Origin of the sequence: Dickeya aquatica (assembly GCF_900095885.1) — a bacterium.
GTDB classification, from domain to species: domain Bacteria; phylum Pseudomonadota; class Gammaproteobacteria; order Enterobacterales; family Enterobacteriaceae; genus Dickeya; species Dickeya aquatica.
This window is the reverse complement of record NZ_LT615367.1, coordinates 3400948-3458618: the sequence shown is the minus strand read 5'-3', so window position 1 is coordinate 3458618 and position 57671 is coordinate 3400948. Positions and strand designations below refer to the sequence as shown.

Annotated in this window: 30 protein-coding genes and 3 pseudogenes (2 of these 33 only partly in view); 21 read left to right on the top strand and 12 right to left on the bottom strand. The window is 51.6% G+C overall.

All coding sequences use genetic code 11. From position 1 onward, the window contains the following. The 6 genes from DAQ1742_RS15665 to DAQ1742_RS15640 form a co-directional block, all read left to right on the top strand. On the top strand, positions 1-120 hold the end of the coding sequence (locus DAQ1742_RS15665; protein ID WP_035343742.1) for a hypothetical protein. Its footprint begins 171 nt before the window's first position; 120 of the gene's 291 nt are visible here — the last part of the coding sequence; its start codon lies beyond the left edge, outside the window; the stop codon is at positions 118-120. A 65-nt stretch (positions 121-185) separates the two neighbouring features. Then, complete coding sequence (locus tag DAQ1742_RS15660; protein WP_035343740.1) at positions 186-488, top strand: hypothetical protein; 303 nt, start codon at positions 186-188, stop codon at positions 486-488. 86 nt (positions 489-574) lie between these two features. Next, positions 575-940 carry a hypothetical protein gene (locus DAQ1742_RS15655; protein ID WP_035343738.1) on the top strand — a complete coding sequence of 122 codons (366 nt, stop codon included), beginning with the start codon at positions 575-577 and terminating at the stop codon, positions 938-940. A gap of 63 nt (positions 941-1003) precedes the next feature. Then, on the top strand, positions 1004-1255 hold the full coding sequence (locus DAQ1742_RS15650) for an H-NS family histone-like protein (RefSeq protein WP_035343736.1): 252 nt from the start codon (positions 1004-1006) through the stop codon (positions 1253-1255). 183 nt (positions 1256-1438) lie between these two features. Beyond that, positions 1439-2176, top strand: coding sequence for a hypothetical protein (locus tag DAQ1742_RS15645; RefSeq protein ID WP_232046532.1), 738 nt, complete (start codon positions 1439-1441; stop codon positions 2174-2176). A 9-nt stretch (positions 2177-2185) separates the two neighbouring features. Next, positions 2186-3298 (top strand): helix-turn-helix domain-containing protein, encoded by a 1113-nt coding sequence (locus DAQ1742_RS15640; protein WP_035343734.1) that lies wholly within the window; start codon positions 2186-2188, stop codon positions 3296-3298. A gap of 183 nt (positions 3299-3481) precedes the next feature. On the opposite strand, the gene DAQ1742_RS15635 is transcribed toward DAQ1742_RS15640, so the two are convergent. Next, entirely contained in the window at positions 3482-4216 is a 735-nt protein-coding gene (locus tag DAQ1742_RS15635; protein WP_035343731.1) for a helix-turn-helix domain-containing protein, read from the bottom strand. 906 nt (positions 4217-5122) lie between these two features. Here DAQ1742_RS15635 and DAQ1742_RS15630 point away from each other — a divergent pair. Beyond that, a complete protein-coding gene (locus DAQ1742_RS15630) occupies positions 5123-5392 on the top strand; it encodes a hypothetical protein (RefSeq protein WP_051124111.1) in 270 nt (89 codons plus the stop codon). Positions 5393-5971: 579 nt separating this feature from the next. Here the strand turns inward: DAQ1742_RS15630 and DAQ1742_RS15625 are convergent. After that, positions 5972-6505 carry a hypothetical protein gene (locus DAQ1742_RS15625; protein ID WP_035343727.1) on the bottom strand — a complete coding sequence of 178 codons (534 nt, stop codon included), beginning with the start codon at positions 6503-6505 and terminating at the stop codon, positions 5972-5974. Between the two features lie 355 nt (positions 6506-6860). Continuing rightward, positions 6861-7238, bottom strand: a complete 378-nt coding sequence (locus tag DAQ1742_RS15620; RefSeq protein WP_035343725.1) for a hypothetical protein — start codon at positions 7236-7238, stop codon at positions 6861-6863. 670 nt (positions 7239-7908) lie between these two features. On the opposite strand from DAQ1742_RS15620, the gene DAQ1742_RS15615 reads away from it, so the two are divergent. Together DAQ1742_RS15615 and DAQ1742_RS15610 are read left to right on the top strand one after the other, a co-directional pair. After that, positions 7909-8463 carry a membrane lipoprotein lipid attachment site-containing protein gene (locus DAQ1742_RS15615; protein WP_035343723.1) on the top strand — a complete coding sequence of 185 codons (555 nt, stop codon included), beginning with the start codon at positions 7909-7911 and terminating at the stop codon, positions 8461-8463. A gap of 9 nt (positions 8464-8472) precedes the next feature. Beyond that, the gene (locus DAQ1742_RS15610; protein WP_035343721.1) at positions 8473-8748 is read left to right on the top strand and encodes a hypothetical protein; all 276 of its coding nucleotides are present in this window, start codon (positions 8473-8475) and stop codon (positions 8746-8748) included. A 599-nt stretch (positions 8749-9347) separates the two neighbouring features. Here DAQ1742_RS15610 and DAQ1742_RS15605 read toward each other — a convergent pair. The 4 genes and pseudogenes from DAQ1742_RS15605 to DAQ1742_RS15590 form a co-directional block, all read right to left on the bottom strand. Then, positions 9348-10304 (bottom strand): hypothetical protein, encoded by a 957-nt coding sequence (locus DAQ1742_RS15605; RefSeq protein WP_035343719.1) that lies wholly within the window; start codon positions 10302-10304, stop codon positions 9348-9350. Then, positions 10304-11689, bottom strand: coding sequence for an AAA family ATPase (locus DAQ1742_RS15600; RefSeq protein WP_035343717.1), 1386 nt, complete (start codon positions 11687-11689; stop codon positions 10304-10306). Before DAQ1742_RS15600 ends, DAQ1742_RS15605 begins: the two co-directional genes overlap by 1 nt. A 198-nt stretch (positions 11690-11887) precedes the next feature. Then, positions 11888-12653: pseudogene (locus DAQ1742_RS15595) on the bottom strand (MobQ family relaxase); the annotation flags it as partial. Between the two features lie 3 nt (positions 12654-12656). Beyond that, positions 12657-13501, bottom strand: a protein-coding gene (locus DAQ1742_RS15590; protein ID WP_152482109.1) for an IS5 family transposase whose coding sequence is annotated in 2 segments (ribosomal slippage) — positions 12657-13156 and positions 13156-13501 — 846 coding nt in all. Because the reading frame shifts where the segments join, the coding sequence is not laid out codon by codon here. A gap of 504 nt (positions 13502-14005) precedes the next feature. Between DAQ1742_RS15590 and DAQ1742_RS15585 the strand changes: the two genes are divergently transcribed. The 3 genes from DAQ1742_RS15585 to DAQ1742_RS15575 all read left to right on the top strand — a co-directional run bounded on the left by DAQ1742_RS15585 (position 14006) and on the right by DAQ1742_RS15575 (position 16662). After that, positions 14006-14920, top strand: a complete 915-nt coding sequence (locus DAQ1742_RS15585; RefSeq protein WP_051124165.1) for a hypothetical protein — start codon at positions 14006-14008, stop codon at positions 14918-14920. 198 nt (positions 14921-15118) lie between these two features. Next, positions 15119-15469, top strand: coding sequence for a hypothetical protein (locus DAQ1742_RS15580; RefSeq protein ID WP_035345580.1), 351 nt, complete (start codon positions 15119-15121; stop codon positions 15467-15469). Then, on the top strand, positions 15466-16662 hold the full coding sequence (locus DAQ1742_RS15575) for a hypothetical protein (RefSeq protein WP_035345578.1): 1197 nt from the start codon (positions 15466-15468) through the stop codon (positions 16660-16662). Before DAQ1742_RS15580 ends, DAQ1742_RS15575 begins: the two co-directional genes overlap by 4 nt. Before the next feature lie 590 nt (positions 16663-17252). Here the strand turns inward: DAQ1742_RS15575 and DAQ1742_RS15570 are convergent. Further along, positions 17253-18497: pseudogene (locus DAQ1742_RS15570) on the bottom strand (MobA/MobL family protein); the annotation flags it as partial. A 68-nt stretch (positions 18498-18565) separates the two neighbouring features. On the opposite strand from DAQ1742_RS15570, the gene DAQ1742_RS15565 reads away from it, so the two are divergent. Then, a protein-coding gene (locus DAQ1742_RS15565) for an IS3 family transposase (RefSeq protein WP_180706169.1) occupies positions 18566-19686 on the top strand; the annotation gives its coding sequence in 2 pieces (ribosomal slippage) (positions 18566-18824 and positions 18824-19686; 1122 coding nt in all). A gap of 126 nt (positions 19687-19812) precedes the next feature. Here the strand turns inward: DAQ1742_RS15565 and DAQ1742_RS15560 are convergent. The 4 genes from DAQ1742_RS15560 to DAQ1742_RS15545 all read right to left on the bottom strand — a co-directional run bounded on the left by DAQ1742_RS15560 (position 19813) and on the right by DAQ1742_RS15545 (position 22532). Next, positions 19813-20721 carry a pyridoxal-phosphate dependent enzyme gene (locus DAQ1742_RS15560; protein WP_035340217.1) on the bottom strand — a complete coding sequence of 303 codons (909 nt, stop codon included), beginning with the start codon at positions 20719-20721 and terminating at the stop codon, positions 19813-19815. 34 nt (positions 20722-20755) lie between these two features. Next, a complete protein-coding gene (locus tag DAQ1742_RS15555; RefSeq protein WP_035340219.1) occupies positions 20756-21112 on the bottom strand; it encodes a RidA family protein in 357 nt (118 codons plus the stop codon). 46 nt (positions 21113-21158) lie between these two features. Further along, entirely contained in the window at positions 21159-21869 is a 711-nt protein-coding gene (locus DAQ1742_RS15550) for a helix-turn-helix transcriptional regulator (protein WP_035340221.1), read from the bottom strand. 156 nt (positions 21870-22025) lie between these two features. Then, entirely contained in the window at positions 22026-22532 is a 507-nt protein-coding gene (locus DAQ1742_RS15545) for a hypothetical protein (protein ID WP_232046530.1), read from the bottom strand. 916 nt (positions 22533-23448) lie between these two features. Between DAQ1742_RS15545 and DAQ1742_RS15540 the strand changes: the two genes are divergently transcribed. From DAQ1742_RS15540 to DAQ1742_RS20970, 8 genes and pseudogenes are all read left to right on the top strand, one after another. Continuing rightward, positions 23449-39348 carry an SDR family NAD(P)-dependent oxidoreductase gene (locus DAQ1742_RS15540; protein ID WP_232046528.1) on the top strand — a complete coding sequence of 5300 codons (15900 nt, stop codon included), beginning with the start codon at positions 23449-23451 and terminating at the stop codon, positions 39346-39348. Then, positions 39345-40349 carry an NAD-dependent epimerase/dehydratase family protein gene (locus DAQ1742_RS15535; protein ID WP_035340227.1) on the top strand — a complete coding sequence of 335 codons (1005 nt, stop codon included), beginning with the start codon at positions 39345-39347 and terminating at the stop codon, positions 40347-40349. Before DAQ1742_RS15540 ends, DAQ1742_RS15535 begins: the two co-directional genes overlap by 4 nt. A 66-nt stretch (positions 40350-40415) precedes the next feature. After that, entirely contained in the window at positions 40416-41660 is a 1245-nt protein-coding gene (locus tag DAQ1742_RS15530) for an aminotransferase class I/II-fold pyridoxal phosphate-dependent enzyme (protein ID WP_035340230.1), read from the top strand. Between the two features lie 24 nt (positions 41661-41684). After that, entirely contained in the window at positions 41685-41954 is a 270-nt protein-coding gene (locus DAQ1742_RS15525; RefSeq protein ID WP_035340232.1) for an acyl carrier protein, read from the top strand. 67 nt (positions 41955-42021) lie between these two features. Continuing rightward, positions 42022-43920 (top strand): ACP S-malonyltransferase, encoded by a 1899-nt coding sequence (gene fabD, locus DAQ1742_RS15520; RefSeq protein WP_071604058.1) that lies wholly within the window; start codon positions 42022-42024, stop codon positions 43918-43920. Positions 43921-43922: 2 nt separating this feature from the next. Further along, entirely contained in the window at positions 43923-50819 is a 6897-nt protein-coding gene (locus DAQ1742_RS15515; RefSeq protein WP_035340235.1) for a non-ribosomal peptide synthetase, read from the top strand. Between the two features lie 103 nt (positions 50820-50922). Then, positions 50923-54413: pseudogene (solG, locus tag DAQ1742_RS15510) on the top strand (solanimycin non-ribosomal peptide synthetase SolG). Continuing rightward, positions 54410-57671 carry the 5' portion of a non-ribosomal peptide synthetase gene (locus DAQ1742_RS20970; protein ID WP_035340239.1) on the top strand. Its footprint extends 2465 nt past the window's final position, so only the first 3262 of its 5727 coding nucleotides appear in the window; the start codon lies at positions 54410-54412; its stop codon lies off the right edge, out of view. Before solG ends, DAQ1742_RS20970 begins: the two are co-directional and overlap by 4 nt.

Here is a 57671-nt window from a genome sequence, read left to right as displayed (position 1 = left end):
GAAAAGGTTAAAGGTAATGTGGCGAAAAACAAGCGTCATCTTATCGATTATGAATGGGTAAGAATGCATATGGAGACGGTAGTTATCAAAGCGTTATCGTTATTAAATATGCAAATGTGATTGTCTTGTATTTGATGATTAAAATAAAAAGGTATCTAGTGATTATATAAAAATGAGGGTTGATTATGTCTAAAAAATATAAAGTAAAAAATAAATCTACGGAACTATTCTTTGATCTTGCTAAAAGATCATTTGAGGTTAGTTGGAGCGAGTTAAAAAATACTCACGGGGAAGATATTAAAAAATACATTGATAATGCTTGTTATATGAGTGCGGTCGTAGTGCGTGTGATAAATCATATTACTGATAACTTTGAAAGTTTCATACAGCAAGAAGGAAATCACGGAAGTATTGACGAAGTTGATCTTAAAACTGTCACGGAACTATTGGTGATGCATTCATATTTGTTTGTTCGCAAATCTTTATAGATTCTACTGAAATAGATATGCACAAAATATAAAAACAGTTGCCCCGCAAGGGGCTAACAACCATAAATATAACAGAAGGATTAAAAATGAAAGAGATAGTATTAAATGAAAAAAGTGAAACGGTAATATATATTATTTCAACAGTATTACAGGGGTATTGCGAAATGATTTATCACATAAATGAAAAAGAGTCTGAAACGGCAATGAATATTGTATCAGGGGAAAAACTGTCAGAGATATTTTATGACATTCTGATTGCGCATGAGGTTGAAGTATGTGTTAAAGATGAGAGATATAAAGATTTATCTGAAATTAACGTTGATGAGTTAAAGGAAAAGATTTTATTTTGGCATAAAGAACACATCATTGAACTGGTGTTAAAAAACATAAATCAGAATGACACTGACGGTCCTGCTTATTGGAAACTTAAAATAACAGTAAATCGCCATTGATCAATGGCTATATTCCCTCGTTGAGAGGGAAATAATATAGATATTAAAACTAAGAGGTTTACTATGATTGATGAGTTCCACGTAATGTTTATGTACAGAAAAATCCAAGCAGAAGCGGCTACGACAGACATAAAAACACTGAATCAACTGTTGAAGAAGTTCCGCAAGGTGGTAGCAGAGCGCCGTGAAGAATACTATCAGGAGATTGGTGAGAAGAAAGCGCGTAAGCTGAGGATGAAGAGGCTCCTCAAGTTGATGGAGAAGGATAGGGTATCACCCGAGGAGCTATGCTCTATTGAATCAGACTTGATTTGATACTTTTCTGCTCAGGGCAATACCAAATCTGACAGACAGCTTTATGCCAGAGGCGAATGTTAAACCTCCAAAAGAGATAGTAAAGCGGAAGTAGGTCAAAACGACGTGCCTTGCGCCTCTGTTGATTCATCCAGTTGTTTTCTTGTTTTTACCCCTCAAATGAGGTATAAAAAAGGGAAAATAATGATGGAGCCTTTACCGATGTACTCGCATAATCTCGCAAAAACCGTTGTATTGGCTGATCCGAATGATGTCGAATCTTACCTGCAGCCGATGAATCTTAGCCAAAGCGATCTTGCGCGTATCCTTGAGCGTGGCTTGTCTGGTCGCTATTCGACGACACAAAACCACCCCGCAACTTCTCGGGGGCAGTATTTCTACGGTGAAGGTGTAAGTGCAGCCCGTGAAATTCTTGCATCCAAAGGATATACGCGATTGTCTTTGCGAAACGTAGAGTTGACCGTCAGCGATAAGGTGGCAATTTACCTTTGCCGTGGTTGCAGTCAGACTGGCTTGATTCAGGGCTATCCTGAGTCAAGTATGAAGAAGGGCGACTTTACTCGAGAGCTTATGGGGTTAATCCATAATAACAACCCGGGTCAGGGGGAGTTAACGCTGGGCGATAGTCAGATCAAGCTAGATTTAGACCTGCCGGAAGGCGATATTATTCCCTTACTTACTAATAAAATCGGAAGGGACTTATGGTTTTTACTTTACGAGTTATATGATCTGGATGAGTTCGATCGGAAAGGCATTCGTGCAGAGCTGTCTCGACCTGTTTCTTACAATAACAAGAATGTTGTTAACAGCTTCTCTACTCGTTTGATTCTTGATATTCATCAACCGGATCCAATTGTTCGGAACGGTGATGCTCCTCAGTTTACACCTGACATCGATCTCGACATTTTGAAAACAGGCTAAATATGCAACATGTTTAATTCAGAGCGTTTATGTATAGCAAGAGAACGAAGAGGCCTGACTCAAAGAGCACTAGCTGAAGCGGCTGGGTTAACCAGCAAGACAATTTCTAACTATGAAAAAGCCGGTATCTTTGATGCGATCGCAAGCGATAGTATGGAGAGAATCTCTGCTGTCTTAGAATATCCCATCGAGTTTTTCCTCGATCGGGATGTTCCTTCGTTAACACCCGAGGCAGTCAGTTTTCGCGCAATGACAAAATTAAGTGCGCAAAAACGTGATTCAGCTCTTGGGGCTGGGAAGTTGGCACAGGAATTATCGGCATGGATTGACGGGCAATTCAAGTTACCAAAACCTAACGTTCCTGACTGTAGCTTTGATGGCTATTCAGAACCTGAACGTGCCGCCAGAACGGTTAGGGAAGCTTGGGGAATAGGTGAATTATCGATATCCAACATAGTTCACTTGCTTGAAGTCAATGGTATTAGAGTTTTTTCACTTGCTGAAAATTGCGTTGAGGTGGATGCTTTTTCTTTTTGGATGGACGAAAAACCTTTTGTTCTGCTGAACACAATGAAAACTCCAGAACGGAGCCGTTTTGACGCGGCTCATGAGCTTGGCCATTTAGTTCTTCATAAGCATTCATGTAACAATGGGCGTCAGGCGGAACAGGATGCAGACCGTTTTGCATCGGCATTCTTGATGCCTGAACGTAGTATCTTAGCCTCGGTTCCAAGGATGCCAAGACTGGATCAGCTCATTTTGCTAAAGAGGAACTGGAAAGTTTCACTAGCTGCACTAGTGCGACGGACGTTTGATGTTGGGTTATCGACAGAGTGGCATTATCGCCAACTCTCAATAGAGCTTAACCGTCGTGGTTACCGTACGGGAGAACCTCAAGGTATGCCAGAACGTGAGAAATCATTGATTTTGGAAAAGGTCTTTTCAGCATTGCACACTCAAGGGATGAAGCGCACCGAGATCCTCGGGCAACTTAGGTTCCCTGCTGATGAAGTAAGTGCCCTGACGTTTAACAACCGCTTCTTCATGGAAGCTATTACAGGCGACGGTCCTCAATCGAATATTGAGCGTAAGCAACCTCCCCAGTTAAGCCTTGTCAAATAGGATTATTTGTTACGAACGGCGGGCGATTCCGCCGTATTTATAGTTATCTCCACAAGCCTTGTATACTGTTCCTTCCAAAAAAATTTTAATACATTTTCTATACGCAATTTTTTGTGTAATTTAGGATGTTATGTCATTTATTCTTAAAGTACAATATTAGTTCCTCACTGAATATTCACTTTTTCAGGAAGCGGTTTTTAAGTGAATGTTTAAATTAACTAAGTTTTTTCTTGCCGCTTCATTTTCTTTCGTTCGTTTGTATACCTTTCGTGGTTTATCGATCTTGATACTGTTTTTAGCGTTCGGAACAGCATTATTTTTTTTCTTCTTACTAAAAATAAATGCGTCCGTGTAGATCTCTTTAGTTTCTGTTTCTAACGCTAAGTTTCGTCTTTCTTGCTTTGAGTAATCAGAATAGTTTTCTGGATATTGTTGAAGCTCCGCATGAAGACTTCTGGCATTACTTAAATGCTCCTTACGCTTCTCATCAAGTTGATGGCTTAGACCTTTGGCGAAAATGTTCGAGTTAATATACAGATGACCATGATGCTCAACGAGTATTCCTTTCTGTTTTAGTTTTTTGAATATGTTTGACATATTACCGGATGCGATATTCAATGCTTTACAGAGTGATGATTGAGACAGATTGATAAGATTTCCGAACTCCATGTATTCTAAAATATAAGTTAATACACGGAATTCATTCTTAGATATATCTAAATCAGAAAAAACACGAAAGTTGGACGTGAAAGCAAAAACGTAAGGCTGTGCAAATGAGATTGCTTTATCTTCTTCTGTTGCAATAACAGTGGTCGATTTTATATCTTTGTTTTGCAGCAAGTGTCTTGCGATATCAATCTTTTGTTCAGTGGTTAATGTTTCAAATAAGCGAAGTAGTTCAGTGTCATTAGTATTCATATTATTCTCTCTTATAGTTTTTATTATGTTATTTTTAATACTATGCAGAAAAATAAAAGTCAATAGTTAAACTATAAATAAAATAGGACTTTTATTATTATGCTATTGTTATATGTTAAAAAACCTATGTTCAAACATAGATCTCGCTATGTTCGAACATAGGATAGATCTATGTGCGCACATAGGATTCCGCTATGTTCGAACATAGCAAAAAAAGTTGTGAAGCCTTGATTTTATTGGGTTGAGACAGTGTTTATAATTAAATAATTAGTAAGAAGTTAAGAGAGTCCAGTTTTCCTTTTTTCTTATGTGCGGAGTGTTTTACGTGGGAATATGTGGTTTTCTTGAGAGTTATTTTCAGCGAAGTGATTTTTTAATACAATCACGAAGCGCTGCTGATTTTATAGGAATACTAAATTGTTTTCCTTTTATTTTATTGGCGGCTATCGCCGCAATTCTTTATGGATAAATCCATCATTAACAGGGGCAAGCCCTGTCCAGCAGTGTGATTGTTTCGGACAATCACGAAGTGCTGCTTCTTTGAATATAGTTTTCCTATGCGTTTAAGAGCAAATGCTATATGTTATAGTATTAACACTATGTTTAAAAATAGGATCAATTTTATTAATTGATGATGAAATGATCTGAACGAGATCTTTTCTTTTTTCCAAAAATTGAAAGTTTTCTTCTCAAAATAGAAAATTATTTATATCAGAGTTAGGGCGTAGCCGTGCTCATGAAAACGGGTTTATCGTTTTCGACAGCACATATGAGCGTTAGCTCATAAGATAAATATTTTTTCAAAAGAAAATGAAAATAGTAAGTAAAACGTTATTGTTCAAGAGTTAATTTGAATTTTATAATGAAAATATGGTATTGAAAAATAAAGCAACAAGGAGAATAAAAATGAATAATATTCAAATCATTATGATTTTTCATGCCAAAGAAAAAATACCATTTATGACCTGTATGATTAAAGACGTTGAAGAGAACGAACAAGGTATAAAACTTACCTTTGAAAACGGTAATAACATCTATGTTAAAGATTACGATTCTTTTTTCCTATCTGCATCAGCGAATGATTGCGATAAGGAACGAATGGTAAATGTGTATGGGAGATTAATTTCTGAACTCAGCCAAGTCAGCGAAGAAACAGTAAGATCGCTGATGCCATAACCCGGAACCTATAACAACTATCATCCCAACACACCCGTCAGTGTTCTGGATGATTAATCTTACTGTGGCAGAGTAAAGGCCAATGCACCTGACGAACTGGTGTTGATGAATGCTCTTGGCCTACAGGATCTGCGTGAAGTCATAACAAGAAGATATCTTCTTATCCGAACTGGAAGCCTCTGTCGGTATCGTACTTCACACCGATATGGGCTATCCAGTAGCGGAATACAAAGGTACAGACATCAGAATAGTAAACCTTGCCTCTATGCGAGATCTGACCAATGGCTATGTGATCCTACCCACGTAATGTGGACACAGCCCTAAGCGAGTTTCTTTTTTTCGAATTTTTTCCGAAAGAATAGAAGACACAAATATTTTTAAGCACGGATAATTCAATCTCTACAACCTGTTGATAAGTAAATTTTGAATAAATTAGAAAACCACTGCGTTAAAATCAACTCAGGTATAAATAAACTATCGCCGTTAGGTAAATTACACGGAATCTATTTCTGATAAATATTTTAATATTAATTAAAAAATGCATGTTGTTTTAATGGGCCACGATGGCCCATTAAGTAACTATTGTATTTCTCTTGCTGATATTATTTCATATATCCATTTTATTCTAAATTCAACAAGCAGGATACTAGTTGCTAACAAAAATGAATAACTATAAATTAATAGGAAAAAAATGGTATAAGCTGTATAAAGAATGAGTTCATCATTGCTTAATATTTTAGCTGACAGTGTATTGTAAGTTAATGCAGCTAAAAAATATCCAGCAATGAGACATGTAGATAATGATAAAATGCTTAGTCCCCACGCCCACCATTTTCTCATATTTTTTGTCCTAAATGGCGTCGAATATCTAAATTCTAATTTTTCATCAATGAAAAATAGTTCTGTTATTTTCCACCACTTATTTATTTTGGCATAGCGATAGCACAGCCTTGTTGGGTTTTTTTGATTTAGAAGGATTTTTATTTCTTCCGAAGAGACATATCTCGTTTTATAAATTGATCGAAAAATAGCTTCTGTGAAATGATTATCCGCAAGAGGATCATGGATGATATTTTTAAGTTTTTCAATGTTTTCAATCTTGAATTTCGTCATTGTATGATATACGTTGAATAAAAAAACACACATAGGTACGGAAAAAATAGTACCTAATAAACTAAAGCTGAAATCAAAATCATTAAAAGTCATTTTATAACCAATTAAAGTAAGTGAGAGATATAGTTATCGGATAAAATTTTGTCATCTTGATTTTTTTTGAAGTTATATAAATATTTTCAATGGAAGAAATTAAAAAATGAGTGTTTTAGCGGAAATGAGTAACAGGATTATAAGCGATTGCTGCAGTTCGATGCTCTGGTGTCCATAACGCTATAAAAAGAACCTCAACAGATGCTGAGGCTTTCTTGGTATTGGATAAATGTCAGGAAGGATACTAGGCCTTTTATATGGATTAATCCAACAGCCCACGCGAGACTTTACTCGCCGTCTGACTGAAATTATATCGCTCAACAACATTTCCCTTGAACCAGATCTCAAGGGAGTTCATATGAGCGGTGTTGCTGTTCTTCAGTAGTGCCAGACCGGGAACGTAGTTCGATATCTGACTCTCGCCTGACATACTGGAGTAGGACCACATTTCCTGACCATCATTAGTGGCGCGTGTTTGAGGCTCCCCGAATGCAGCCAAGATTTCCTGTTGCGTAGTTTTCCCTTTAACGATTTTGGTTTTAACGGTCTGTTGTGTTTCGTTTTTCAGGGATTTATTACCATAAGTCGTGCAGGCGGAAAGAGGCAGGATCACCAGTGCCGCAATAAGCAGTTTCTTCATATTAACTCCGATAAAACATAACAATAAAAAGTAGTGTGAGCGAGATTAAAAGTCGTGTTGGTCATAAACCGCCACAAGCCTGTTTCATTGATTACTGACGAGCATGTGCCTCCACAGAAGAATGGAAAAACATTAGGTGAACGAGTAATCGAGTAAATTAAGTGATTATCACGTTATTCCATATGAAACCTTGCCTGTGTATTTCCCCTGATGTGCATAACAGCCATTCCTGCCCCATAAAACAGCCTGTAGTGCGTTTCTTACCATCTGAAAGGCTTTGTTTTTACTGAGCCAGAAGTACGTGGCAAATCGCTTTGTGAGCCTCTGGTTAACTCTATCTATCAGCGTCAGGTATGGCAAGTAAAATGATCGGTATATCAGATCGATAATTAATTATTGATAGATAATAACGATTAAAATCGATTTATCGATCGGTATTTTAATTGTTTTAATCGATCGATATAAAATTAATGATAGTTAATATCTATCATTATTCCGGTTTTGATCGTTACAAACGATATGACGGCCAGCAGAAATAATTGAAAGCTATCAATTGGTTAATGAGGTGGCTTTGCTCTTATGTGTCTGTCAGAACAAACTGTAACGGATACCGGTAAACAGTCGCCTCCCTTAAATGACAGCGTTTTTGATTATCAGGATGGATAAGCAGATGAAGAAGATTTTGCTCGTTGCTGGCACGGCACTGGTTCTGGCGGGATGTGGTGAGAAAGGCGACTTTGAGAAGGCTATCAACGCAAAAATATCACAGTCCAAAGTGTGCTACTCACTCAATGACAATGATGTTGTATTCAATAAAGGCTTCCCCAGACGTGTGAACCGTGGTTTCCGCTCTGCCGGATACAGTGCCAGTGATGAAATCCTTAAAGGACTTGTTGAACAGGGGCTGTTAAAGGTTTCGCAAGAATCTAACGGGTTTAGCAGCGTTGATGTTCTGGAAGTTACCGATAAAGGTCAGGAGGTTGAGTTCTGGGATCGCAAAGATGGTGCCTGTGTGGGTCATCGTGTTGTTGCTGAGATTAAAAGCTGGACCGAACCCAGCGAAGGTAATGGCGTTAAAATGACGCAAGTGACCTATACGTGGAAACTGGATGGTGTACCGGGCTGGGTGGATAAGAAAGCCTTTTCTGGCGTCAAAGGGATGGCTACACCCGAAGAAACCAAAACTGTTCTGGTGAAAACCAATAACGGCTGGCAGGCTAACTAAGAGGCTATTATGGAAAACAAAACTATCCAGTGTCCTTTCTGCTTAAAGGAAAGCCAGCGCGGTGTCCACGTATGTACTGGCTGTATGGCGACTGTTTTATATGGAGCCTTTCCACAATGGTATGCAGCTGTTGTTATGCTGCTGGCTTTTGGTCTGTCAGCGTTGATCGGTATGTCTACAGGCATAGCTGGAACTACTATCAGTCTGCCAATAATAGCTGCCGTTGGGTTTGTCGCTGGGAAGGCTATCTTTTCTGATAATGTTGTTTTCAGGCGAAGGATGTAATTTCAATACAGAAAGTAAATCCGAGCCACGTCTTATTACATGGGCGTGGTTTATTTACCACAGGAATTTAAACTCGGGTCTATAATATCCCGCCCAATATAAATAGTTACATCGGTTATATCTAATGAACGCTTTTTAAAAGCGAAATAATATAAAACTATAAGTTATCAATAAGAATGAAAATCAATTAATTTTTTACTATGAGCGTGTGTAAGGTGTAATTACAACTTCATTATGATATCGAGAACAAGAAATTTTTTCTAATGATGTGATTAATATCATCTGCCTGATGAGATATAATACGATGTTGTGATATTATGCATATTAAACATATTAAACATATTAAGCATATTAAGCATATTAAGCATATTAAGCATATTAAGCATATTAAGCATATTAAGCATATTAAGCATATTAAACATATTAAACATATTAAATTATTTTTTTGCGCTAAGTTTTACTTGAGATTGAAGGCGGTGATCACCATATGGATCACCGACTAGAAAACTAAAAAATAGAACATACATTATTCAATAATAATAAAATATTCTTCACTATCCTTTGTATAATAAAACTAGAGCTGGGAAAAATAATAATTTTTAAATTACAAGTTTTCTGTTTCTAGAAAATTCCTTTAAAATTGAATTAAATTGAGTTTGATTTATGTCTTTAATATTAAAAGTGCAATTTTGAACGGGGTAAGCTCTAAAAATGGAGATCCCCCTTCCTAAGATACAAATCTTATCATCAAATGCAATGTATCTGTCATGTCCTTTCGGTTGAAACAACGAATCGTCGCAAACGGAAATCTCGAAGTAAGAAATGTACTTACTAAAATTTGGAGATTTTTTTAATGTAAAATTAACATAGTTAGTTAAAGTCGTATTGTAATTATCTGAGCTATCGACGTTTGATGTGTAGATCACTACTGAAATGTTTTTTTTCAGAATATATATGAAGTCTAAGATTTTCTCTAATGCAGGTTTTCTACGGGAGATATCTTCTTCATGATTCTTTGCCCAATATCTATCAATTATGGTTATTTTCTTTGAATGTTTTATTAATTTTCTAAATCTTTTTTCTAATATATCATCTATTGACTCTCCTCCCGCTATATCTTTTTCACATAAAGACTTACTATTAGAAAAGCTCAAACTATCTGTAATTTCGATTGTTTTAGATATTTCTAATTTATGCGTTGCACTAAGTGTCTGACTGATAAGCTGTGAGTTATTAGGTATGATTATCAAATCAAGTTCGTCAGGTTTGTAAGAATGTTCTATATCAAGAGAATTATTAAAATCGCAGACTGGCTTATAGTTACTTAACATTGGACTTTTTTTATAATGTGAAAATGCTACATTCCATAATTTTGATATTTTTGGATCAAGGCCATTTATCCATGTGATATACTCTGACTTCTTTACATCAGGATAAATGAAACAGCCAAAATCTTTCCATGACTCCATTATTTTCCTATGAATGAAAATAGCATTTTCACTATCGAATTCATCGCTTCCTAGATAGAATTCATCGAAATGAAACTCCGTTAACATTAGTCAATCCCCATAGTTTCTTTCATTCGTTCCTCAAAGAATCCTTCCGGCCAATGTTTTAAAAAATCACCTTCCTCGTCCAATGGTAATTCCATAATACTAGATCCTGATAGCCCAACATCGACATAAAGTACCTTGACGAAATTTTTATCTATTTTCTTTTCTCTAATTCTTCTCTGTAATCTAAGGATCAGAGCCTCACTATGAGTTTCTATTATCCATTGGTTTCCATCATCACTACTTGAAGTCTCAATAAATAAATCTGCAAGATGTGCTTGTAATCTGGGATGCAAATGTATCTCAGGTTGCTCAACACATATTGTTTGGCTTTTTTTTGTTACTGCACAAGTGATTATTGGAAGAACCTGCCCTATTCCAAACCCAACATCAGCAGGAGTGACGCTTGTATTATTTCTCGTATCACAAAGCATCAGTGAGATAATATTACCAGTAATACTGTTTCCGATATTTTCTACACTTAATTTGTAAGGGATATCAAATTTATTCAACCAATAGTTGACCTTTTCCTGCCCTAACTCTCCACCATAATATAGGTCTGCCCCTAAGTTTGTCTGGCCTTTGTTCTTCTTGATATTTTCTCTTTCGGATGAATAAAACCTTCTAGGGTGAGTTCTCAGTGGACCAAGATAATTTATTTTTAAAAGCTCATGCCGTATTTCGTAAGCGATAGAGTTAAAGTAATTAGTTATTATATTAAAATCTTCTCTTACAGGCGAGTATATAGGAATTGCCAGAATTGGCGATATTGCAATTTTTGCGCTAATAAGTTCATTATAATATTCTGGTATTTCTAATTTTTTGGTTCGACGGTCACGTTTATTAAAAAAAATGGACAAATCATCAAATCCATTGTTGTCGAAAGAGTAATTACCAAGCTTGGTGCCTATTACATCCATTTCAAATAGTTTTTTTTCTGATTTTGCTTGAGTGGCAGTATATTTAAAATCTGATAAATAATTTTTATTACTGGTCAAGTTGTTCGTCTGATTGGTTTCAGAATGTTTATAGGTAGCACTGAATTGCCTTACATCTTCCGCACCAAATATTGGTTGAAACATGAACTCATCATTATACTCTGTAATGCTCATTCCATTCTTAAACGATATGCTAATAGACAAATCTCGGGCTAATTCGTGATTGCTGATGACAGACTCAAAATCACCCAAATCTAAGCAATCTCCAGAAGATATAAATTCGCCGTTTTTGTTTTTTCCCGTAAGTGTTTGTTTTAAAGCGAGAAGAGATTGAATGATACTACTTTTGCCGGAGGAGTTTGGACCATATATTAGTGTTATGGGAGCCAAGGGAATTTCAGTTTCCGAAGAAAATGATTTGAAATTCTTTAGCTTAATATTAGATAACATATTTATCCTTTTTTTATTACGTTAGTGAGTTTATTGTGAGCGATACTTATCGTGAAAATAATATAATTGTATTATTAGTATGACTAAAAGTACTTTGTCTGTGATGAGTAATTAATTCATTAAAATAAAAAGAATTATGACTTTGTTGCATTTTGAGCTTTTTCTCAGAGAGTTGCTGGAAGTAGTATATACTATATTTCATTTTATGATATTACGGAATGATCTTGCGCTCATTTTCGGGGACGCAAAGCTTTTCAACTGTGATGATGGTGCATAGGGCAGAACGCTGCCATCACTGGAGTTTTGCTGTGGACGCTTAGGAAAACGCCTGATCTCATCCGCTGTTGGCTTGTAATCATCACGGTTAAACTTGGCACGTCTCTCATACTCAGCTCGTGGTACATATATGCCCTGAATCTCATCAAACACGTAGTTTTCGGCAATACGTTTATCGTGCTCAACATCAGAAGGAATGGGCTTCTTCTTTGCCCAGACGAATTTCTCCCTTATATATTCAACCACCAGTAGGGTGAAACGCTTGAACACACCATCCTGATGAGGTTTAACCTGCTTCCTCTTGCTTTTAACAGGGGGGGCGTTTATCCGTTCTGGCCGTTGAAGGAGATGGGGTTTTCAATTTGGTGCGTGTATGAGGTGCAGGGGCAACCAGAACAGGCTTTTGGTCTTCTGATGATGATGACTGCGAACCTGTTTCAGAGAACTCTGTTTGAGGTTGTATTTCAGGCAAGACGATTTCAACAGGCTCAGGCATTTCTGATACGGTAAAGCTTCTGAGGTCAACAACGATCTGAAGATCCAAAGATTTGAAGGTGTTGTATGTAGCCTGTGCTTCCTGTTTCATCTCATCACGAACAGCCTGTTCAGCAGCACGTTTTTCCTGAACGCTGCGACTGTTCCACTTGGCACGATGAACACGTTGCATTGGTGGACGGCTAGGCTGTGTCCCTTAACTTAACAACCGCTTTAAAAATAACCTGATCGCCCCCAGCTTTAGCATACTCAGGTAGTTTCTGGCTGTTTTTTCCGAGCGTGTAGCGATACGACGATTTTCTTTGAGTATCGCAAAGCAGCGCTCCACGACATTGCGTTTTTTGTACAGGCCTCTGTCGAGGGGCCGACGTCTGTCCTGACTGGCTTTTTCATTCGATTTAAACGGAATTACCACTTTTATTCCCTTTATTTTCAAATGAATGCGGAGGCTGTTACTTGAGTAACCCTTATCCGCCAGTACCGCTTTCGGACGCGATTTCAGATGCCCACTTCTTCGGATAATCCCGACGCGGTTAAGCAACGTTTCCGCATACCGGCTTTCGTGGGCCTGTCCACCGCTCAGGCAAAAACTTAGCGGTAATCCTGTGCCATCTGTCGCCAGATGGATTTTGGTGCCAAAGCCGCCGCGTGAGCGACCCAGCCCATGGTCCTCGTGTTCATCGGGATGTTTTTTTTCGCACCAGCGGCCGCTTTCAGGGCGCGAACGTTACTGCCATCCAGCGCGATAACATCCCAGTCAATCAGTGCGCCCTCATCCAGAATCTGGAGTAATTTATTGAAAATACTGTTTATTACTCCGGCTTTAGACCACCGGTTAAAGCGGTTGTAAATCGTTTTCCATTGACCATAACGCTCAGGTAAATCCCGCCATGGCGCGCCGGAGCAAAGCACCCAAAATATGCCATTCATGACATGCCGGTGAGCAAAGTAAGGACGGCCGCCTCTGGAAGAGCCTCTTTCAGGCGGCAGCATGGGAGAAATCAGCGCCCATGCATCATCGGGAAAATCGTAACGAGCCAAATTGAAGTACTTTTTGTGGCAAAATCATGTCCCTGATTGTACAAAAAACAGTTACGGGACACAGCCTAGTTAATGCTGCCTTAGCAATCCATAGTGCTTTTTCTTCAATGTCTAAAGTAATGGTAGCATTCTCAAGGGCTTCATCATGCTGGATCTCAATAGAACGATGTTCAATACGTGCATCACTGCCAGCTCTTTATATATTGAATATGTCATTGAAAATTTAATCACTTTATTTTATATTAAATAGAAAAATAAGATAAAGATCTTTTTTATTAAAGAGATCATTATGTCAGCAATCAAAAAAATCGTTAAAAATTCTCAGATACATTGTAGGAAAGCAGGGTTTTCCCATTTTAAGGGGTTTTCTCGAGTTTCTTTTAGAAAAAAATCGTAGCTATAAAAATGATTATGCAAATCTACATAAAGTATTTATTTCAAAGCTAAATGAAGTAGAAAAAAAGACTAAATCGATTAAATATGGTTATCTTAAGGAGAGTAATAATGCCCATTTTACCCGGATATGAACCAAGGCAAGGGACTATACCAGCAAAAACCTTCTATGAAACATCTTTAGAATATCAGTTAAGAAAGCTAATATATTTTCGTGATCAATTTGTTACTATGTTAAACAGGCCACGCAATACCCATTACGTAGAAGATGACTGCCGTTATTACCATGATATTATTATCAATAATTCAGCAACGTTAGCAGAATACTATCTTCCCTATGTTATTTATTCTATCATTGGAACGATACTCCCAAAGCCATTGGCTCCAAGATTTGATGGGTTCAGAAAAAACATAGATAAAAATGGTTATGATGAAGCAAAATTAGACGTATTTAAACGATATGAAATTGGTGTTTTATCAAAATCTAGCGAGGGTTACAAAGAAGAGTACCTGCAGCGTTGTCACAATACATTTGATAGTTCAATGAAATTTTTAATTGATGGTAGTTATGATATTATTTTTTTATTAAATAATTATATAAAACATAACTCAATGAATTTTGATTACGCTCCATTGTTAAGGACGAGTAGTGGAGAGGTGAAAAATTATCTTTTTCTCAGGTTCACTGCTGATCAACAATTCATGCTCGGTGAATCAATACTGAAAAAATTAATTTCATACAATTATGATAATATCATTGCTAATGATAGGGGGAAATTAATCCTAGATGGGGCTGAATTTACTAAAATAGGAATGTTAGGGCATATCGCATTACTGGAAAATAATAATATACTATACACTAAAGGTAACAGTTCTGCTGGTGTTACATCAGAAAGTTTATTGAATTTGATTAATAAATTAATGATAAGCATATTGGAAAATATTATTTTAAATGTAAAAGATTATGAGATTACCAAATTCGGAGAATATAACAAGCTTCTGGCTGCTATAAAAAAGAACGAGTAAATAATCGTGTCTCTAGTTCCAATCATCAACGATGCTGAGTTTTTAACGATAGAGTATCTTCTGGTTGAAGTGAAGAACCGAATCAATGATGAATAAAATAATAAAAGAGGGCTATGGTCCTCTTTGCTTTTAACGACTATTTGACAGCCTGTTATAAATTGATTATCTCCATAACATATTTAATAAAGGAGATAAAAAATGAAGTTAGAGTTAATAATTGATGATAAGAAGTTAATAGAGCCAGATTTTAAAATATATACTCATGACATAGATAAGGAGCTTTTTCTTATTGCTATAAGAACAGAAAGTAAACTAGAAGATGAGATTAAAAGTGCAATGAAACGCAATGATTTTAATATTGAAATGGAAAGCGGTGTTATGGGATTATATATAAATGAATGTATTTATAGTTTCGATATTGGATTCTTCTTGGATGGTTACTTAAAAAATCATGTAAAAAATAATTTCTCAGTAGCTTTTGCTTTTCTTGATGATAATGATAGAATTAAAAAATATGAGGTTGAGGTAATAGAGATGACACATAAGTGAAAATAGAATATCATAATGAAAGTGTTTTTAATAAATTCATTATTAAAGTAAATAAAAAACGTCAGAAAACGATGACGAATTCTGGTTTTACTGAGTATGGTAGGGATTCAAAGAAGCATGATCTTTTAGATCATAAGAAATTATTGGACTTATTAAACAAAAATAACAATGCTCATTTTCCTTCAATAGATAAAACCATTCCTATTATTTTTTACAAATTCTCATTATGGGCGAGAATGAAATCGAGAGTAAACGTCTTTCTCCACGATCCCAGCCTAAAAACCTTCGTTGGTAAGTTAACAACCTCATATCAACCGGGAACAGAAAGCATTTATATTAGTAAAAATCTCTACAAAGATAAGAACGAAGTAGGCAAGGCGGTTAATGAATACGAAGTTTACAAATCGCTCTTGGCAGCAGATTGTAGTCATGAAGAAGCTACTAACCTCGTTCTCCTGCATGAGATAGGCCATGCTATTCATCACCAGTTAGAAAAGCGTGATGGTTATCTATTGGAACCAACGACACCGGAAGCATCTTTCCTAAATCCGTTTGTTAAGTTGAACGGGTTGTGTGTCGAAGGAATAAATTATGTGACTAGTATTGCTCATAAAGCAATAACAGAAAGTTATGCGGATTTATATAGCTGCATTCTCATTGATAGGTTGTATGATTCTTCTCGTTCTAATTTGATTATTAATGCATTACATCATTATAGGACAACGCATAAAAACGAGAATTATTACTCATATCCGAGTATTGCCAATTATTTGAATGATCGCAATGGGAGAGCATTTAAGTCTTTCTATGAAATTCATGAATATATGTCAGCTACTATAGCCGACAATGTAGTATATGATATTGGCAGGGACTTGAATCAGGGTAAACCACAGCTAAGTAAATTTATCGGAGTTGTGAATATTCTACATGGTTTAAATGAACGTAAAATAGATGATTCTATTGAGTGTATGAAAGTTAGGTTTCCATTCACGAGCTACATACTTAGTAAAATAAATAAAAAGAACCCACATGGATATCATCAGGATGCCTTTGAAATTGGATGTAAACATGCTAGTGAATGGATTGCAAACAAAAACTTGAGCAAGATACAACGTGGAATAAAGTCTGTAAAATTAATCATAGAGGATAAGGTAGGGTGTATCGTTAATGGTTTTTCTAAAAATCGTCCGTAAATGGCTGTACGTATTCCTTTTTTGAAGCAGCACTCTATGATTGTTCGAAACAATCACGATGCTGAACAGAGATTACTTCGGTTAATAATGGTTTTCTAAAAAAATCATACCAATAAATTACAATGATTAATACAATTGACAATTTAACTGAAATTAATTTAATAAATAAAAAACTTTGGTGATGAAAAGTAGTTATTTTAAAATAAAAGCATTTGGCGCGACATGTTTAATATGGTTCACAATCTTATATACAAACTATGCAACTGCTGCTTACCCTGTAACGAACTCTACTCTAGATCCTTATTTAACGGGGCGAACACCTCAATCTATGGGAAATGGTCTGATTGATACATTGGTATCAATAATTGATTGGTTCTTTTATTTTAAGACTGTTGTATGAAATTGATAATCATTATTGGTAAATCCATTGTCATTACCATTTTGCTGGCAGTTTCAGCATTACGTGTCGCATGGAAAGGACTGTAATATAATTTTAAAGCCATATACACCTCCTGCTATGAATGAGTGGGTTATTTAATATTTTAGATAACCTGTCAAGCCTACTGGGCAAGAAGCATTCTGTTTGTCGATCACTCTCTACTTCTATAACCGGGAGGTCTCAGCTTAGACACAGGATTTTCCCTGTTGGCAGCAGGTGTTGGTATGTAGTCAAGTTCGTTATCAGGCAGTGATGGTTTAATCGGGCGGTTTGGGAAACGTTTAATCTCAGTGGGTGAAGGCTTATAATCATCACTGTTAAACCTGACACGCTTTTCAAACTCTGCGCGTGAAACATAGATGCCTTGAACCTCATCAAAGACATAGTTTTCAGCTATACGTTTATCGTGATCCGCATCAACGGAAACAGGAGCGGGTTTCTTCTTGGCCCAGACAAATTTTTCTCTTATATATTCCACTACCAGTAAAGTGAAACGCTTGAACAAACCACTTTGACGAGGCTCAACATGTTTCCTCTTCGTTTTCACAGGAGCGCGTTTGACCGCTCTGGCAGTTGAAGAGGATGGGGTTTTCAATTTGGTGCGTGTATGAGGCGCAGGGGCAACCAGAACAGGCTTTTGGTCTTCTGATGACGACGACTGTGAACCTGTTTCAGTGAACTCTGTTCGAGGTTGTATTTCAGGTAAGACGATTTCAACAGGTTCAGGAAGCTGCGACACGGTAAAGCTTCGGAGGTCAACAACGATCTGAAGATCCAAATCTTTGAAAGTGTTGTATGTAGCCTGTGCTTCCAGCTTCATCTCATCACGTACAGCCTGTTCTGCCGCACGTTTTTCCTGAACGCTTCGACTGTTCCATTTGGCACGATGAACACGCTGCATTGCCGGACGGCTGGTTGCTGTTGCCTTGGCAAGCCATAGTGCTTTTTCTTCTGCATCCAAGGTAATAGCAGTATGTTCGAGTGCTTCATTATGTTGAGCCTCAATAGAACGATGATCAATACGTTCTGACACGCCTGATGCTTCAAGATAGCGATTGGCAAGAGCAGACCACCCTTCACGCCACAGGATTACGTTTTTCTTGTCATTCCAGCTCCTTTCTTTTTTACCAAAGCCATCAGCGGTGATCGGTTTTAATGTCAACATCACATGTGCATGGGGATTATTACCATCCAAATCGTGGAAGGCTATATCGGCAATCATACCCTTATCAACGAAATTCTTCTGGCAGTATTCAACAACCAGTTTTATCTTGTCTTCATTGTCCAGTTCACAGGGAATAGCCACATCAAAATAACGGGCTGTTTGACCGTCTTTCTGACGCTCAACCCTTTCCACTTCGTTCCACAATGCTGTCGAGCTTTCAACAATATGTGACCTGCTCCCCATTGATTAACACACGACGATGTTAGTAATGTCTTCATCAGCAACATGAGGACAACCCCATGAAGAAGCGTTTTTCCGACGAACAGATCATCAATATTCTTCGCGAAGCCGAGGCGGGTGTTTCCGCCCGCGAACTTTGCCGTAAGTACGCCATCTCCGACGCCACGTTTTATACGTGGCGTAAGAAGTTTGGTGGCATGGACGTACCTGAAGTAAAAAGGCTTAAGTCACTTGAAGAAGAGAACGCCCGCCTCAAGAAGCTGCTCGCCGAAGCCATGCTGGATAAAGAGGCACTACAGGTGGCTTTGGGCCGAAAGTACTGACGACAGACCAGAAGCGGGAAGCCGTGACAGTGATGTGCAAAGCGACAGGTCTGTCGCAACGGCGTGCCTGCAGGCTGACAGGTTTGTCCCTGTCGACCTGCCGTTATGATGCGCACCGCCCGGCTACTGATGCGTATCTGTCTGCACGTATCACCGAACTGGCAATGGAACGCCGACGTTTCGGTTACCGGCGTATCTGGCAGCTTCTGCGTCGTGAAGGCCTTTGCGTTAACCACAAACGGGTCTACCGCATCTATCATCTCAATGGCCTGGGCGTAAAACGCAGACAGCGCCGTAAGGGTCTGGCGACTGAGCGGCTTCCGCTTCTTCGCCCGGATGCGCCGAACCTGACATGGTCGATGGATTTTGTCATGGATGCACTTGCCAGCGGCCGCCGGATTAAGTGCCTGACTTGTGTGGATGATTTCACGAAGGAGTGTCTGACGATCACTGCTGCTTTCGGTATTTCAGGCGTTCAGGTCACGCGTATTCTGGACAGCATCGCGCTCTTTCGTGGCTATCCGGCGACAATAAGAACCGATCAGGGCCCGGAATTTACCTGCCGTGCGCTCGATCAATGGGCCTTTGAGCATGGTGTGGAGTTGCGACTTATCCAGCCAGGTAAGCCAACGCAGAACGGATTTATTGAGAGTTTCAACGGTCGCTTTCGGGATGAATGCCTGAATGAACACTGGTTCAGCGATATTCTTCATGCCCGGAAAATCATTAATGACTGGCGGCAGGACTATAACGAGTCCAGACCTCATTCATCGCTGAATTACCAGACGCCGTCTGAATTTGCAGCAAGCTGGAGAAATGGAAAATTAGAAGGTAAACAAACCGATATTACTAACTGATCGTTGTATCTAATACTGGGGGCAGGTCAGTATGCTGACGCCTGATTATGGCACGCTTGAGATAAAGCCGGTCTGTCTACGCCGGGTGGCCTGTCTGGCCGCCCGGCAGAGGGGGGATGTCTGGCTTTAGCCACGGAACTGGGTGAGGGACTCAAGGGTTGCCGTTGAGCCGCCGCATACAATCACCAGAATATTTTTAAAGGCCGTGACGTTGATTTTTTGGCTGTATAGCAAAGCCAGCGCCGCGCCGCAGGCCGGTTCGACCAGCACGCGGTGATCATCAAGGAATGCCAGACAGGCATCGACGGCTTCACGGTCAGTCACCTGCACCGGTATTATCGGCGCACGCTGCGACAGCTCAAAGGCGCGCTGGCAGACCTGACGCGCACCAAGCGAGGTCGCCACACCGGATACCGCCGGGATTTCAATGGGGTGTCCGGCCTGAACGCAAGCGTTGAATGAAGCCATTCCCAGCGTTTCTGCGGCATAGACGGGCACGGAGCCCAGCCCGTTGCGCTCAAGTCCTTGCGCGACCCCTGCCAGCAAGCCGCCACCGCCGACGGATAACACCACGGCATCCGGCTGAACGCCTTCGGCCAGCACTTCGTCTATCATTGCGGCATGGCCGAACCACAGTAATGGATCGTCAAAAGGATGCAGGAACGCGTCATCAGTCGCTTGCAGGGAAAGCGCATGTTCATTTGCCTCAAACCAGGTTTTTCCATGCACAATCACCTGTGCGCCTTCCAGTTCAAGCAGATGCTTTGCTCGCACCGAGGTGGTTTCTGGCACCACCACGATAACCGGCACTCCCAGTTTACGCCCGGCATAGGCGACAGCCAGACCGGCATTGCCGCCGGAGGAGCAAATAAAGCGCCGGGCTCCCCGTGCAAGGTGCCACTCACAGGCATGGCCGATGCCGCGAATTTTAAACGAGCCAGACGGTTGCATGGCTTCCATTTTCATCCACACCGTTGTTTGGCGGTGCGACAAAGGGAGTGATTCCAGAAGAGGGGTTTTTATACTCAGGGACATATCAATGACTCCGTTATCGGTGAAACAAGCCGCATTAGGCCAGCGCCTGCACGTCAAGCTCGACGTCCAAACCGAAAGCCAACTGGCTGATGACGGTTGTGCGCGCGGGAAAGCCGTCAGGGAAATAGGTGCGATAGGTATCATTGAACGTCTGGAAATGCGCCATATCTGATAACCACACCGTGACTTTGACTATCTTTTGCAGCGATGAACCGCAGTCACTGAGGGTTTGGGCGATATTCTCCATGATGGTGACAGTTTGTGCCTGCACCGGGCCATGAACAGCGTGGCCCTGAGCATCCATAGACAACTGACCGGAGAGAAAAAGGAAACCGTTGGCCTCCACCGCCTTAGCGAAGGGGTAGGGCAATGTTGAGTGATATCGTTTCATGTCTGTCTCTTTGTGAGTGCGTTCTTTCTGCAAATATGCCAGTACGTTAACGGCGAGGATTTTTCAGTTCATCGAGGTAGTTGTAGATGGTAAAGCGGGTAACACCAAGGGCGGCGGCCGCTTTTTCAACACTGCCTTTGATAAGAAAGAGCCCTTTCTCCTGCATATTCTGTACGGCGAGTAAATTGGCTTTTTTAACGTCGGCCCGGCTGCGGCCCGCACTTAACGCGGTTGCCGAGTCAATAATGTCACGCATCAAATCTTCGATATTGTCACGACCCGGCTCTGCATCCGGTGCAGCAGGCTCTATGCCGGGTTGCCGGGGAATGGCAACGGTATTTGCCAGCGTCTGGAGGATTGAAATGGCGTGATGGATACCGGCGTTATCGACGTTGATGCAGAGTGTGGCAAACGGGCGGCCATGCCCATTGCGGTAAAAAATGGAACTGCTGCGCAGCGGGCTGCCGTCACGGTTGAAGGTTGGGTAATCCAGCAGCAACGAAACCGGCTCCTGACGCTCTTCCAGTACGCTGAGAAACCCTTTGTCAGTACGCATTCCCGCCAGCACCGCATCTCCCTTTTTGCGCCCTGTGATGTGGGCATTGACGATGTCAACGACCGAATACTCAGGCGTGCGCAAATCATGCAACACTATCTCCACGTTAGCGGGCATGACGCTGCCCAGGGCCTGAAGGGTTGCGCTAAGTAACGAGAAAACGGCCTCTTCGAATGAGGGCGGGAGGAGCGTGGCGGACATGGCAGCTATCGATTTAATCAACAATGTGTTGATCTAATTTAGCGAAGCAGCGTGTTTTGTTCAACATATTGTTTATTTGTTGTTTAAGTCCTGGCGGGGTATGGCTCTGTGGTGACGCCGCTCTCCTGCAACGCGCTATCCGCCGGTTTACTCTCCTCATGCCGTTTCTTTGGTGTTCAATTTCCTGTAATGCCAAAAAAGAATACCGGCGCGCAGCGTGAAAAAACCGACGACACCACCCGATGACAGTGCCAGGAGCAGTACCAGCGGGAGGCTAAGGGTGTGATCGATGGCAGTCGCCTGACGATAGCCAATATAATAACGAAGGGGGAAATAGAATAAGAAAAGAGTAATGATCGAATACGTGCCCGGCACCGCTATCGTGCCGGCTTTGCGGCCTAAACGGTAGTCATGAGAGGCGAAGAGTCGCTTTGCTGCAAGACCGCCGATGAGAAAACCCAATAGCCATATAAAGCCTGACGACAAAACCGCGCCTTGCTGGAATAAAGAGACAAGCGAGAAAATAAGAAAACAAATGGGGATAAGTAACAAGAATTTAACGCCAATCTCTTTTTTGAAACAAAAAGTTATACAGTAAATTGTGGTTGAAATTAATAGCACTCCTGCCCAAACCGGCATCCCTGTGATCATTTCTGACATCATTACTCCCTGTTATAGATGCTGTTTATTATCAATGCTTGTCAAATAAATAGTTACTTGCCAAATAAATGGTTACTTGCCAGCAATAATATTGCCATTGATAATGGTTATTTCGCTAATAAATATTCCCAGAGGAATAGTGGCTGGCGTTTTATGGTAGCGGACGGATGTGGTCTGAACAAATAAGATAATTTTATTCCCCCGGTGGGGTTTTGGTGCTGAATAAGTTTGTTTTGCCGTCCTATCACCGAATCACAGCACAGGTAACTAATAGCAATGGCTGGCAAAGCATACATTGAGCATCGCATTCGGCTCGCAATAGTGAAAAATTTAAAAGTAAAAAACTGTTAATCAATATTGGTTCTATTTATAGCGTTAATATCGATTAAGTCGTTCGTCAGCATATTCTTTGGTTGCTAAGTGGCGAGGCAATTAACTTTGTGACGATGGGTTGGCATATTGATGACGTTTTTGTGACAGTGCATTTACCATCTTGAGGTGTTTGTTTAATCCCGATTTTTTTAATTAAGATGTGACAGATAATTTTATAAATAATACTTTCGATACGTTATTTCACATGTGAATTTTATTTTTTTCATGCCTGTTTTTTCTCTTTTCAATAAATTGTATTTTTTTATTTCAAAAACAAATTGATAAAAATCAATTTGTTAAAAATAACCATGGCTGTTTTTGGGTGTTCTTTTCGGGGTGTAGGTAACATCCTGACAAAAAAGAAAGGATAAATGTATTAGTTGTGGGGTGTTTTTTATGCAATATTCGTTAGAGCTGAATTCTCAATGGTAATGGATTACAAAATTATTTATCTGCTAGCGGAGCAGGCGTCCGGGTTTTTATTTGGTGGCTCGGTCTGCGTCAGTTTCTTGCGAAAAAAATAAACATAAACATACGGATAATGGATATGGATATTGCAATTATAGGGATTTCTTGTCAGTTTCCTGATGCCAGTAATTACAACGAGTTTTGGGAAAATATTGTTCGTCGCCGCAATTCTGTTTCTAATATTTCTGATATTTACTCTGATCTTAATAAAGATAGTTCTCTTCATGCCAGAAAGTCTTTGCAGTTTCCTGATGACACGGAAACACGATGGGCGGCCTTTGTTAATAATGTCGCGGGTTTTGATAATCAATTCTTCGGCATTATTCCTAAAGTGGCTGAAACGATGGACCCGCAACAGCGGATCATGCTGGAGCTTACCTGGTCTTGTCTGGAGGATGCCGGTATTCCCCCGTCATCATTACGTGGGCATAAAGTCGGTGTGATGATTGGCGTTTTTAATAACGACTATAAAGAATTACAGGAAAATACCGATGCGCTCATTGAAGCGCATTACTCGACGGGAACGGCCACCTCGATTATTGCCAATCGTATTTCACATTTCTTTGGTTTTCATGGCCCAAGTATTGCGATTGATACCGCCTGTTCAGGTTCACTCCATGCGATTCACAGTGCCATTCAGGCCATGACGCATGGCGACTGTGATATGGCGATAAGCGGCGGTGTGAATCTTATTTTGACGTCCACCCGGCATCAGTCGTTTAGCAAAATGGGCATGATGTCGCCGACCGGGGCCTGCCACTCTTTTGACAGCCGGGCTGATGGCTATGTGCGTGGCGAAGGGGCGGGCGTGTTATTACTCAAGCCACTAGACAAGGCACTGGCTGACGGTGATGTCATTCACGGCGTTATCAAAGGCAGCGCGGTCAATCATTGCGGAACCACCTACACGCTCACCTACCCCAGTGCCGAGGCGCAGGCTGATGTCATCATCGCCGCACACACCCACGCAGGGGTGCCGGTCAATTCCATTGGGCTGATTGAGGCTCATGGAACCGGGACGCCGAAAGGCGATCCGATTGAATTTGCCGGGCTGACTCATGCATTTTCCGAGCTTGCCAGACAGCAGGACAGCACGCTGAATGACGCGTTTTGCGGTGTTACGTCGGTGAAGAGCAATATCGGTCATCTTGAAGCAGCAGCCGGTGTGGCGGGCATCATCAAGGTGTTACTGGCGTTTAAACATCGAACCTTGCCGCCCCTGCGCCATTTCTCTGCCGTGAATCCCCGGATTGATACCACATCGACACCGTTTTTCTTCGTGGATGAAGTCCGCGACTGGCCGTGTATCGATGCCGACACCCCGCGTCGCGCGGGCGTCAGCTCGTTCGGCTTTGGCGGCACCAATGCCCACATTGTGCTGGAAGAAGCGCCAGCGCCGCAGAATTCCCAGGTGCAGGAGCACCCGCCGCTGACGTCTGGCCCCTGGCTGATTGCGCTGTCGGCCAAAAGCCCGGCCGCGTTGTTGCAGCGCCAGAACGCGTTGATCGACTGGCTGCGGGCACATCCCGACGTGTCGCTGCGTGATGTCAGTGCCACATTACTGACCTGCCGCGATCACTTTGCGTATCGCTACAGTTGTGTGGGCAGTAAGGTGGAGGCGGTTATCCAGGCGCTGACTCAGGCGATTGAGCAAGGCCCGCAGGCGTTGCAAGAGCAGGCCACTGAAGCGGCCGACGCGCTGGAGCACGCCCGTGCCGAAGGCCATACGCTGCTTGAGGCGGTGCAGGAAGACGGCATCGCGGCCGGGCCGCTGTGGCAGCAACTGAGTGACTATTACCAGCGCGGTGTGCCGCTTGACTGGGCGCGGTTATTTAAAGGCGCACGCCCTGCGCGTATTGCGCTGCCGGGCTATCCGTTTATCCACTCCGCGTTTTGGCTCAGTCATCATCAGCTTGCCGCTTCGCCGCACACCGCTTTGCGTGCCCAGCGCCACCGCGTGTTGAACGTCGGCAGCTCGCGTTATCAGGTGCTGCTTCAGGGCGATGAGTTTTTTATTACCGACCACCAGATAGGCGGGCAGGGCATTTTGCCCGGCGTGGTCTATCTGGAGCTGGTTCGGGCTGCCTTCACCGATGTGGTGGCGTTAAAAGACGCACAGGCCATCGCGTTTTCACAAGTGAGCTGGTTAAAGCCGTTTGCGTATCACGCGCCCGCGTCGGCGCTTTACATTGAGCTTGAGCCGCATGAACCCGGCAAATCGTGGTTATTTCAGGTGCTCGACAACGCGCAAACCCGTTACTGCCAGGGCTACGTGAGCCTTTCCCGGCCAGAGCCTTGTGCGTTGCCGCAGCCGCCGATGGCTGACGAGGCGTCCGCCCGCGATGCGGCTGCCTGCTATCAGTTACTCGATAGTCTGGATATGCGCTACGGCGCAGGGCTGAAGGCGATTCGCCAGATAAGCTTTGATGAGCAAGCCTGTTGTGCGCATCTGGCGCTGCCCGAAGGGTGTGACACGGACTTTGTGATGCATCCGTCGCTGGCCGATGGTGCCTTGCAGGCGGCGGTAGTGTGGGCAACCGAAACATTGCGTGAAGGACATCAGGAGCCGGTGCCGGGGGCGCAGATAATCCCCTTCGCGCTGGAAGAGCTGGTGTTATTGCACCCTTGCCGTTGCGCCATGACAGCCACCCTGAGGTTGTCTGGCGAGCGCGCGATGGGCGATGGTGTTTTCAGGGTGGATATTCACCTTGCCGAGGCGAATAACCCTGAGCGCGTGGTGCTTATTCTGCGTGGCTTGAGCTTGCGTATTCTTGATGACAGCCTGACGCTGGCCGGGCAGGTGCATGTGAACCCCGCACCGCCAGCGCTGCCTGACAACGTAAATCTCTATCAGCCGCACTGGGTTGAGCGCGCGGTATCTGAAGCGGACGCGCCGCCAGACAGGCTGATGCTGGTAGGCCGTGAGCAAGACGTTGACTGGCTCGCCAACCTGATTGCGCAGTCGGAACATCCGCCGCACATACAGCAGATCCTGCTGGCTTCCACGCAGGAGGTGTCAACGTCTGGCGATCGTGCATGGGTTCGCTCCGGCAACACGGACGACTTTGTTGCAGCGGTGGAAGCGCTGCTGGCGCAGGGTGCAACGTTTGAACGGGTGCTGTGGATCAATAGGCCGTCGGCCAGCGCGGATTTTGCCACCCGCCTGAGCGATGGCCCGCAGAGCCTGTTTGCCTTAACCAAAGTCATGATGCGTAAAGTTAAAAAGGCCCGGTTTGTCCATCTCCACCTCGCGCACGAGAGCCAGCCTGATGTGCGCGCCATCAGTGGTTTTTACCGCACACTGCGTGTTGAAAAACCGGCCTACACGGGCCGCGTGGTGTACGGCGACCCGGCGGTCGATGGTGAAAACGCGGCAGGCACGATTGCCAGGCTGATCAACACCGAATTCAGTGATACCAGCAAAGAAGCCGACGTCCGTTATGTTCAAGGGCTGCGTCTGGTGCGTCGCTTTATTGCCGAAGCGCCGTTGCCGCTGAGCCCGACAGCGGATGCCGTCAACCCGACGGTATCTGCCCCGGCGGCCTTGCGCCAGCAGGGAACCTACCTTATCACCGGCGGCCTGGGGGCGCTGGGGCTTATCTTTGCCCGTTTCCTCTGCTCGCACTACGGGGCAACCGTGTACCTGAGTGGCCGCTCTGCGTTGGATGACGAACGCCAGCAACAGCTTGAGGCGCTCAATGCCCTGGGCGGCCACGCCCGCTATCTGGCGTGTGACATGAGCGATGCGCATAGCGTTCGGCAGTTAATCGAGACGATTGAGGCAGGCGGCAGCTTAAACGGCGTCATCCACTCGGCTGGCGTCATTGAAGATAACTTTATTCTGCGTAAAAGCCCGGATGCGTTTGCTCGTGTCATCACCCCGAAGGCGATGGGCACCTGGCTGCTCGATGAAGCAACCCGCACGCTACCGCTCGACTTTTTTGTGCTGTTCTCGTCGGTGACTGGCGTGTTAGGCAACATGGGGCAATGCGATTATGCCTTTGGCAATGCCTTTGAAGATTACTTTGCTTATCAGCGTAATGCCTGGCAACAGCAGGGTGCGCGCAGCGGGAAAACCCTTTCGCTGAACTGGCCCTACTGGCAAGACGGCGGGATGCGTCTGACCGAGAAAGAGGCCGATTTTCTGAAAAGCCAGTTCGGCATTGTGCCGCTGCTGAGCGAAGATGGCCTTGCTGTTTTTGACTATGCGCTGCAAAGCCGGGCCTCTCAGATAGTGGTGATGCCGGGTGAACGCGCGCGCATTGACGAGGTGCTGGGGGTGGTTGAGCCTGCGCCGCTGCCTGTTGCCGCACCTGCCGCCTCCGGCGGGGATGACCGCCACGCACAACAGGAGCGCGTTATCCGCTATCTGTCTGCGCTGTTTGCCCGGAAATTACAGATCCCGCCGCATTTTGAGCGCCACGGCTTCTTTCGTGATTACGGCTTTGATTCGGTGGTGGTTATCGACCTGGTTGATGAGCTGAAAAAGACCTTCGGCAGCACGCTGCCGATGACGCTGTTTTTTGAATACCAGACCATGGACGAGCTGAGCCGCTTCCTGCTGGACACTAGCCCGGATGCCTGCCTCGCGCTGTCGGGGGCAGCACCGGTCAGCACACCGGCAACGCCGGTGTCTTACCCGGCTTCGCCTGCGGCAGAAACGGTTCACGCGCAGGTGGCGTCACCGTCGCGTAGCGCACAACCGGATCGACACGATGATGACATTGCCATCGTCGGTATCGCCGGGCGTTACCCCGAAGCGGAGAACCTCGAACAGTTCTGGAGCAACCTGGCACAGGGGCGTGACTGCGTGATTGAGATTCCGCCTGAGCGCTGGAACGAACGCTGGTTCCAGGCCGGGGCGGCGACACCGGGGAAAAGTTATAGTCGCTGGGGCGGGTTCCTTTCCGGTGTGGAGCGGTTTGATTTCCGGTATTTCAATATCTCGCCGAAAGAAACCGAAATCATGGACCCGAACGAGTGGCTGTTTCTGGAAACCGTCACCCACGCCATTGAAGATGCGGGCTACACCGCAGACAAGCTTGCCCCGGTGCAGGCCGGGCGCGAAAACCGCGTCGGCGTTTATGTCGGCATCATGTGGGGGGATTATCAGCTCCATGCCGTCACCAGCCCGGAAAACCAGTGGACGACTTCGCACTCCTCTTACTGGTCGGTAGCCAACCGGGTGTCGCACTTCTTTAACTTCTCCGGCCCGAGTATGGCGCTTGATACCGCCTGCTCCTCGTCACTGACGGCTATCCATGTGGCCAGCCAGGCCATTCGCAGTGGCGATGTGGCGGTGGCGATTGCCGGTGGTGTCAACCTGTCGCTGCACCCTTACAAGTATCACCTGCTGTCGAATATGCACTTTCTCTCCTCGGACGGGCGCTGCCGCAGCTTTGGCGAAGGCGGCACCGGCTATGTGCCGGGTGAAGGGGTAGGAGCCGTGGTGCTCAAGTCACTGTCACGGGCGCGGGAGGACGGCGATCATATCTATGGCATTATTCGTGGCTCGGCGGTGAATCACGGCGGTAAAGCCTCTGGTTTTACCGTGCCTAACGCGAAGCGTCAGGCGGAGCTGATTGCCGATGCGCTGGCGACGGCGAAGGTCAATCCGCGTCATATCAGTTATGTCGAAGCGCATGGCACCGGCACCAAACTGGGCGACCCGATAGAAGTCAGCGGTCTGAATAAAGCGTTTTCGGTGGCAGGAGAGCGCGGCAAATACTGTGCTATCGGCTCGGTGAAGGCCAACATTGGCCATCTGGAAGCCGCCGCCGGGATGTCTGCGCTAACCAAAGTGCTGCTCCAGATGCAACATCAGACGCTGGTGCCCTCCATTCAGTCAAAAGCGATTAACCCGTTTATCGACTTTCAGAGCGGCCCGTTCCGTGTGCAGCAATCGCTGGAGCACTGGTCGCGCCCGGTACTGGAGGTGACACAGCCGGATGGGCAGCGCGAGCGCCGGGAAATTGCGCGCATCGCCGGTATCAGCTCGTTTGGCGCGGGGGGCAGTAACGCCCACCTGATTGTTGAAGAATACCTTGCCCCGCCAGCGCAGGGGGATGCCGGGACGGGCAAGCCCGCGTTAATCGTGCTCTCGGCCCGCCGGGAGGCGGCGTTGCTGGCGATGGCCGGGCAACTGGCGACCTACATTGAACAGCACCCGGAACTGCCGCTACAGGATATCGCCTTTACGCTACAGGCAGGGCGCGTGGCGCACGAATACCGCCTGGCGTTCGTCGCAGAAACGGTGGCGGATGCGGCAAACCAGCTGCGTGCCTATACCCAACAGCAATTATCGGGATTAAGTACCGGGCATCGGGACAATGCGCGTCAGGCGGCCGCAACGCCGCCGCTGGCCGAGTGGCTCACGCAGCAGCGTCTTGGCGCATTGGGGGAAGCCTGGGCCAACGGGCATGAGGTGGACTGGTCGGCGTTACATGCCGCGCATCCGCGTCGGCGTGTTTCGCTGCCCGGCTATGCCTTCCAGCGTCAGGCGTGCTGGGCTCCGGCGTTGCCAGCTTCCTCGCCTGCGTTAGTGACGGCGGGGGCGGCGGCGTTGCACCCGCTGATTGAGATGAATGTTTCCACGCTGGCAGAGCAGGCCTTTCGCACGCGGCTCCATGCCGATGCGTTCTTCCTCAATGACCACCGCCTGGGGGATAACCGCATTCTGCCCGGTGCCGCTTACATCGAGATGGCGCTGAGTGCCAGTGAACTGGCATTGCACGGCCATGCGTTGCCGCCAGACGGTGACAGGCCGCTGTTATCGCAGGTGCAGAATATCCAGTGGCGTCAGCCCGTTCTGGTTACCAGTGACGCCGTTGAGATAGCCATCGCGCTGCGCCCGGTGCAGGGCGGACTGGATTTTGACATTTACCGGCAAGAGGGCGACACGCGCCATATCTACGGCTGTGGTCGTCTGTGTGAAGAAACCTCACCGGCACCGGCACCCGTGGATTTACAACGCTTGCAGGCGCACGCTCAGCACTATCCGCGCCATGCGATTGATGCGGCGTTCAAACAACGCGGGTTTTCGCTCGGCCCGACCTTTCAGGTCATTGAATGCCTGTATGCCAGTGCCGACGAGGCGCTGGCGGAGCTGAAATTCCCTGACGGCGTGCCGGTCGCGCCGCTGGTGCAGCCGTTTATTCTGCCGCCGTCATTGTTGGACGGCGCACTGCGCACGGCGCTTGGTATCGGTGGGTTTAGCGCCGCGACCCACGCGCTGGAAGTCCCGGTGGCGCTGGCCTGCGTGCAGATTTTCAGGCCGATCGCCGGTATTTGCTATGCCTACGCCCGCCGCGCCAACACCGTTGATTCAGCGCCAACGGCAAGTTACCACATTGATTTGCTCGATAGTCTCGGCAATGTGGTGATAAGGCTCACCGGGTTGCAGACTCAGGCGGTAGCGCATCTGGGCATGCCATCCACGCCGGTGGCGAAACCTGCTGCTCTGCGTGCCGCTAGCGCCAACATCAGTGCGTCCGGGCCGGTTGCCGTGTCGTCATCGGTTGCGGCCTCTTCACGCGAGGCCATCGTCAATATGTTGATTGCGCAGGTCATCGATGTCACCAAACTGGACGCCGGTGAGGTTTCGGCCAGCGAGCCGTTATCACATTACGGCCTGGATTCGATGATGATCCTGGCGCTGAACGAAAAGCTGGCCGCCGCGTTTGAAGGGCTGCCGCAAACGCTGTTTTATGAACATGACGATCTCGCTGCGCTGGCCGACTATCTGCTGGAAAACTACCCCGCACAGGTCGCGGCTTTTGCCCCTGCTGCGCAGGCAACGCCTGTGGCCTCGGCCCGCAATCGATCGGTTCGTGATGAGGTGCTGGATTATCTGATAACCAGCATTACTGATGCCACGAAACTGGATGCTGGCGAAGTGCAACCGGCGACGCCGTTATCGGATTACGGCCTGGATTCGATGATGATTTTGGCCCTGAACGGGACGCTGGCTGCCCGCTTTGGCGAGGTGTCGCAAACCCTGTTCTATGAGTATCAGGATATCGACGCGCTGGCGGATTTTCTCTGTGAGAACTATCCCGAACAGGCGGCGGCTTTACAAGCGGCGGCGAGTCCCTCATCTGCGCCGGTTGCGCCGTTATCGCACGATGCCAGCCCTGCGCCATCTCGCGCTGCTGAAACCGGGCCGGTGACACGCGATGGGCTGTTTGCTGCGTTAACGGCCGCGGTGGGGGCCGCTTCGGCAAACCTCTCGGCGCTGACACCGCTGCATCAGTGGCCGCTCGATACCATTAGCCTGATGCGCTTGCAGCATGCGCTGGACGTGCGTTTTCACGGCGTGTCTGCAAGCGCGGTCTACCTCTACCCGACGTTGGCCGAGTGGGCCGAGGCGATACCGGTTGCGGCTCCGCCTGCGCCGGAACCTCAGCGCCATACCGGGCCGATGTCGTCTTCACGCCCGGCGCTGGCGAGCCTGTTAAACGCTTCGCGTTTTGAGGCCCTGAAACGCCGTGGGCCGGGTGATGCCGGAGTGAAAGAGGACATTGCGGTTATCGGGCTGAGTGGCCGCTATCCGGGGGCCGGTGATGTGGATGCGTTCTGGGCGAATCTCACCGGCGGCGTGGACAGCATCAGCGAAATCCCGCTGTCGCGCTGGGACTACCATGAGCATTACTCGCCAGCGCGCGGGCCGAAGAACAAGGTCTACAGCAAATGGGGCGGGTTTATCGATGATATTGATAAATTCGACTGCCAGTATTTCAACATCTCGCCGCGTGAAGCCGAACTGCTTGACCCGCAAGAGCGGCTGTTTTTGCAGACCGCATGGGAGTGTATTTCCGATGCCAGCTACTCCCGTCAGGCGCTGAGCAAGTCGCCGGTCGGTGTCTATGTCGGGGTGATGTGGGGGCAGTATCAATGCCTTGAAACCACGGAAAAACAGCATGAATCCGGCTGGGCGATGTCGCTGCACTCCTCGGTCGCTAACCGTGTGTCCTTCTACCTCAATCTCAATGGCCCGAGTGTCGCGCTCGATACCATGTGCTCATCGTCGCTCACCGCGTTGCATATGGCCTGCCAGGCGATTCAAAACGGTGACTGCACCATGGCGATAGCCGGTGGCGTTAACCTGATTGTGCACCCGATGAAGTACTACCAGTTGGGGCAGAATCAGTTTCTGTCCAGCGACGGGCGCTGCCGTGCCTTCGGTGAAGGCGGCGATGGCTATGTACCCGGCGAAGGCGTGGGTGCGGTGTTGCTCAAGCCGTTACAGCAGGCAATAGCCGATGGCGACCAGATTTATGGTGTTATCAAGGCAACGGCGATTAACCACGGCGGCAAAACCAGCGGCTTTACCGTGCCCAATCAGGCAGCGCAGAGCAACGTTATCAGCACGGCCTTAACCCGTGCGGGCTGGAACCCGGCTACCATCGATTACATTGAGGCGCATGGCACCGGCACCCTGCTGGGCGACCCGATTGAAATTTCCGGGCTGACCAAAGCCTTTACGCCTATCCATGCGTCCTTTGACGCCACGCTGTCACGGCAGGCGGGGCGTTGCCGTATCGGGTCGGTGAAAAGCAATATCGGGCATCTTGAGTCTGCCGCCGGCATCGCCGGATTAACCAAAATCCTGCTACAGCTGCGCCACCGTAAGATAGTACCGTCACTGCATTCGCACACGCTGAATGACAAAATCAACTTTGCCGCCTCGCCGTTTCGCGTGGTACAGGCGCTTGAAGCCTGGGAGCCGGCGGCGGATCACCCGCGCCGCGCCGGTCTGAGCGCGTTTGGTGCCGGTGGGTCAAATGCCCATGTCTTGATAGAAGAAGCACCGGCATTGGCCGCGGGCAGAAAGCAGGCTGGTGAACCTCGCCTGTTTGTGCTCTCGGCAGACAGCGATGCGCGTCTAACACAGTACGTCGGGCGCATGGTGGACTTCCTGCGTCAAGCCTTGCGTGAGCCGCAAACTGCGCCGGATTTTGACTCGCTGGCGTTCTCATCGCTGGTCGGGCGTGATGCCATGACCGAGCGCCTTGCCGTGGTGGCAAACAGTCTTGGTGATTTACTCAGTCAGCTTGAACACTACCCGCACGACGGCACGGCGAAATCGCTTTTTCGCGGGCGCATTGCTGCGAGCAGCGAGCGTCTGGATACCATTTTAGACCGCAAACAGCTCGATGCGCTGCTGGCCACTCTGGTGCAGGAGCGCCAGTTGCTGCGTCTGGCGCACCTGTGGAGCACGATGCTGGAGGTGAACTGGCAACAGGTTGCACCGTCGCTTTTTGCTGACCATGACGGCGGAGTGCGCCGGGTGTCATTCCCGCCGCTGCCGCTGGTGCTGCGCAGTCACTGGCTGGCGCAGCCTTCTGCACCGCAGCGGTCGGCGCGCGCTGCGTCGCTGCATCCGTTGATTGACGAAAATATTTCCACGCTGTCACAGCAGGCATTTCTCAAGCAACTGACCGGGCAGGAACGTTATCTGCGCGATCATGTGGTCGGCAGCCGTGATGCCCGCATGATCCTGCCCGGTTCGGCCTATATCGAGATGATCCACGCCGCAGGCCAGCTGGCGCTGGAAAGCGACTGGGTTGTGGGCACGATTCGCAACCTGATGTGGATGAACGCCATTGAGGTTGCCGATGCGCCGGTAGCGGTGGCGATAGACCTGACGCCCGTGCATGACGACGCGGTGCTGGTGGCGGTGCGACAGCGCCACAGCGGAGCGCTGTCGCTGGAAGCCGAGCTGCACTATCGCCCTGCTACCAGTGTGCCGGACGATGAGTGGATCGATCTTGATGCCCTGCGTAGCCGCGGCAAACACGAATGCGATCAGGCGGCCATTTATGCGGAATTTGCCGGGATGGGCTTTGCCTATGGCCCGAGCTATCAGGTCACGCGGGAGCGCTATCGCTTTGCCGATGCGGCATTGAGCCATCTGTGTCTGCCGCCGGGCGAGTCTGGTACGGCGTATTACCTGCATCCGTCGCTGTTGGACGGGGCGCTGCGAACCTGTCTGGCCGTAGGGCTGGAGCCGGTGGCATACGCCACGCCGGTCGTGCCGTTTTCGCTGGGCGAGCTGGAATTCCGCCATCCGGCTGGCAGTGAGTGCTACGCCTATGTCACGCCAGCCCAATCGCAGGCGTCGGGCCAGCAAGCTGATAGCGCCATCCAAAAGCATGACATCACGCTGGTGGATACGGATGGCCGCGTGCTGGTGCGCCTGAAAGACTTTGCTGCCCGCCAGCTTGAGCGTGATACACCGTTGCTGACGTCACCGGCCGTGCCGTCACCGCAGGTGCAGTTCTATGCCTATACATGGCAGGCCACACCATTGCCGCAGGCGGCAACCGATGCTGCTCTTACCCCCGCACCGGCCGCGGTACAGGTGCTGGTGCTCAGTGACGACGACGCGCTGGCTGAGGCCTTGCGCGCCCGTTACGGTGACGCTGCCCGCGTGCTGGCGGTAACGCCTGCCGATGGCTTTATCCAGCACGATGCCCATCGATTCAGCGTGGATACCCAGTCTCAGGCCAGTATGCAGGCCCTGTGTGAGCAGTTGGCCGCCCGCCACCTCTGGCCAACCCATATCGTGCATGCCATTGGCGCACATACGCACTTTGATGAGATCTCGGGGGCGGATGCCGCTTCCCGGCTGCACCAGGTCTTGCAGTCGTTGCGCCACCTGTTTACGGCGCTGGAGACACAGCAACCCGGCCAGCCGCTGCGCTGCGTTAACGTCTATCGCACACACGATGAGCGCGTTGAGCCGCAGCAGGATGCGGCCAGCGGTTACGCCCGCTCATTGCTGACCATTAACCACCGCTTTGAGCTGTTCAGCCTGCGCAGTGATGCAGATAGCGCCGCCGCGCTGGCGGGTGAGATTATGCAAGAGTTTGTACAGCGCCCGGCCCCGCTGGCGGGACTGGAGCTGGCGTATCGCCAGGGGATGCGCTATGTGCGCACGCTGCATGAAATTACCCCGCCTCAGGCCGACGGCAATGGCCGCCAGCCGCAATTGAACTTCGTCCACCGCGGCCACTATGTGATAACCGGTGGGGCGGGCAAGCTGGGGCTGTTGATGGCGCACTATCTGGCCTCCCGCTATCAGGCTCGCCTCGTGCTGAGCGGCCGTTCGGCCAAGCCCGGTGAGGCGGTCATGCAGCAACTGGCTGCGATGCGTGAGCTGGGCGCTGAAGTCTGTTACGTTGCGGCCGATGTGGCGCAGGACGGGCAGGCGGACGCCTTGATTGCGCAGGCGAAAGCCGCGTTCGGTGCGATCGAGGGTGTGCTGCACTGCGCCGGTGTTGCCAGCGCCACCCCCATCACCGCGCTGACGGAAGCGGAGTTTCACGCGCTGATTGGCCCGAAGGTGGATGGCCTGGTGGCCCTTGACCATGCCACGGCGCAGGAGCCGCTTGCTGTCTTTATCAATTTCTCTTCCGTTTCGGCGGTGCTGGGGGATTTGGGCTCAGGGGTTTACGCCGCCGGTAATCGCTTTATGGATAGCCACGCGCTGTGGCGTAACCATCAGGTGCAACAAGGCCAGCGCAGCGGCCAGACGCTTTCTGTCAATTGGCCGCTGTGGGCCAATGGCCAGATGAACATTGAGCAACAGGATGCCAGCCTGTTCGAGTTTTCGGGGATGGCGGCCTTAAGTCAGGAAGACGGTATTATCGCTCTCGAACGCGCCCTGCTCGAACAGAGCCCGGCATTGCTGGTGGCAGTGGGCGAGCGCTCTAAAGTGGCCCGTGCGCTGCGCATTCAGGCCGATGAGCCGCGCCCGCCCGTGGTGGTGCGCCATCAGGCCGCCCCCACGTCGCCAGTGGCGCTTGCGCCGACGGATGAGGTGAGCCGCGCCTATCACCATTGCGAGCACGACCTCAAAGCGCGCATTGCCACTATCACCAAGCTGCCCGCCAGCGAGATAGCGGTGGAGGCCACGTTTGAGCAGTTGGGCATGGATTCCATCATGCTGATGGAGCTGCGTGCCGGGCTGGAAAAAGAGTATGAGGGGCTGGCGAAAACCGCACCGTTTGAATTTAACACCACGGCCAAACTGGCCGGGTATCTGTGTGAGCGTTATGGCGCGAAGCCTGCGGTGCAGGCGGCGTTAGCCGAGGCCACGGCGTCGCACGCCAGTGAGCCGGTGGCAGGCCCGCTCGCCAGTGCGCCCGCCGCACCTTCTCTTAAACGCACCACACCCGCCAGTGCCCTGAATGCCCGCATGATGCGTGCCCCGCGGGCATCCGTTGCGCCTGCGGCGGCCCAGGCAGAAAGCGACGCCGTGGCGATTATCGGCATGGCGGGCGAATTCCCCGGTGCAGAAAGTCTGACTCAGTTCTGGGCCGATCTTCAGGCGGGCAAAGAAAACCTGACGGCAATCCCGGATACGCGCTGGGTTATCTCGCCGGATGATAACGGTAACCCGCGCTATGTGAGTCGTGGCGGCTTTCTCAGTAACGTGGAGGTGTTTGATCCCGTGATGTTTCGCATGAGCCACGAGGAAGCCGGTCGCCTTGACCCGCAGGTGCGTGTGTTGCTGCGCAGCGCCTGGCATGCGCTGGAGGATGCCGGTTACACCCCGGCGGCGCTTAACGCGCAGCAGGTTGGTGTGTATGTCGGGGCGATGAATGAAGACTTCACCTGGGTGATGGCCGAAATTTATGCACGCACCGGCCGCTATCCGGGGGCAGGCTCTGTTGTCAGCGAACTGGCGAACCGTATTTCATTTCTAATGAACCTGCGTGGCCCCAGTTTCACCCTTGCCACTACGTGTGCGTCATCGCTGACGAGCGTGCATATTGCGCGCAAGGCTATCCTCGGTGGCGAGTGTGATATGGCGCTGGCTGGCGGGATTAATCTGAGCCTGCATCCGAGCAAGTATATGTTGCTTCAGCAGATGAACGTGCTCTCCTCAGACGGCAAGGAGTATACCTTCGATGAGCGCGCCCACGGCCTTATCCCGAGTGAGGGCAGCGGTATCGTGGTGCTCAAACGCCTGAGCCGGGCGCTGGCCGATGGCGACCACATCTACGGTGTGTTGCGCGGTTCCAGCATCGGTCATGCCGGTACGGGCGCGGGGCAATACCTGCCGAATCTGGCGGTAATGGAAGAGACGGCGGTGCGGGCCATCAATGAAGCGCGTATCGATGTCAATGAGCTGACCTACATCGAAAGCCACGGTGCGGCAACGGAACTGGGCGATCCGATTGAGCTCAAGGCGCTGTCCAATGCGCTGCGCCGTCAGACGCAGGCACAACAGTTCTGTGCGCTGGGTACTAAAGCCAACCTTGGCCATATGGAAGCGGCATCGGGCATCTGTTCGTTGATTAAAGTGTTGCTGAGTATGCAGCACGGGCGGTTATCGCCGTGCGTCAACCTGCATCGCATCAACAGCTCGTTTGAACATGAAACATCCGCTTTTGTGTTCCCGCGTGAGGCGCAGGAATGGCAGACCAACGCCAGAGGTTCTCGTCTGGCCGGGATTAACGCCTACGGCATGGGGGGCTCGACCGCTTTTGTGGTGGTGGAGTCGCCGCAAGCGCACGAGAGGCCGCCTGTACACCACGCTGACACACAGGGCGAGAGTGTGCCGAACACCCCGCAGATAGTGGTGTTATCTGCCCACCATACCGACCGGCTGGTCGAGTATGCGACCTTGTTGCGTGATGCCGTTCAGCAGCAAGGCCGTGTCTGGCCGCTTGCCGACCTTGCCTACACCAGCCAGATTGGGCGCGTCACGCTGGATCAGCGTCTGGCCATCGTCGCGTTGAGCCATGATGATCTCGTGGCGAAACTGAGCGGTTTTATCGCTCAGCCGGACGCTGACCACCGCGCACAGGCGACATACAGCGGCAATGTGCGTGACAGCAAAGAGGTGCCGCAGCTTATCGCCGGTCAGGCCGGGCAGCGTTTTATTCAGGCGCTGGTGCAGACCGGGCAGCTTGCCAATGTTGCCACGCTGTGGAGCCGCGGCTGCCACATCGACTGGAGCCTGTTACATCAGGGGATGGCGCGCCGTCGTGTGCCGTTGCCCGGCTACCCGTTTGCCAAACACCCTTGCTCTCTCTCTGCGGCGCTGCGCCTTGAGGCTCCGCTGTCGCAACACCCGCCCGCCGTGCCGGATGCCCCGGCGGTGAGCGCGCCGTTAAGCGAGCCGCAGGCATGGTTTGCCTGCACGCTGCCTGCGGCCACGACCGCGGCACATCAGGATGTGTCATCACAACAGGCATTCTGGGCAGATTACCTGCATAGCAAGACCGGCAAAGAGGAGGTTGGCTCACAGGTAGTCTCCGCCTTGCTGGGGGGGACGGTCACAGCAGAGCGTGATGAGTCGCAACCGTTCAGCCAGCATGTGGATGCACTTATCGATAGCGAAACGACGGCGGCGTTGCAAGCCTGCACGCAGCGTCAGGCGGTTGCGCTGGAGACGCTGATAGCCGCTGGCTGGGCACTGCTCACCAACCGCCATGCACGGGTTAAACAGGCGCAGTTTGGCGTGTTCCGGCCCGCGCAGGGCGATGACGTCGAAGCGCTTCCCGTTCGCCTTGCGGTGGTGGGGCGCTATAAAACCGCCGCCTGGCTTAAAACCATTGAACATCAGTTGCTCGGCAGTCTGGAACACGCCGGAGCCTCGCTTGAGCAGATAGCGCTCTGGGCGGGGGATGCCACGCTGTTTGACAGTGCGTTGATGCTGCTGAACGAACCGGCCGATGCGGCCCCGGCGGCCTCGGTGCTGTTTGCCCGCCATCCTCACTTGCGTCTGGTACTGGTGGCGCTCGTCGGGGAGCACAGCGTGCAGGTGCACCTGATGAGCCGTGACGTGGCGGCTGAGGCCGCGACGCTACAGCAACGGCTGGAACAGTTCGTACTGCTGCTGGAGGGCATCGCCCGTCACCCGGATAAAAATCCGGCAGCGCTGCCGATGCGCAGCAAAGGGGAAGGGCGTAAAGCCTTTTTGAAAACACTTGAAGAACGTCATCAGCAAGATAGAACACCATGAAAATATTGATAACCGGAGCAAACGGATTTGTCGGGCTCAACGTGGTCAACGCGCTGGTCGCTGCTAACCATCAGGTCACTGCCTATGTGCGTGCCAGCGCCAATGTGAGCTTTCTGGAGCCGTTGGGCGTCACGCTGGTGCGCGGCGAACTGCATGACGGCCCGCGCCTGCGTGCGGCGATGGATGGGCATGAGGGCGTGATTCATACCGCAGGCAATACCAGCAGCAAGGCGCGTGACTGGCCCAAACTGGCGGCGGTCAATATTGACGGGACGCGTGCGGTGATTGATACCGCACTGGCATGTGGGGTGTCGCGGCTGGTGTACACCAGCACCAGTTCGACGATAGGCGCACATAACGACCCGACCGCCGAGGCAACGGAAGCGACGGCGCTGAGTGGATTTCGCGCCCAAAATCCCTATGCCAAAAGCAAATTGCAGGCCGAAGAACTGGTGTACCGCGCCTGCGATCGCGGCTTGTCCGCGCTCATTCTCAACCCGGCCGAAGTGCTGGGCGCTTACGACTATTCCATGCAATGGGGGCGAATGGTGCTGGCGGTGGCCTATAACCAGTTGCCCTTCCTGCCCCCAGGCGGGGCCAGCTTTTGTGGGGCGCGCGCCGTGGGTGAGGCACACGTCAATGCCTTGACCAAAGGCAACGCCGGTGAGCGCTATCTGATTGCCGGAGCCAATACCCGCTATAGCGAGCTTATCCGCGCCATTGAAGCGGTGGTGCCCTGCCAGGCCGAGCGGCCTCAAGGCCATTATTCCGCGCTCTATTTGAAAACGTGGCTTCAGGAAAAGTTGCCGTGGCTGCTGCGCGGTGAGCCGGTGCTGGATGCCTATCGGCTGCGTGTATTCGGTGGGGTTTATTACTTTAGCAGCGCCAAGGCAGAGCGTGAGCTCGGCTATCAGCCCTGTTCTTTAAGCCAAATGGTGGATGAATGCGTGTCCTGGTATCGGGCCAACGGGTTTATCGCGCCTTCGCAAACGGCATCTTAGCCAATGAAATCTTAGCAAACGGAATCACTCTCTTTGTGAGAAGAGATAACCAAGGAGGTTTTTATAATGGATTTTCATGATCTTGTTGAACTTGAGCGTAAACCTTTCAAAGAGCGTGTGAAATTACGCTACGGCACCTACCTCAAAGAGCTGGAAAAAGGCTTTATGTTCAGCCGTCAGGGCTCCGGGCCGGTCGATGCGCGTATGCAATACAAAGACTTGCACAGTGATGACTTCAGAAATGTGCTGGTGTTTGGCTCGAACAGCTACCTTGGCCTGGCTAACCATCCGTATGTGAAAAGCAAGGTGGTGGAAGCGGTTGAGAAATACGGCATTGGCACCGGCGGTTCACCGGCGTTTTCCGGCTATACCAAACAGCATCGTGACCTTGAGTTACGTCTGGCGGCGTTGGCCGGCCATGAAGATGCGGTACTGCTGCCGAGCGGATACATGGCAAACCTGTGCTGGGTCAATGGGTTGATGAACCGTAACGACATCATCATCTATGACCAGAACAGCCATGCCAGCGTGATAAACGCGGTCAAAATGACCAATGTGCCGTTCTTTACCTTTGACCCGGAGCGCCTGGATGAGTTTGAGGCGATGCTGCCAAAAATTCGCGCCCGCTCCAAACCGAATGCCCAGATTTTCTCGACCGTGGAAGGGGTACGCTCGACCGACGGCTCGATTATCGATCTGAAACGCTACATTGAGATTTGCCGCGCGCACGACATCATCACCATTCTTGATGACGCCCACGGATTAGGCACGCTCGGGCGCACCGGCAAGGGGACGCTGGAGCATTTGGATCTGTTAGGCCAGGTGGATTTGCGCATGTCTACCTGTAGCAAATCGCTGGGGGCGCAGGGCGCATTTATCTCCGGCAGCCGCGAGCATATCTTTATGCTGCGCAATTTCTCCTACCCTTATCTGTTCACCTCCGGGCTGGCACAACCGACGATTGCGGCGATTTCTGCCGCGCTTGATGTGATGGAGCGTGAACCGGAGCGCATCGCCCGCCTGCACGACAACGTGCGTTACATGCAAGACCAGCTGGAAGCCAAAGGCTTCAACATTCTGCGCGGCGAGTCGGGAATTATTCCTGTCTTCTTCGGGAAACTCTCTATCGTCGGCAACATCAATCGCCGCCTGTTCGAACGCGGTGTTTTCGCCAACATCATGGAATACCCGATGGTTCCGCCGGATAAAGAACGCCTGCGCCTGTCAGTGATGTCTTCCCATACCCGTGAGGAGATAGACAACGTGGTTGAGATTATCGCCGAGGTGGCACGCGAGTTTGACGCACTCTAATGGATGAGAGGAAGGAGAGAAAACATGGACACTCAGAAAGAGATTCTTACGGTGGTTCTTGATGTGATTAATGGCATCAAAAACACGGGCTTTACCCCGGAAATTGTTGATCTGGAAGCATTCCTTGGCGGCGAACTGGGGGTGGATTCGGTGGAGATGCTTGAGTCCTGGTACGAAATTGAAAAGCGACTCAACATCAAGGTCAACGACGGTGACAAGCGCGGTATTTACACCCTTGGCGACCTGGTCGGCACCATTGAGGCCCATTTGCCGGAAGACGCGCTCAAATCCTGACATCACGCGTTGAAGGGTAAACACGCAACGTTACGTGACAATTCTAGGGAACAGAAACAGGAGCGCTATGTCTTCTTCAATTTGGGTATTTCCTGGGCAGGGATCGCAGCAGAAAGGGATGGGCAAAGCGCTGTTTGAGCGCTTTCCTGCGCAGGTGCGTCAGGCTGATGAGGTGCTGGGTTTTTCGATAACCGAGCTGTGCCTCAACGACCCTCAGGGGGTACTGGGTGAAACGGAATTCACCCAGCCGGCGTTGTTTGTGGTCAGCGCGCTTGGCGTGCTTGCCAGGCGGCAAGACGGCGAGCCGCAACCGGATTGCTATGCCGGTCATAGCCTGGGTGAGTTCGCCGCGCTGTTTGCCGCCGGGGCGTTTGACTTTGCCACCGGCGTTGCGCTGGTGAGAGAGCGCGGTTTGCTGATGGCCAAAGCACCGCGTGGTGCGATGGCTGCCGTGCTGGGCATGGATTTGGATCGGGTGACGGCGCTGTTGGCCTCGTCCCCGTTTAGCGGCATTGATATCGCTAACATCAACAGTGCACAGCAAATTGTGATTTCCGGCCTGTATGACGACATCGTGGCCTGTGAGTCGCTGTTTACCGCCGCCGGGGCGCGCTATATCCGGCTGAATGTCAGTGCGGCGTTTCACTCACGCTACATGCGCGATATCGAAGCGCAGTTTGCCGCGTTTGCCCGGCGTTTTACCTTTAACCCGCTCAAGGCGCGGGTGATTGCCAACTACACCGCACTCGATTACCCCACAACGGATTACCTTGACCTGCTGACGCGCCAGATAAGCCACCCGGTGCGCTGGTACGAAAGCCTCTCGCGCCTGCTGGCGGCCGGTGAGGTGGAGCAACACGAAATCGGGCCAGGCCAGGTGCTCACCGGCTTGCTGGCGAAAATCAAGGCGCAACCGATGACGCTGACCACTGACCCGGCTCCGGCCGCGGTGCCGGAAAGCGTCAGTCCTCCACGCGCCGTGCCAGCGGGCAACCCGAAGGTGGTGCTGATGTTTGGCGGGCAGGGCTCGCAATATTACGGCATGGGCCAGGAGCTGTATCGCTGCAACAGCGCCTTTCGCCGCCAAATGGACATCTGTGATGCGCTGGGCCGACAGCATATTGGTTATAGCCTGCTGGCGGTGCTGCATGACGAGGCGCATCGTCCGTTGCCGCTCTCTGATGTGGCGCTGTCGAATGTGGCGTTACTGAGCATTGGCGTGAGCCTGACCCACATGTTAAAGGCCGAAGGTATTGAACCGGATGCGGTGCTCGGCTACAGCCTGGGCGAGTGCATTGCGGCGGCGGTGGCCGGGGTGCTGACGCTTGATGACGCCATGAAACTGGTGGTGTCGCAGGCGCACATGCTGGGCGAGAGAACCGCAGGCGGCGGCATGATGAGTGTGCTGGCTCCGGTGGCGCACTTTCAGGCCAATGCCGCGCTGTATCAGGGAACCGAGCTTGCCAGCATAAACTTTCCCAATAACTTTGTGGTCAGCGGCACGCGCGCAAGCCTGTCGACGCTGAAACAGCGCCTGACGCAGCACGAGATTATCTCAATGCTGTTGCCCGTTGAGCAGCCGTTCCACTCCTCGGGGATTGCCCCCATCGAGCAGGATTTTCGCGCGCTGGTGGACACCTTGCCCAAACACGCCCCGAACATGACGGTCTACTCCTCGCTGTTAGGCCGTGAAGTGGCGCGGTGGGATAGCGAGTATTTCTGGCGGGTTTTGCGCGAACCGGTTGATTTTTATGGCCTGATGCAGGCACTGAGTGAGAAGAATCAGGCGTTTTTTGTCGATCTCAGCCCTACCGGCACGCTGTCTACCTTTATCAAATACGGTTTTGCCGCGCATTTTCAGCACGGCGCAATCATCAATCAATTCGGCAGGAACGCCGAAAGCCTATCCCGCTTGCTGAGTGTTTTAAAACAACATGTCGGCCAGGTGGTGACAGAGGGAGCGTAACTATGGCTACGGTGCAGGAAAATAAGCCCTTGTCGCCTCGGGATGCGGCAGTGGCATATTGGCAGCAGTATCTGCGCGCCGCGCAACCAACGGCAAGCGCCAGTCTGCTGTATGCCGATGAGCGTGACGCGCATCAGGTTGACAGCGCGTATATCTCGCCCGAAAGCGGGGTGCTGACTGGCGATATCGACGGCGCATTAAGCGCGCAGTTGCGGGCGCTGGCACAGCGTGAATCCACCTCGCTTGCGGTGCTGATAACCGCGGCATGGGGCCTGCTGTTGAGTAAGTACAGCGGTGAGAATGAGGTGTTGTTTGGCAAGCATTTCGCCGACCGTGACGCGGGTGACGGCGATGTGAGTGCAGGTTATGCACTGCCGCTGCGCCTGTCGCTTGAGGCAACGCGCACCTTACGCGATTGGTTTGGCGACATTGGCGCGGTGTTTGAACAGCATCAGCGCCATGCGGCATGGCTGGCGCAGGACGTCTCGTCATCCACCGGCCACTCGCGGTTTGACTCCCTGGTCAGCGTGGCGGGTGAGCACCGCGCGCCAGCGGTGACGGCCCGCCAGGACGTCGCGCTGCATCTCATCGTACAGAGCGGCGAGCGCGTGTCACTCACACTGCACTATCGCACCGGCGAGGTGCGCGACGCCGATGCACACAATATTCTCAATCGTTTGCAGCAGTTGCTGTCTGGTTTTGTGCAAGGCGCTGAGCGCACGCTGGGCGAGCAGTCACTGCTTAACCGTGCTGAAATCGAGCGCGTTATTTATGCGTGGAATGCCACCGGGCTTGATGTGGCGCTGGATCGCTCGCTCTATGACCTGTTTGCCGAGCAGGTAGCGCTAAGAAACACGGCCACCGCGCTGGTGGCGGACGATGAGCGCCTGAGCTATCGCCAGCTTGCCGAACGCGCAGAGCGCATTGCCGCCGGGCTGCGCCGGGCAGGCGTCCGGCAAGGCGATCGCCTTGTGCTGAGTATGGATAAAACGCCGGAACTGATTGCCGCGATGCTCGGTATCCTGCGTTTAGGCGCGGCCTATGTGCCCGTCGGCCTGGATGCGCCGCCGCAGCGCCGTGCGTTTATCATCAGCGATGCCAGCGTGCGCTGGACGCTGACCCGCCGGGCCTGTCAATCGGGCTTTGGCGAGGATGAACCCAGCACCTTGCTGTTTGTGGACGATTATCTGGCGCAAACCGATGACGGCTGGCGTGATGAGGCTCCCTTTGCCGCAGTGGATTCGCACGCCATTGCCTACGTCATTTATACCTCTGGCACCACCGGTACGCCCAAGGGTGTGGAAGTCGCGCACCGCAGCTTGATCAATTTCTGCGCCTGGTGTGAGCACATCGGTATTTTCAGCGCCGGGCAACCGATAACCCAGTTCGCGCCTTATACCTTTGATGCCTCGGCGGGTGAGATTTTCGGTACGCTGACGCGCGGCTGTGAACTGCATTTGTTATCCCATGCGTTGATTCAAAACCCGCCTGCGCTGATGGACTACATGCGCGCAAACGACATTCGTTTCTCGGCATTTCCGCCGCCGTATCTTGCGCACCTGGAGCCTGCGCGCGTGCCGCAAGGCATGACGCTTCTCACCGCAGGCTCTGCGCCAACCGCGGGGCTGATTGAGCGCTGGAGCGAGCATTGCCGCTACATCAACGGCTACGGCCCGACCGAAACCACCATTATGTCGTCGGCCTGGATGCGCGGTTTTGAGAACACCCAGGATACCCGCCTGAGTATCGGACGGCCGATTGCCAACACCCGCATGTACGTTGTCGATAACCTCGGCGCGCTGTGCCCGCCGGGCATGGCCGGTGAAATCTGGATAGGCGGAGAAGGCGTGGCGGTGGGGTACATGAATCGCCCGGCGCTGACGGCTCAGCAGTTTATCGCCGACCCGTGGGTGGCCGGTGGCCGGGTGTATCGTACCGGTGATATCGGGCGCTGGTTTGATGATGGCCGCATTGAGTTCCTTGGCCGTCGCGATCACCAGATAAAACTGAGCGGCTACCGTATTGAACTGGGTGAAATCGAATCGCGCATCCTGGCACTGGAGCACATCAGCGAGGCCACGGTTATCGGTATCACACCCGATGACGGTGAAGCGCGGCTGGTGGCCTATGTGGTGGCTGACGAGGCGGTGGATAATGCGGCGATTGCGCAGTGGCGCGAGGTATTAGCCACGCAACTGCCCGGTTACATGATCCCGGCGGCGTTTGTGATGATGACGTCTTTGCCGCTGACCGCCAATGGCAAAATCGACCGCACGGCCCTGCCGTTACCAGACAGCCATGCTTACGTGCAGCGTGATTTCACCGCGCCCCATGCCGGTGTGGAAACGACGCTGGCGCAACTGTGGCAGGCCATTCTGGGCGTGCATCAGGTCGGGCGGCAGGACAATTTCTTTGAGCTGGGCGGCCACTCCCTGCTGGCGATGCAACTGCAAGCGATGCTGCGTGAGCAGGCGCTCTACACCGACGTACCGACCATTTTCGCCCATCCCGTGCTGGCGGATTTAGCCGCACAACTGCGTGATGAGGAAGCGGCGTCGCAGGTGTTTGAGGTGCCCGCTAACCGGCTGACGCCAGAGATGACCTCGCTTCATCCGAAGTTATTCCCGCTGGTGTCGCTGTCACAGCAACAGATAGACCAGATAGTGGCGCATATCCCCGGTGGTGTCGCCAATATTCAGGATATCTATGCGCTGGCCCCGCTTCAGGAAGGCATTCTGTTTCACCATCTGTTTGATGACGGCCACGACCCTTATCTTCAGCATGGTCATCTGTCATTTGCACACCGGCCGATGCTTGACAGATACCTTGAGGCACTTCAGTGCGTGATAGCACGCCATGATATTTTGCGCACCGCGTTTATCTGGCAGGGGGTTGAAACGCCGGTACAGGTGGTACTGCGCGAGGCGCGCCTGCACGTCACGGAGCTTAACGTTGCCGCAAGTAACGTTCCGGTGGCAGAGCAGATAACCGCGTACTGTGAAGCGCAGGGCAAACGCATTGACCTCACCCGGCCTCCGTTGCTGCATATGGTGGTGGCCTATGATGAAGGGCAGGCGCGCTGGCATGCCGTGATGGCTATCCACCACCTGGTCGATGACATTGCCTCACTCCAGATTTTGCTTGCTGACATTCAGGCATTCCTGACAGGGCAGGGGGAGAGCCTGCCTGCACCGGTGCCGTTTCGTCAGCATGTGGCGCGCCTGCAGCACGACCGTGATACTCAACAGCCACTGGCCTTTTTCAGTGAGATGCTGGCTGATGTCACCGAACCGTCGGTGCCGTTTAACCTTAAAAGCGGCCATGTTAACGGCCAGCGTGTCCGCGAAACCCGCCGCGCGCTTGACCCAACACTCGCGCACCGGCTGCGCGCCCAGGCCCGCCGCCTTGGCGTTGGCGTCAGTAGCCTGTGCCATGTGAGCTTTGCGCGCGTGCTGGGCGCGGCCTGCGGCAGCGATACCGTGGTGTTCGGTACGGTATTGTCAGGACGTATGCACGGTGCCGACAGCGACAAAATCATGGGCCCGTGCATCAATACGCTGCCGCTGCGTGTCGATGTGGGTGACCGGGATGTTACCGAGGCGGTACGCCAGACGCATCAGCGCCTGGCTGAGCTGATAAAACATGAACAGGCCACCTTGTCGCTGGCGCAGCAGGGCAGTGGCATTGTGGCACCGACACCGCTGTTCAGCGCGGTGTTTAATTATCGGCGTAACCGCCCGACAGATATCGATGTGGTTGGCCGCATCGAATTTGATGGCCTGGCCTGGCACGGCTTTGAGGAGCAAACCAACTACCCGATTTCCGTCTCTGTTGATGATGCCGACGCGGGGCTGGATATCGGCGTTCAGGTGATTGACTCGCTCAGTGGTGAACGTCTGTGGGGCTATCTCCAGCAAAGCCTGCTAAGCCTGACGCAGGCACTGGAGTCAGCGGCCGGGACGTCGGCCTCGACCCCGGTTTCTGCCCTTACGGTGCTGACGCCACAAGAGCAGGAACAGGTGCTGAACACCTGGAATGCGACGGCGCAGGCGTTCCCGGACTCGACGCCTATCCATCAGCTTTTCGAGCAGCAGGCGGCGCAACGCCCGCAGGCCCTGGCGCTGCAAATGGGGCACACCCGTCTTTGCTATCGCGAGCTTAACCAGCGAGCCAACCGTCTGGCGCACTATTTGATTGCGCTCGGCGTACAGCCGGATACCCGTGTCGCCGTGTGTACCGGGCGCACGGAAATGATGCTGATTGCGCTGCTGGCCACCCTTAAAGCCGGTGGCGCTTATGTGCCGCTTGACCCGGAATACCCCGCAACGCGGCTGGCCTATATCGTTGAGAATGCCAGCCCCAAAGTGCTGCTGGTTGACCGGCGCGGGCGCGAGGTGTTTGCCGGGCCTCACGGTGAGGTCACGGTGGTTGACCTGGCCGGGCAGGAAGCGAACTGGGCGGCGTTGCCGGACAGTAACCCGTCGGTCAGAGCCCTCAACGTCAACCATCTGGCGTATGTGATTTATACCTCGGGGTCTACCGGTAAACCGAAAGGCGTGATGGTCGAGCATCGTCAGGTGGTCAACTTCCTTACCGGGATGCAGGCCCTGTTCCAGCTTGATGCCGAGGATTGCTTACTCTCTGTCACCAGCATCTCGTTTGATATTGCCGGGCTGGAGCTGTATTTGCCGCTGATGACCGGGGCGTCCATTGTGCTGGCCAGCCGCACACAGGCGATGGATCCTCACGCACTGCTAAAACTGCTGCAAACCCGCGACATCACCATTATGCAGGCAACACCCACCACCTGGCGCTTGCTGGTGGATACCGACCCGACGCCGCATCCGCAGTTAAAAATTCTGTGCGGCGGCGAAGCCCTGCCGAGTGATTTGGCCACGCGTCTGTATGGCTTTGGCGCGTCGCTGTGGAACCTCTACGGGCCGACGGAAACCACGGTGTGGTCAACCTGCAATCGCGTCAAGGCAGAGGACATCACGCAATATAACCAGTCGATTGGCCGCCCGATTGCCAACACCCAAATCTATGTGCTGGACAAGCACGGCAAACCGGTGCCGCTCGGTGCTATTGGCGAGCTGTATATCGGCGGGGATGGCGTAGCGCGAGGGTATCACCAGCGCCCGGAACTGACTGCCGAGCGTTTTATTCCCGATCCGTTCTCGACGGATCCGGCAGCACGTCTCTACCGCACCGGTGATTTCGCGCAATTTATGGATGATGGCCGCGTGGTGTTCCTGGGCCGTACCGATCACCAGTTGAAATTGCGTGGTCACCGCATCGAGCTTGGGGAAATCGAGGCGCGGCTGTTAAGCCATCCTTCGGTGCGTGAAGCGGTGGTGGTCGCCCGGGAAGACAGGGGCGGGGAGCCGCGTCTGGTGGCTTATGTGGTGCCCGGTGCGGGCGATGCGCCGGCAAAAGCGGCGGTCAGTGGCCATGAGCAACTCGATTTCAGCCTGTTCTTTTTCGGTGCCAATCGTGATGCTCTCCAGGGCTATCAGCACTGTGCCGACGTGACCGAGTTCGGTGATAAACATGGCTTTACCGCCGTATGGACGCCGGAGCGCCATTTCCACAGCGTGGGCGGCCTGTTTGCCAATCCGGCGCTGTTAAGTGCTTCGCTGGCGGTCAGAACGCGCCATATTCACCTGCGCGCGGGCAGCGTGGTACTGCCATTGCACGATCCGCTGTGCGTGGCGGAGGACTGGGCGATAGTCGATAACCTGTCGAATGGCCGTATTGGCGTCGGTATCGCCTCTGGCTGGAACCAGCGGGATTTTGCGCTGGCAGCCCAGCACTACGACACCCGTCGGGAGGTGATGCACCACGGCATTGAGGAACTGAAAACGCTGTGGCAAGGCGGCAGCGTGTTACGCCGCGATCATCATGGCAAGGACATCGCCGTGCAGATCTACCCGACACCGGTGCAAAAGACACTGCCGATTTGGATAACCGCCGCCGGTGCGCCAGAAACCTTTGAGTATGCCGGGCGCAGCGGGGCGCATGTGCTGACTCACCTGCTCACGCAGAATATCGAGAAGCTGGCGGGCAATATTGAGATCTACCGTGCTGCCCGTGAGCAAGCCGGGTTTGACCCCCACACCGGTATCGTCTCGGTGATGATCCACACCTATCTGGGCGAGAGCCAGGATGTGGTATTGCAGCAGGCGAAAGGGCCGCTGCTGGATTATCTCGAAGGGCACTTGAGTTTGCTGTCGGGCTGGCTCAAAGAGCAGAACGTTGACCTTGATACCCTGCCCGATGCCGATAAGCGCAGCATGCTGGAATTCGCGTTCAGGCGTTATACCCGTGAGCTGTCCTTTATTGGCACACCGGAGTCTGCGCTCCCGGTGGCGGAAAAACTTCAGGAGGCGGGCGTCAATGACGTGGCGTGCCTGATTGACTGGATTGCACCAGAGCAGGCGACCGCCGCGCTCGGGCATATTGCCACGCTCAAAAACAGGGTGCAGAGCCTGTTTAGCCGTAAGGCGCTGCGCAGGCACCTTCAGGATGCGCTGCCCGATTACATGATGCCGGCTGCCTTTGTCACCCTCAAGGCACTCCCGCTGACCCCCAACGGCAAGATAGACCGTAACGCCCTGGTGGTGCCGGATGAGATGTCCTTCACCCGCCGAGCCTATGTGCCGCCGCAAGGGGAGATGGAAATGACGATGGCGTCTATCTGGCAAGCATTGCTGGGGGTCGAGCGCGTGGGGCGTCAGGATCACTTTTTTGAACTTGGCGGCTATTCGCTGCTCGCCGTGCGCCTGATAGAGCAACTGCGCCGAAGAGGGCTCAGTATTGAGATACGCACACTGTTTGACACGCCTGTTTTGGCAGACCTTGCGGCCAGAACCATCGAACTTGCGGAGACCCGACTGTGACGCCGCTATTTCTACCACCTTGGCCTGACGGCCCTGCGCGTTTTGCCACCTGGCATAACGTCAACCCACATCGAACACAGGTTATTATCACGGAGGATAAAGAATGAGCGATTTCGAACAACTACTGACCACACTGGAAGATGCCAAAATCTCCATATCGCTGGATAACGACGATTTGGTGATTACCTCAGCCAAAGGTTCGCTGACCAGCGAGATAAAAAGTGCGTTACGTGAGCACAAAGCCACCATGGTCAACGCACTGCGTAATGGCAAACGCCTGTCCAACGCCTTTGAAGTGGTGGTGCCAGCGAACAAGATTACGCCACATACCACGGTAATTACCCCCGATTTACTGCCGCTTATCGACTTTAGCCAGCAAGATATCGACAGCGTCGTCGAGCGCGTTGCAGGCGGGGTGAGCAATATTCAGGATATCTACTCGCTGGCCCCGCTTCAGGAAGGGATCCTGTTCCACCATATGCTGGCCGACAACGGCGACCCGTACCTGCAAACCGGGCAGATGACGTTTGATAGCCGCGAAAAGGTGGATGACTACCTTGCCGCGGTGCAAAAGGTGATTGACCGCCATGACATCATGCGCACCGGTTTTTACTGGGAAGGGGTATCTACCCCGTGCCAGGTGGTGCAGCGTCAGGCGACACTGCATGTGCTGGAGGTGGAGCTGGACCCGGCTGATGGCCCGGTTGCCAAACAGCTGGCCGATCGCTTTGACCCGTCGCATTACCGCATCGATCTGGCTAAACCGCCGTTACTGCACGCGTTTGTTGCCTATGACAAGAGTAGCGGCCGCTGGGAGATGTTCCGTGTGCTGCATCACCTGATTGACGATATTACCTCGGTGCTGATTCTTTCCGCCGAGATCCACACCTTCCTGGCCGGGCGGGGTCATCTGCTACCCGATGCGCAGCCGTTCCGCCGTCTGATTGCGCAGGTGCGCCTTGGCAAGAGCCCGCAAGAGCATGAGCGCTATTTCCGCTCGACGCTGGGCGATATCGATGAGCCGACCGCACCGTATGGCCTGGTCAATATGCTCGATGACTTTGAGATAGTCGAAGTGACGCGCAAACTGCCTCAGCGCTTGAACGATGCCCTGCGCGCCCATGCGCGCCGTCTCGGCGTCAGTCTTGGCAGCCTCTGCCATCTGGCCTGGGGGCAGGTACTGGCCTGCATCAGTGGCCAGGACTCGGTGGTGTTCGGGACGATTCTGTTTGGCCGTATGCATGCCGGTGACGGTGCCGACCAAATCATGGGGCCGTTTATCAACACATTGCCACTGCGTCTGGATATGTCTGGTGCCACCGTTGAGGAGAGTGTACGCAATACTCACAAACGTCTGGCAGAGCTGCTCAGCCATGAACATGCCTCGTTGGCGCTGGCGCTGCGTTGCAGCGGCATCAGCGGCTCGACACCGCTGTTCAACACGCTGTTTAACTATCGCCATAACCGTGAGTCGGAAAGTGCATCGCTCGATTTTGTAGTGCCGGAAGCTGACCAGTGGGATGGCTTTGAAGAGCGCACCACCTACCCTATCACGCTGTCGGTGGATGATTACGGCAGCGCGCTGGGCCTGAATATTCAGGTGGTGGACTCGCTCGACCCGGAACGGCTGTTCGCTTACACGCAACAGGCGCTTGAAAACATCGCAACGGCACTGGATAACGCGCCGAATACGCCGATGCAGCAAATTGCGATTCTGCCTGATGCCGAGCGCCAGCTCGTGTTAACCGAATGGAATAACACCGACACGCTGTACCCGGCGGTGGCCTATACCCACCAGATGTTCGAAGAGCAGGTCAAACGCACGCCGTCGGCCATCGCACTGCGTTTTGGCGACCGTGAACTGAGCTATGCCGGGCTGGATGCCCTGTCAAACCAGCTGGCGCACTATTTGCACCAGCAGGGCGTGAAACCAGACGATCGCGTGGCTATCTGTCTGGATCGCAGCATTGAGATGGTCGTGGGTCTGATGGGCATCATCAAAGCTGGCGGCGCGTATGTCCCGCTCGACCCGGATTACCCGCAGGAGCGTCTGTCCTACATTCTACAGGACTCGGCACCGAAGCTGCTGTTGCTTGACAAACGCGGACGCGATGTCACCGCTGAGCTCGACACCGCCGGTATCGTTACGCTGGATCTGGATGTGGCGTCACTGGCTGGATCGTCGCTACCGACAGAATCGCTGTCACCTGCTGAACTGGGCCTGACATCACGCAATCTCGCCTACGTTATCTACACCTCCGGCTCGACCGGCAAACCCAAAGGGGTGGAGAACGAACACCGCGGTCTGATTAACCGCTTGCTGTGGATGCAGGACGCCTATCAGCTCGACAGCAGCGACGCCGTATTGCAAAAAACCACCTTCAGCTTTGACGTGTCGGTATGGGAGTTCTTCTGGCCGCTTTCCGTTGGTGCAACGCTGGTAGTGGCTCCTCCCGGCGCGCATAAAGACACCCAGGCGCTCGCTGAGGTGATTCAGGCCAACAACATCACCACCCTGCATTTTGTCCCCTCGATGCTGAACCTGTTTTTGGCCAACGACAGCGTGGCGGCCTGCCGTTCGCTGCGCCGCATTGTGTGCAGCGGCGAGGCGCTCAGTTCCGCCAGTGTTGCACGCAGCCACGCGCTGTTGCCGAATGCGGCGGTACACAACCTGTATGGGCCGACCGAAGCGGCCATCGACGTGACGGCCTGGACCTGCCCGAAAGATTTGCCGGAAACCGCCACCGTACCGATTGGCCGCCCTATCGCCAACCTGCGTATCTACTTGCTCGACTCGCACCTGCGTCCGGTGCCGCGTGGTGTGGTGGGTGAGCTGTATATCGGTGGCGTCGGCGTGGCGCGCGGGTATCTCAACCGCCCCGAGCTGACGGCGGAACGCTTTGTCCACGACCCGTTTGCTGCCGATGCCAGCGCCCGCATGTACCGCACCGGTGATGTGGCGCGCTATTTGCCGAATGGCGATATCGAGTACCTCGGGCGTAACGATAATCAGGTCAAAATTCGCGGGTTCCGTATCGAGCTGGGTGAAATCGATGCGGAATTACTCAAACAGCCGTCGATTGGTGATGCGGTGGTGGTCGCGCGTGAAGATGCCCAGGGGGATTTGCGTCTGGTGGCCTATGTGGTGCTCAGTGCCGAGGGGCAAGCGCAGGGCCAGACACTCTCTGATCTTATCGGGCTGTGGCGCAGTAGCCTGGCGGCGCAGTTGCCGGAATACATGGTGCCTGCGGCCTTCGTCAAACTCGATGCGCTGCCGCTGACCGCCAATGGCAAGCTCGATCGCAAAGCGCTGCCGCAGCCGGATGACTCGTCGTTCTCTCGTCGTGCCTATGAAGCGCCGCAGGGTGATGTCGAAATCGCCATGGCGGAGCTGTGGCAGGAACTGCTGGGCGTTGAGCGTATCGGGCGTCACGACAACTTCTTCGAACTGGGGGGCATTCGCTGCTGGCGGTGCAACTGATGGAACACCTGCGCCAGCGCGATTTGAGCACCGAGATCCGCGCACTGTTCGATAGCCCGACATTGGCGGAACTGTCCGCTCGTACCATTGAACTCGACGAGATGAGATTATGACTGATTTTGATGACCTGTTGCAGACACTGGATGAGGGCAACATCGCTTTGTCACTTGAGGGTGAATCCTTGGTCATCAAGGCCGCGAAGGGGTCACTGACCCCGGATATCAAGGCGGCGTTGCGAGCGCATAAATCAGCGCTCGTTGACGCCCTGCGTCAGGGGCGGAGGCTCTCCCCAACAGGCGGGGAGGGCCGGGCTGGCGAACCGGTAAATCGGATAACGCCGCAGACCACCCACCTGACGCCAGAGATGCTGCCATTGATTGATCTCACACCGGCCGAGATTGCGCATATTGTCGAAAGCGTGCCGGGTGGTGTTGCCAATGTGCAGGATATCTACGCCCTGACACCCTTGCAGGAAGGGATCCTGTTTTTGCATCAACTGAGCGAAAAAGGGGACCCATATCTCCAGTTTGCCCGCATTTCGCTGGCGAACCGTGAGGTGATGACACGCTATGTTGAGGCGGTACAGCACACCGTTGACCGGCACGATATTCTGCGCACCGCCTTTTTCTCCCGCGGGTTGTCGCGTGCCGCGCAGGTGGTGCTGCGTCATGCGCCGGTGCAGGTGACGGAAATAACACTGGATCCGGCCAACGGCCCGGTGATGGCGCAACTGGTAGAGCGCTATCACCCCGCGCACTACCGCATTGACCTGACGCAGGCACCGCTGCTGAGTTTGTACACCGCACAAGACCCTGTCAGCGGGCGTTTTGAGATGCTGATGCTGCTGCATCACCTGATAGACGATATCGCCTCGTTGCAGATAATGATCCGTGATATTCGCGCCTTTCTGATGGGGCAGGGTCAGTCACTGCCAGCACCGCAACCCTTCCGCCGGTTGATTGCCAGTGTGCGCAACGGGACGACGCAGGCGGAGCACGAGCAGTTCTTCCGGCAGATGCTGGGGGATATTGATGCACCGACGCTGGCATTTGGCATGTCGGCCGGTACGGCAGATAACACTGGGGTGACGGAGCTACGCCAGAATATCGAGCCAGGCGTTGTCGCCCGCTTGCGTGCGCAGGCGCGCCGTCTTGGCGTCAGCATGGGCAGCCTTTGTCATCTGGTGTGGGGGCAGGTGATGGCGCGTGCCAGCGACAGCGATACCGTGGTGTTCGGCACCATCCTGCTCGGCCGTTTGCAGGCCGGGGAGGGGGCCGACCAGATCATGGGGCCGTTCATTAACACGCTGCCTCTGCGCCTTGATTTAGGCAATGTGGGTGTGCAAGAGAGTGTCCGTCAAACGCACAAACGTCTGGCGGCATTACTGGGTCATGAACACGCTTCGCTCAGTCTGGCTCAACGCTGTAGCGGGATTGCGCCGCCAACCCCGTTGTTCAATGTGTTATTCAACTACCGCCATAACCAGCAGTCTGAAGACGAAAGTGTGGATACCACCGGCGAGCGTGATGAGGTGGAATGGCACGGCTTCGAGGAGCATACCGACTACCCGCTGACCGTCTCGGTGGATGATTTTGGCGAAACGCTGCGCCTGCATGTGCTGGCGGCGGCACCGCTGTCGGCACAGCGGATTGCCGGTTATCTCCAGCAGACCATGAAAAGCCTGGCTGATGCGCTGGATAACGCCCCGGCAACGCCGATGCAGGCGCTGGAGATCCTCCCGCCCGGCGAACGTGCCCAACTGCTGGTTGACTGGAACGCGACGACGGCTCCCTATCCGGCGGATATACCCGTTCACCGTCTGTTTGAGCAGCAGGTGGCACGAACCCCGCACGCGGTAGCAGTTATTGAGGGGGAAGAGCAGGTAAGTTATAGCCGCCTGAACCAGCGTGCTAACCATCTGGCACAGGTGCTGGTTGCTCATGGCGTACAGCCGGGGGATTTTGTTGCGTTGTTGCTGCCGCGTGGCATGACCTTGCTGGCGGCGACGCTTGCCATACTCAAGGTAGGGGCGGCTTACGTGCCGCTGGATCCGCAAGCACCGCAAGAGCGCGTGCGCTGGGTTATTGATGATTGCGCTGCCCGCGTGCTGATAAGCGATGCGCATCAGGCACTGGCAGCAGATATCAACCTGCCGGTAATCGATGTGCATAGCACGGAGGGGGTAAACGCGGGTGCGGATGCGGTTGACGTACCAATGTCTGCCAGTGCTCCGGCCTATGTCATTTACACCTCCGGCTCCACCGGTGTACCGAAAGGTGTCGTCATACCGCACTATGCCATCAATCGGCTGGTCATCAATAGCAGCATTAGCGACTTTGGGCCAGGTACGCGTATGACTCTGGACGCCAGTCCGGCCTTTGACGCCAGCACGCTGGAAATATGGGGACCGTTACTCAATGGCGGTACCTGCGTGGTGATTGATCAGGATACCTTGCTGGATCCGGCTGCGCTGATTCGGACTCTGGAACGTCATGAGGTCAATCTGGTGTGGCTGACCATCGGTCTGTTCAGCCAGCTTTGCAACGAGTTGATTCCGGTATTTCCTCGCTTCAGGGCGGTGTTTTTCGGTGGGGATGTTATCGATCCCAATATCATTGCCCATGTGTTGCGTGCAGCACCAATGGCGAAACTGGTGAACTGTTACGGCCCGACGGAAACCACCACGTTTGCCACCATTTATCCGATCCACGATGTGGTGGATAACACATCCAGCATCCCTATCGGACGGCCTATCGGCAACACCCGGCTCTATGTGCTGGATAAACACCAGCACCCGGTGCCAGTCGGTGCGGTCGGCGAGCTGTATATCGGTGGCGATGGCGTGGCGCTGGGCTATATGAACCGCGACGATTTAACTGCCGAGCGTTTCATCGCCGACCCGTTTGTCGCTGACCCGCACGCGCGGCTGTATCGTACCGGCGACCTGGTGCGTTATCAGGACGACGGCAATGTGCTGTTTATCGGCCGTAACGATCAACAGGTCAAGCTGCGCGGTTTTCGTATTGAACTGGGGGAGATAGAAACGCGTCTGACGGAACATCCGTTGGTTGAGAATGCCCTGGTGATAGCGGTGGATAACGGTAGCGGCAAGCATCTGGTGGCCTACGTGGTTGGTGCAGGTTTGCAGGCCCCTGAGGCCGCGTTCTCTGAGGCAGAATTGCGGGATTACCTCAGTACGCGCCTGCCTGACTATATGGTGCCGACACGTATCGTTGCGCTGGCACAATTCCCGCTTCATGCAAGCGGAAAAGTGAACCGCAAGGCGCTGCCTGCGGTGGAATTGAGCGACTCGGCGGTCTATCGCGCGCCGCGCAATACCGGTGAGGCGGTGCTGTGCGAGCTGTATGCCG

What these genes read in the sequence shown, in the direction of transcription:
- DAQ1742_RS15530 (WP_035340230.1), top strand. Translation starts at nt 40,416, where the DNA reads ATGGATTTTCATGATCTTGTTGAACTTGAGCGTAAACCTTTCAAAGAG.
- DAQ1742_RS15645 (WP_232046532.1), top strand. Translation starts at nt 1,439, where the DNA reads ATGATGGAGCCTTTACCGATGTACTCGCATAATCTCGCAAAAACCGTT.
- DAQ1742_RS15605 (WP_035343719.1), bottom strand. Translation starts at nt 10,304, where the DNA reads ATGTTAACGGAGTTTCATTTCGATGAATTCTATCTAGGAAGCGATGAA.
- DAQ1742_RS15630 (WP_051124111.1), top strand. Translation starts at nt 5,123, where the DNA reads ATGAATAATATTCAAATCATTATGATTTTTCATGCCAAAGAAAAAATA.
- DAQ1742_RS15625 (WP_035343727.1), bottom strand. Translation starts at nt 6,505, where the DNA reads ATGACGAAATTCAAGATTGAAAACATTGAAAAACTTAAAAATATCATC.
- DAQ1742_RS15585 (WP_051124165.1), top strand. Translation starts at nt 14,006, where the DNA reads ATGCCCATTTTACCCGGATATGAACCAAGGCAAGGGACTATACCAGCA.
- DAQ1742_RS15540 (WP_232046528.1), top strand. Translation starts at nt 23,449, where the DNA reads ATGGATATTGCAATTATAGGGATTTCTTGTCAGTTTCCTGATGCCAGT.
- DAQ1742_RS15525 (WP_035340232.1), top strand. Translation starts at nt 41,685, where the DNA reads ATGGACACTCAGAAAGAGATTCTTACGGTGGTTCTTGATGTGATTAAT.
- DAQ1742_RS15640 (WP_035343734.1), top strand. Translation starts at nt 2,186, where the DNA reads ATGTTTAATTCAGAGCGTTTATGTATAGCAAGAGAACGAAGAGGCCTG.
- DAQ1742_RS15560 (WP_035340217.1), bottom strand. Translation starts at nt 20,721, where the DNA reads ATGTCCCTGAGTATAAAAACCCCTCTTCTGGAATCACTCCCTTTGTCG.
- DAQ1742_RS15660 (WP_035343740.1), top strand. Translation starts at nt 186, where the DNA reads ATGTCTAAAAAATATAAAGTAAAAAATAAATCTACGGAACTATTCTTT.
- DAQ1742_RS15655 (WP_035343738.1), top strand. Translation starts at nt 575, where the DNA reads ATGAAAGAGATAGTATTAAATGAAAAAAGTGAAACGGTAATATATATT.
- DAQ1742_RS15635 (WP_035343731.1), bottom strand. Translation starts at nt 4,216, where the DNA reads ATGAATACTAATGACACTGAACTACTTCGCTTATTTGAAACATTAACC.
- DAQ1742_RS15615 (WP_035343723.1), top strand. Translation starts at nt 7,909, where the DNA reads ATGAAGAAGATTTTGCTCGTTGCTGGCACGGCACTGGTTCTGGCGGGA.
- fabD (WP_071604058.1), top strand. Translation starts at nt 42,022, where the DNA reads ATGTCTTCTTCAATTTGGGTATTTCCTGGGCAGGGATCGCAGCAGAAA.
- DAQ1742_RS15555 (WP_035340219.1), bottom strand. Translation starts at nt 21,112, where the DNA reads ATGAAACGATATCACTCAACATTGCCCTACCCCTTCGCTAAGGCGGTG.
- DAQ1742_RS15515 (WP_035340235.1), top strand. Translation starts at nt 43,923, where the DNA reads ATGGCTACGGTGCAGGAAAATAAGCCCTTGTCGCCTCGGGATGCGGCA.
- DAQ1742_RS15580 (WP_035345580.1), top strand. Translation starts at nt 15,119, where the DNA reads ATGAAGTTAGAGTTAATAATTGATGATAAGAAGTTAATAGAGCCAGAT.
- DAQ1742_RS15620 (WP_035343725.1), bottom strand. Translation starts at nt 7,238, where the DNA reads ATGAAGAAACTGCTTATTGCGGCACTGGTGATCCTGCCTCTTTCCGCC.
- DAQ1742_RS15545 (WP_232046530.1), bottom strand. Translation starts at nt 22,532, where the DNA reads ATGATGTCAGAAATGATCACAGGGATGCCGGTTTGGGCAGGAGTGCTA.
- DAQ1742_RS15650 (WP_035343736.1), top strand. Translation starts at nt 1,004, where the DNA reads ATGATTGATGAGTTCCACGTAATGTTTATGTACAGAAAAATCCAAGCA.
- DAQ1742_RS15600 (WP_035343717.1), bottom strand. Translation starts at nt 11,689, where the DNA reads ATGTTATCTAATATTAAGCTAAAGAATTTCAAATCATTTTCTTCGGAA.
- DAQ1742_RS15550 (WP_035340221.1), bottom strand. Translation starts at nt 21,869, where the DNA reads ATGTCCGCCACGCTCCTCCCGCCCTCATTCGAAGAGGCCGTTTTCTCG.
- DAQ1742_RS15610 (WP_035343721.1), top strand. Translation starts at nt 8,473, where the DNA reads ATGGAAAACAAAACTATCCAGTGTCCTTTCTGCTTAAAGGAAAGCCAG.
- DAQ1742_RS15535 (WP_035340227.1), top strand. Translation starts at nt 39,345, where the DNA reads ATGAAAATATTGATAACCGGAGCAAACGGATTTGTCGGGCTCAACGTG.